Below are 55,863 nucleotides of genomic sequence, written 5' to 3'. Positions count from 1 at the left end.
GGGTGATGGCCGCCGCCATGCCTGCCAACAGTGCCGTCATACCGATTTGCACGAACACCAGGGAGAAGGCCGAGCCTACCGACTTGGCGACTACCCGGTCAGGCGCACCGTGAGCGCCGTAATGCACCGCAAGCGTTCCGGGCATCGTCGGGTAACTGAGTACTCCGATCACCACGGTGGTGGCGGTGATGAGCAGCGCCGGCGCCAGCCAAAGCCAGGGGAACCGCGGCGGATTGGTCCGCAGCTCGGTGTCGACCGTGATGCCTTGGTGTAGTCCCTGGTACCAGCCCCCGGCGGCCTTAGCGGCGCGGATCTCCTGATTGGCGAGAGAGAAACACCCGTACCAGACGCCGACTAGCACCAGCACCGACACGGGCAGCAGCAGCGGATCGCCGGTGACAGCGAACGTGGCGATTCCGGCCCCGGCGGTGATGACACCGCTGATCAGGACGCGCCAGCGATAGATGCGCTCCTGCCGGAGGACGGTCGGGTCCCCCGCGTGCTGGGCCGGTACCCGGACCCCGAACGGCACGATCGGACTGGTGACCGAGGGCAGCACCAGCGCAAGCAACAGCACCAGGCCCAGCAGCACAACGCTCAATACAATGGCAACGGTCATGGCGTATCCTCTCGCGGCGTGGCGAATTGTTCGAGAACGGAACGGCAGGTCCGAAGAACCTCCTCGGGCGGCAATCCCCTGGCCACAGCCTCCGCCAGGACCGTCCGCACTCTTGCAGTCCATTCGGGGGCGAACGAATGGTCAGCAGTCGCCGTGGTCACCACCGCGCCGGCGCGGCTCAGCCGGATCAGACCCTCCTGTCGCAGGAGGTCATAAGCCTTGTTAACGGTGTGGAAGTTGATCCCGAAATCCGCGGCGAGGGTCCGGGTCGCCGGCAACGGACTGCCGTCGGTCAGCACGCCGGAAGCGATCGCCTCGACAACCTGGTCGCGAAGCTGCTGGTAGAGCGGGACAGTGCCGCCCAGGTCAACGTTCAGGATCATTGCCACAGCCCTCCACTCTTTGTTCTATATATTATAGAACAAAGCTAGCAGGCCTGAGGCAACAACGGCGGACTATTTTGGCCTTCTTATTGCGTCGTCGAGCCTCAGGCGTCAGGCGTCCGGAGCCGTTGCCGCCGCCTGACCGTCGACGGCGTCCCGTCCTGACCAGGTCTTGATCATTGTCCAGCCCACGGCGGTCAGCGGGACGGCCAGGAGGGCGCCGACGATTCCGGCAAGTATGGTGCCGGCCGCCAGCGCGAGCAGGATGGCCAGCCCATGGATCTTGAGCACTTTGCCCATCAGGAGCGGTTGGAGCAAGTGGTGCTCGAGCTGGTTCGCCCCGATCACCACCGCGAGGACCACAATCGCTGTGACGGGCCCGTTGGAAATCAGCGCAACGCCGACGGCAAGTGTGCCGGCCGCCGTCGCGCCGACGATCGGAATGAAGCCGCCGATGAAGACGAAGGCACCCAACGGGAGTGCCAGGGGCACGCCCAGAATGGCCAGCGCGATACCGACAATGAGCCCGTCGGTGGCCGCAATCAAGGCGGTGCCGCGCACGTAGCCGCCCAGGACCACGGTACTGCGCTCGGCGGACAGAAGCGCCTTGGCCCGGTGCCGGGCGGGCAGGAATCCGATGACGAAGGCACGGATCTTGGCGCCGTCCTTGAGGAAGAAGAACAAGGTGACGGCCATGAGGACCATGCCGGCGAGGATTTCGCCGATGGTGCGGGCGCCGGTCAGGGCCTCGGTGCCGAAGGAGCTGGAGGTGAAGAACTTCTGGACGGTTTCGCGGATGCCCGTAATCTGGGTGTCGTTGACCGGGACCGGCCCGCTGTTCAGGAACTCATGAAGCCGGTCGATGCCTACCGTAAACTTCGCAATGAGGTCCTTGGACTGCGCCCGGACGAGGAACACGATGCCGGTAATGACGCCGCCGAAGACGGCCAGGATGGCCACGAAAGCCGCGACGACGGCCAGCGCACGCGGCCAGGAGTGGCCCGTGAGCCAGCGGACCAGGGGCGCGATCGCGGCGGCGAGGATCATGGCGATCAGTACCGGTATCAAGACGAGCGGCACCCTGGTGGCGGCCCAGACAATCGCCCAGCCGAGGGCGGCGACGGTGAGGGCCTGGACGGAGCGGATGCTGGCACGGCCGAGTCCGTCCGCCCAGATGGGCGGCAGTCCCTCGCGGAAGTCAGGCATAGGATTCTCTCTTTCAAGCGGCCGGGTGGTCCTGTAAGCAAACATGTCCGTTTAAGGAAGCGGGTCCCGCCGCCGGAGGCCCAAGAGTGCGGAGCCGGAGACCAGCAATCCGCCCAACGCCAGCAGGACCGCTCCGGCACCTGTTCCCTCCCTGGTGGCAACGGGGGCACCGGTAGGCTCCGCAGCGTCTGCTGCCTGCGGGGCGGGAAGTACCGAGGGGGCCGCTGGCGCCGCCGTCGTGCCAGCAGAGAAGGGAGGCGCGGGGGCGGCGGTTCCGGACAGCGGGCTGGCTGAAGCCGCGGGGACCACGACAGGGACCACTGCAGGGGCGGGAGACGGCCCCGCTGCGCTTGGAACCGGGGCCGGGGGAACTGCCGGCGCCGGTGCCGCGGGGGGCGCCGACGGCGCCGCCGACCCCGTCGGCGAGGGCTTGCGGGTGTTCGACTCCGTCGGGGTAGGCGTGGCTGCGGGCTGGCACCAGCCCAGGGAAACCACTACCACGGGACCGCAGGGCTCGGCGGCGGCCGGAGCCCCGACGGCGGCGGTGATGGCGAGGACAGCCACGGCCGTGGCAGCACCGCCGACACTCCTACGCTTTCTCATCCTCGCCATACTACGTTCCCGCAATCCGGGTGAGGGGATTCTCCGCTGATTTCCGGCCGACCAAGGCGGGCCGCTCCTAGCGTCGGCTGGCCGCGGCCAACTGGAAGTGGATGGGCAGTGCAAGTTGGATCGGCGCGGCGCCGACCGGCTCGTCCAGCAACTCGTTGATCGAGGACTGGCCGTCCAGCTCGGGTGGCGGTGCCGTTTCCATAGGAAAACCCTATGTGAGCACTCGGCCGGACGCCGGGCATGACACGCATGGGCCCGGGTACCGGGTCGCCTAGTTCAGGCTGGTCGCCTCGGCGGGAACGGCCGGGTCCGCCGCGGTGACGATGGCCTTACCCTCCGGCGAGGAAATCCGGTTGGCCAGTTCCCTGACCACGGCTTGCAGCTCGCGCCGGAGTGAGTCCGGGTCGATCGAGGCGGCAGCAAGGACCGACCGTTCCATATCCGCGGCTTCAAGCACGGCTTCGCGTCCGCGATCGGTCAGCTTCACGACGTGGCTGCGGCGGTCGGAAGCGCTTCGCTCCCGGGAGATGTGGCCGTGGGCTTCGAGCCGGCTGAGCGTCTTGCCCATGGTCTGGGCCTGGACCCGGACCAGATGCGCCAACTGCGCTTGGGTCATGGGTCCTTGAACGGAGAGCACTTCCATGGCGATGACCCCGGCATGGGTGAGACCGATGGCCCCAAGCTTCTCGTTCCAGGAGTGTTCTACAAGGCGTGCTGCCGTGGACAATAAGCGGCCCGTGGGCCAGCGATCCATATCAGGCATACCCAAGAGTATAACGACTGTCTGATTGGTGGGCCGCCGCCGCACTCCGTAGACTGGTTTGCGTCAATTTGTCAAGGAGATCAAGATGCCTGAACGACTCGTTCCCGGGGACACCGCACCCGACTTTCGACTGCTCGACTCGGCGGGGCGCGAGGTCAGCCTGAAGGACTTCCGCGGCCGCAACACGGTGGTCTACTTCTACCCCGCCGCCGCCACGCCCGGTTGCACCAAGCAGGCCTGCGACTTCCGCGACTCCCTGGGCGCCCTGCAGGCGGCCGGCTATGACGTGGTCGGCATCTCCCCCGACCCCGTCGAAAAGCTCGCCAAGTTCGCGGACGCCGAAGCACTGAGCTTCCCGCTGCTTTCCGACCCTGATCACACGGTGGCGGCGGACTACGCGGCGTGGGGCGAGAAGAAGAACTACGGCCGCAGCTACGACGGCCTCATCCGTTCCACGGTGGTGGTGGGTCCGGACGGCAAGGTCACCCTGGCTCAATACAACGTCCGCGCCACCGGCCACGTCGCCAAACTGCGCCGCGACCTCAAGGTCGACGCCTAGCCTCCCCTACGTCGACCCGCCCGGCCGCGCCCGGCTTTGCGCTGCGAGGTCGAACTGTAGACTGGTTGCTGGCATCCGCCGTGGGGTCTAAAAACCCACGTACGACGGCGCCGCGCGCGAGTGGTGGAATTGGCAGACACGCAGGATTTAGGTTCCTGTGCCTTCGGGCGTGGGGGTTCAAGTCCCCCCTTGCGCACCATGCGGAACCCCGGTCTTAGGACCGGGGTTCTCCTGTTTTGCGACCGACGCCCGTTTGCAGGGTCCCGCGGGCTCCCCCGCCCCCGGCCCCCTTCTGGGCATCGACTGATGTCGATATGCTAAGGGGCGTGAAGTTTCTCGAGAACAGCCCACGGTTCCTTTTCTTCACCGGCAAGGGCGGCGTCGGTAAGACGTCCGTGGCGTGTGCGACGGCGCTCGCGCTCGCCAAGCGCGGCAAGAACGTCTTGCTGGTCAGCACCGACCCCGCATCAAACGTCGGGCAGGTCTTCGGCGAGACCATCGGCAACACCATCACCCCTCTCCGGGACGTACCGGGCGTCTCCGCACTGGAAATCGACCCGGATCAGGCCGCCGAAGCATATCGGGAACGGATTATCGCGCCGGTGCGCGGGCTCCTGCCCGAGAGTGAACTGGCCGGCATCGCCGAGAGCCTCTCGGGTTCCTGCACCACGGAGATCGCCTCCTTCGACGAGTTCACCAACCTGCTCGCCGACGACGGCTCCTACGTCGAATACGACCACGTCGTCTTCGACACAGCCCCGACCGGCCACACGATCCGGTTGCTGCAGCTGCCCGGTTCGTGGACCGACTTCCTCGCGGCGGGTAAGGGGGAACCGTCCTGCCTTGGCCCGCTGTCCGGACTGGAAAAGCACAAGCAGGTCTACGCCAAGGCGCTCCAGGCGCTCAAAGATCCGACCAAGACCCGGCTCGTCCTGGTCAGCCGCGCACAGACGTCGTCACTGGGTGAGATTGAGCGGACCTACCTCGAACTCAACAACATCGGAATCGAGGGCGGCTTCGTCGTCGTCAATGGAGTCCTGCCGGATGCCGCCGGGGATGAGGCGCTGGCCCGGGCACTGCGGGCTCGGGAGGCGGCGGCCACTGCCGCCATTCCCGACGCCGTCGCCGGCCTGCCCCGGGATGTCCTGGAGCTGAAACCCGTCAACATGGTCGGCGTCGCGGCGCTCGAATCCTTGTTCGCCGCCTCACCCGGCCCCGGAGTTGCGGAGGAAACAGCGCCTGCGCCTTGGGTTAGGGCCGCCGGGCTTGACGACGCACCGTTGGCCGCCTTGGTGAACGAGGTGGAACTCGACGGCCACGGCCTCGTGATGTGCATGGGGAAGGGCGGCGTCGGTAAGACCACCGTCGCGGCTGCCCTCGCCGTCGCCCTGGCGCAACGCGGGCATGCGGTGCACCTCACCACGACCGATCCCGCGGCCCACCTCACGGAGACCCTCCACGGCACCGTCCCGGGCCTGACAGTCTCGCGCATCGATCCGGACGCAGCCATCGCGGAATACCGCGCCCACGTCATGGCAACCAAGGGCCGGGGCCTGGACGACGCCGGACGTGCCGCCCTCGCCGAGGACCTGCTGTCCCCCTGCACCGACGAGGTGGCCGTGTTCCGGCAGTTCTCCAAGGTGGTCCAGGGATCCCGGCGGCAATTCGTGGTGATTGACACAGCACCGACCGGCCACACGCTGCTGCTCCTGGACGCCACCGGTTCCTACCACCGGGAGATTTCCCGCCAGGTGGTCGCCACCAGGGGGTTCGTGACGCCCCTCATGCGGCTTCAGGATCCGGCTCAGACCAAAGTCGTCCTGGTCACCTTGGCCGAAACTACCCCCGTGCTGGAAGCCGAAGAATTGAAGGAGGACCTGGAGCGGGCCGGGATCCATCCGTGGGCCTGGGTGATCAACAATTCCATCGCCGCGGCGCATCCAGAGTCAGCCTTCCTGCGGGCCCGCGCGGTAGGAGAACTTGAGCAGATCGCAAAGGTTCGGGCTCTGGCTGACCGGGTCGCGCTCATTCCGCTGCTTCCCGAGGAACCCGTTGGCGTGGACAAATTATTGGCGCTGACCTCACTCAGGTCCCTGCCGGCCTGACAGTCTGGCTACGCCTCCACTCGGCGCGCCAACAAAGCTTCGATGTCCCGCGCGGTGGCATCCAGCCTGGCGATGGTGTCGCGCTGGATCGACATCAGGTACTCGGCATCCGACTCGCCGTCCTGCACCCATTGCTCGTCGCCGGGTGAGTCCATCATCTGGCGGGTGTTAGCGGTTGCCGTCCTGACGTTGTCCAACATCGTGCGCAGCCGGTCCTCGGTGGTGGGAGCCTCGGTTTCCATCGTGTCCTCCTTGGTTGCGGTTCTGCTTCCGGTTGTCGGGGCTATCTTCTCGCTCCGGCGGCCTTGCAGAAAAGAACTAGACGTCCCGAGCGCGCCGCTCGATCAGGACGGTGTCCCGCCACTGTCCTGCGGCGGGACCGTGGCCAACCCTGGCAATCCGCTCCCGCCGGCCCACGACCCTGAAGCCCTGGGCGAGATGCAGCTTCAGGCTCGCCTCGTTCTCCGGAAAGATGCTCGCCTGGATCGTCCAAATGCCGGCGTCCTCGGTCGAGGCGATCAGGGACGTCAGGAGGACTGACCCTATCCGCCTGCCGCGGGCTGCCTCGGAGACGTAAATGGAGTGTTCGACGACACCGGAGTACGCGGCGCGGGCGGATACGGCGGACACGGCCGCCCAGCCGAGAATCCCGCCGTCGGGCGTCTCGGCCACCAGGCGGTGGGAAGCGAGCCGCGAAGCCTCGAAGCGGTGCCAGTCCGGCGCCTCGACCTCGAACGTGGCCTGACCCGTCGCGATCCCCTCGCCATAGATTCGCCGGACCTCGGGCCAATCGGATTCATGCATCGGCCGGACCTTGACGGCAGCCGCAATATCCAGGCTCACAGGGTCGCCAGCAGGCCGGCCGTCTGCTCGATGGCGCCGGGGACGATCGAGTAATAAGCCCAAGTGCCGCGCTTCTCGCGGTGCAGCAGCCCGGCGTCGACCAGGATTTTCAGGTGATGGGAGACGGTGGGCTGGCCCAGGTCCAGCGGCTCGGTGAGGTCGCAGACGCAGGATTCGCCGGACGCCTCGGCCTTGACGATGGAGAGCAGGCGTAGCCGGTTTGGATCGGCCAGGGCCTTGAAGACCAGGGCCTTCTGCTTCGCCTCTTCAGCGCCCAGGGCAGGCGTTCCCGCCGGGGCGCAGCAGGCTTCAGCCGTGGCCGGTTCGAGGATAGAGAGCGGGTTCATATACCCATTATGCCCCGATATTGACAGTCATCAATATAAAGCCGTACCGGGCCATGTTCGGGCGCGGGCGCAGATGGTTGCTCCTCCAGCCGCTGGCTGATGCTACGAGTTGACCGGTTCGGAGCTGTGTGGGATCACGACGTCGTCAGCGGTGCGGGCCGCGGAGGGGAACAGGACGAGGAGGAGGCCCACGCCTACCGCCGCGCCGACCAGCTGCGCTGCTACGAAGCCGGGAACGGAGTCCGGGGCGATACCCGCGAACGTGTCGCTGAAGATGCGCCCCACCGTCACGGCCGGGTTCGCGAACGACGTCGAGGACGTGAACCAGTACGCGGCGCCGATGTAGGCGCCCACCGCCGGAGCCGCGAGGGCGCCCCGGTTGGTGGCGGCCAGGGCGAAAATCAGCAGCACTAGACCTGCTGTGGCGACGACCTCGCCGAGGAGATGCCCGCTGGTGGCACGTTCCTTGGCAGAGTTGGAGGTGCCCACCTCAAACATGGCGTTCGCCACGACGCTGCCGCTGATTGCACCAACTGTCTGCGCAACGATGTACGCCCCAAGGTCCGGCAGGGTCAGCCCGGCGCCGCTGCGCCGGCCCAGGATCCAGTCGACGAGCGAGACCACGGGGTTGAAGTGGGCGCCGCTGACCGGACCGAATACGAGGATCAGGACCGTCAGACCCAGCACCGTGGCGGTGCTGTTTTGGAGCAACTGCAGGCCTACGTCGTTGGGGGAAAGCTGCGCGGCAGCGATCCCGGAGCCGACGACGATCATCACGAGCAAGCTGGTGCCGAGCAGCTCGGCGACGGCACGGCGCCACAGCGGCGGTTGGTTGGAAGTCATGGCAACAGCTTGACCGAAAGAAATAACTCAGTCAAAATTGAATCAATGAAACTTGAGACAGCAGACGCTTTTCGGGTGCGGGTAGCCAAGCACGCAGCCCTGGCCGATCCTGCGCGGCTGCGCATCGTTGACCTGCTGACTCTGGGCGACTTTTCTCCCACGGAGCTGCAGGCCGAGCTGGGAATGGCCTCGAATCTGCTCTCCCATCATCTGCGCGCATTGGAAGAGGCCGGACTGACAGCCCGGCACCGCTCCGAGGCTGACCGGCGCCGCAGCTACCTCCGGCTTGCGGCCGGCGCCCTGGAAGGCCTCGTTCCAGGGGCCGGGCAAAGCGCGCGCCGCGTCCTGTTCGTCTGCACGCGAAACAGTGCAAGGTCACAACTGGCCGCCGCTCTCTGGAAGCAGGTCAGCGACATCCCCACGATTTCGGCGGGAACGCATCCCGCTGACCGGATTGCACGGAGGGCCATCGAGGTCGCCCGCCGTCACGGCCTGGACCTCGCCGACACTCCTCCCCGCCTGCTGGATCCCGCGGCGGAGGGGGATCTGATGGTGACTGTGTGCGATAACGCCCACGAGGAGCTGGCGAGCCTGGGCGGCGTGCACTGGTCCGTGCCGGATCCGCTGCGCCTGGGCACGGATGAAGCTTTCGAGCGGGCCTTCAAGGAGATCGCCGACCGCATCACCGGCCTTGCACCGCGCGTGCTCGCCGCCTGAACCCACCGGCGACGTAAATATTGACAATCATCAATCTATTGACCGACACTCACTGTATCGATCATCTTCAATGGTCAATTGAGCGTTGCAGCGCAGCCACGAAGACCCCAACCAGACCACGACACGCCCCCTAGCTGATTCCAGGAGAACCCCGTGAGCACCGAAACCGCCAAGAAGCCCTCCGTCCTGTTCGTCTGCGTCCACAACGCCGGCCGCTCCCAGATGGCCGCTGCCTTCCTCACCACCCTGGCCGAAGGACGGATCGAGGTGCGTTCCGCCGGCTCGGAGCCGGCCGACAAGGTCAACCCGGCCGCCGTCGAGGCCATGGCCGAGCTCGGCATCGACATGTCCGCCGAGATCCCGAAGGTCCTCACCACCGAGGCGGTGAAACAGTCCGACGTCGTCATCACCATGGGCTGCGGCGACACCTGCCCGATCTTCCCCGGCAAGCGTTACGAGGACTGGGAACTCGAGGACCCCGCCGGCCACGGCGTGGACGCCGTCCGGCCGATCCGGGACGATATCAAGACCCGCATCGAAGGCCTCATCGCTTCGCTGGCCCCCGTCAAGTAACCGCCAAGCCCCCCCGACACCAGGAGTCTTCATGAGCATGCACCAGCTGATCATCATCGGATCCGGCCCCGCCGGTTACACCGCAGCGATCTACGCCGCCCGGGCCGGCCTCGAGCCGCTCGTTCTCGCCGGGGCCGTCACCGCCGGCGGCGCGCTGATGAACACCACCGAGGTGGAGAACTTCCCCGGCTTCCCGGCCGGCGTCCAGGGCCCCGAGCTGATGGACGGGCTGCAGCAGCAGGCGGAGAAGTTCGGTGCGCAGGTTGTGTTCGACGACGTCACCGAAGTGACACTCACCGGCCACCTCAAGCGGGTGGTCACCGGCGCCGGCGAGACCCATGAGGCTCCCGCCGTCATCCTCGCCACCGGGTCCGCCTACAAGGAGCTCGGCCTGCCGGAGGAGAAGAAATTCAGCGGCCACGGCGTCTCCTGGTGCGCCACCTGCGACGGATTCTTCTTCCGCGAGCAGGACATCATCGTGGTCGGCGGCGGCGACTCCGCCATGGAGGAGGCGACATTCCTGACCCGCTTCGGCAAGTCGGTGACGGTGGTCGTGCGCAAGAACGAACTGCGCGCCTCACGGATCATGGCCCAGCGGGCGAAGGACAATCCCAAGATCCGCTTCGCGTGGAACTCGGCCGTCACCGCCATCCACGGCGATGGCAAGGTCTCCGGTGTCACCCTGACGGATACCGTGACCGGTGAGACCCGCGAGCACCCCGCTACCGGCATCTTCGTCGCGATCGGCCACGTGCCGCGCACCGAACTGCTGCACGGCCAGGTGGAGCTCGACGCCGAGGGGTACATCAAGGTCGACTCCCCCACCACCGTCACCAGCCTGACCGGCGTGTTTGCCTGCGGCGACGCCGTGGACCACCGCTACCGCCAGGCCATCACCGCCGCCGGCACCGGCTGCGCGGCCGCCCTCGACGCCGAGCGCTACCTGGCCGCCCTCGAGGATGCCGACAGCATCGCGACCGCCCTGGTCGAGGACCCTACCCACGCCTGAGCCGCGCGCCTAACCCGGCCCCCGGACAAAACAGAGGAAACCATGGATTCAACGCGGAACCTTCCCGTAGCTGTCATTGGGGCCGGGCCTGTGGGCTTGGCCGCGGCCGCCCACCTGCTCGAGCGCGGACTCGAAGCGCTGATCCTGGAGGCCGGTCCCACTGCGGGGGCCGCCATCGAGCAGTGGCGCCACATCCGGCTCTTCTCCCCCTGGCGGTACAACACCGACGCCGCCGCCGCCCGCCTGCTGGCCGGGACCGGCTGGGAATCGCCGGAGCCGACGGCGCTGCCGACCGGCGGGGAACTCGTCGACCAGTACCTCACGCCCCTGGCTTCTCTGCCGGCGATTGCGTCCCGCCTGCACACCGGCGCCCGCGTCGTGGCAGTGACCCGGCAGGGCATGGACAAGACCCACAGCCGGAACCGCGACACCACACCCTTTGTGGTCCGGGTCGAACACGCCGGCGGAGGGGTCCGCGAGTACCAGGCCGCAGGTGTCATCGACGCGTCCGGCACCTGGTCCACCCGCAACCCGCTCGGAACCTCCGGCCTGCCCGCCCTCGGCGAAGCCGCCGCAGCTGAGACGATTTCCTCTCCGCTGCCGGACGTCCTGGGCCGCGAGCGCGCAGCGTTTGGTGGCCGCACCGCCGTCGTGGTCGGCTCGGGGCACGCGGCCGCCAACACCCTGATCAACCTCTCCGAGCTCGCAGTGCAGGTGCCCGGGACCAGGATTGTGTGGGCAATCCGCGGCGCATCCGCAGCCAAGGTCTATGGCGGCGGTGACGCCGATGAGCTGGCGGCCCGCGGCCGGCTGGGCAGCCGGCTCCGCGCCCTGGTTGAGGACGGGACCATTGAACTGCACACCGGCTTCGGCATCGTGGCCCTCGCCGCCGCCGACGGAGCCGTCACCCTGACTTCCACGGACGGCCGCACCCTCGCAGCCGACGTGATCGTTCCGGCCACCGGGTTCCGCCCCGACCTGGACATCCTCCGTGAACTCCGGCTGGACCTGGACGCCGCCGTGGACGCCCCGCGTGAGCTCGGCCCGCTGATCGACCCCGAATTCCACTCCTGCGGCACGGTCGAACCCCACGGCGCCCGGATGCTGGCCCACCCCGAAGACGACTTCTACATCGTGGGCATGAAGTCCTACGGCAGGGCCCCGACCTTCCTGCTCGCCACCGGCTACGAACAGGTCCGTTCCGTCGCGGCCGCCTTGGCCGGGGACCGGGAAGCCGCGGACACCGTCCTGCTCGAATTCCCCGAAACCGGCGTCTGCTCGTCCGATGCCGGCAGCAGCGGCTGCTGTGGAGCGCCCGAACCGGTGCTCGTCGGATTCCCCACCGGCCTGACTCACGGCCGCAGCGGGGGGAACTGAGCATGCAGATTCAATTGCTGACGATTCCGGGGTGCCCGCACGGCGTCTCGGCCCGGGACTTGTTCGCGACCGCGTTGGAGGCGGAAGGCATCGATCCGGCGCTGCTCACGGTCGCCGAAATCAGCACTGACGCCGACGCCGCGGCGCGGTCCTTCCACGGATCACCCTCCTTCATCATTGACGGAGCTGACCTTTTCCCCTCCGACACGGCACCCGCCGTCGCCTGCCGGGTGTACCCCGGTCCGGGCGGCCTGGCTGGGCAACCGGAGCTCGGATCCCTCCGTCAAGAAATCCGGAGGCGGTGCTCCCGCAAGCCCTGAACCGGCCCAACCAAAAAGAATTTCGAATCCCACCCATCCCTGCCCGCCGAGCCCGCGAATATCCATTGAGACACCAACCAAGGGTCGGTGCCCGACAGTCGGATAGGAGCCGCAGCGGCAAAGAGGTCCGCTGCCGGCAATGAATCGGCACAACAAAGGAGATTCGAAATGCAGACCATCAAGCGCACAACTTTCGCCGTTGCAGGTATCGCTGCTGCAGCCATGCTCAGCCTCACTGCCTGCGGCGGTTCCAGCACCGGCGCCAGCAGCTCCTCGGCTCCGGCGTCCACGCCCTCCGCTTCGAGCATGGCGCCGTCGCCGTCCATGAGCTCCTCCGCCGCAGCCATGGACCCGGCAGCAAACCTCGTCGGCCCCGGCTGCGCCGCCTACGCCGCCCAGGTACCCAGCGGTAAGGGCTCCGTCTCCGGCATGGCCCTGGACCCGGTGGCCGTGGCCGCCTCCAACAACCCGATCCTGACCACCCTGACCGCCGCCGTCTCCGGCAAGCTCAACCCCAAGGTGAACCTGGTGGACACCCTGAACGGCAGCGAATTCACGATCTTCGCCCCGACGGATGACGCCTTCAAGAAGATCGACGCCGCCACCATTGACAAGCTCAAGACGGACGATGCCCTGCTGAGCAAGATCCTGACCTACCACGTGGTTCCCGGCAAGATCAGCCCCGACCAGATCGTCGGCACGCACAAGACGGTCGAGGGTGGCTCCGTCACCGTCAGCGGCACCAAGGACGCGCTCAAGGTCGACGGCGCCAACGTAGTCTGCGGCGGCGTCCAGACCGCCAACGCCACGGTCTACATGGTCGACTCCGTCCTGATGCCCAAGTAGGCATACCAAGCCCTCCTGCCCCGGATCCAGCCTGACTCCCTGGATCCACCTGGAGAAACGAAGGCCCGCACCGGATGGTGCGGGCCTTCGCCTGTTGCGGTCAGCTCGCCCCCAGCGGCGAAGGCCCCCCGCAGGGTAGCCGCCGTCCGGTCTACTAGACTGGGGCTGTTCCGCAGCCGGCGGGCTTACAGTTCCCCAGGGGTGATTCCTTCAGTGCCAAGCAGTTCCGCGCCGACCCGTAACCGCCCGAGCAGGACAGCGCGGCGGATCGCAGCCGGCTTCGGCGCGGTCCTGCTCCTGCTGCCCCTTGCAGCGTGTACCGGAACGCCCGGCCCGGCGCCGTCGTCGGCCAGCGCCAGCTCATCCGCTGCGGGCCCCACCGCAACGTTTAATTTCGGCACCGCATCCCGCCCGCTCGGCCTGGATCCGGCCCTCGTTTCCGACACCGATTCCTACCGCATCACCCGCCAGGTACTCGAAGGCCTGGTCGGCGTCGACCAGACCAGCGGCAAGCCCACCCCCCTGCTGGCGACAGAGTGGAACGGCAGTGACGACGGCCGCGCCTACACCTTCAAGCTCCGCGGGAACGTGAAGTTCCAAGACGGTACGGCCTTCGACGCGGCGGCCGTGTGCACCAATTTCAACCGCTGGTTCAACTTCCCCGAGGCACTCCGCAAGCAGGCGCCGGGCACCAGCTTCAAGTCCGCGTTCCGGGCCCACTCGGACCAGGCCTCGCTCTCCGTATACAAGAGCTGCACCGCACTGGCGGCGGACAGCGTCAAGATCGATCTCACCGAGCCGTTCACGGGCTTCATCCAGGCCCTCACCCTGCCGGCCTTCGCCATCTCCTCGCCGCAGGCACTCATCGCCCGGTCCGCCGATGTGCTCAACCAGACCCGCGAAGGCCAGCCCGTGTCCGCCTACGCCCTGCACCCGGTGGGCACCGGTCCTTACGTTTTCGGCTCCTGGGACAACGACACCGTCACGCTGAACAGCAACGCTGGCTACTGGGGCGACAAAGGCCAGATCGGAACCATCAACTTCATCAGCTACGACCACCCGCAGACCCGGTTGCAGGCCCTGCTGGACGGCAAAATCGACGCTTACGACTCCGTCACGGTCGGCAATTTCGACCAGTTGGTCAAGCGCGGCAAGCAGATCGTCCAGCGCGATCCCTTTTCCGTGATGTACCTGGGGATGAACCAGGCTGTGCCGGTGCTGCAGAACCTCAAGGTCCGCCAGGCGATCGAGATGGCCCTGGACAAGGACACCCTGATCCGCAAGTTTTTCATTGACAACACCTCGGCGGCCTCGCAGTTCGTCCCGCCGAAGCTGAGCGGCTTCAACAACAACGCGCCCTCGCTGGGGTACGACCCGGCCAAGGCCAAGGAGCTGCTCGCCGAGGGCGGCTACAAGGGCGAGGAACTGAAGTTCTACTACCCGCTCAACGTCACCCGGCCGTACCTGCCGACCCCGGAAAAGGTCTACGCCGAGATCAGCCGCCAGCTCACCGCCGTCGGACTCAACATCAAACCGGTGCCGGTGGACTGGGCGGACGGCTACCTTCAGAAGGTCACCTCCCCCGGGGACCACGCCCTGCACCTGCTTGGCTGGAACGGCTCCTATTCGGACCCGGACAACTTCGTGGGGCCGCTCTTCGGCCAGAACAACGGCGAATTCGATTACCAGGACCCACAGGTGTTCTCCAAGATCGCCCGCGCCCGGGGCTTGCCGGACGGCAAGGACCGCACCGACCAGTACCAGACCATCAATGCCCAGATCGCCGCGACGGTCCCCGCCGTCCCGATCGCGTACCCGATCTCGGCGCTGGCCCTCTCCGACCGGGTCCTGAAATACCCGGCGTCGCCGGTCCTGAATGAAGTTTTCACTAAGGTCGTGTTAAAGCCTTGACGGCAGTGCCCAATTTCAGTTAGTGGGCCGTGCGGGGATATTCTGTGACAGCCAGAGCCGCTGCTATCGGAGACTGATTGTGACTTTCATTTCCAAGACCCAACACGCCGACGTTGTCCTGATTGGCGGCGGCATCATGAGCGCCACGCTGGGCACCTTCCTCAAGCAGCTTGAGCCGAACTGGACCATTTCGCTGTTCGAACGGCTGGACCAGCCCGGCCTGGAAAGCTCCGGCCCCTGGAACAACGCGGGCACCGGACACGCCGCACTGTGTGAGCTTAACTACTCCCCCGCGGCCAAGGACGGTTCGGTGGACCCGGCCAAGGCCCTGCACATCAACGAGCAGTTCCAGCTGTCCCGCCAGTTCTGGTCCCACCTGGTCACCAACTCGCTGATCGGCTCACCCAAGGGCTTCATCAACACGGTGCCGCACATGAGCTTCGTGGTCGGCGACGCGAACACCAAATTCCTACGCACCCGTTACGAAGCGCTCAAGCCCAACCCGCTGTTCCGCTCGATGGAGTTCTCCGAGGACCACGCCCAGATCGCCAAGTGGGCGCCGCTGATCGTCAAGGGCCGCGACCCGAAACAGCATGTCGCCGCGACCCGCGCCGCGGAGGGCACCGACGTCGACTTTGGCGCGCTCACCCGCGAGCTGACCGGTTACCTCGGCAACAACGGCGTGGAAATCAACTACGGCCACGACGTCACCGGCATTTCCAAGGCCTCCGACGGCGGCTGGGACCTCACGCTCAAGCACCCGCGGTCCGGTGAGCGCGGCTCGATCCACGCCAAGTTCGTCTTCGTTGGCGCCGGCGGCGGGGCGCTGCACCTGCTGCAGGCCTCCGGCATCCCGGAAAGCAAGGGCTACGGCGGCTTCCCGGTCTCCGGCCAGTTCTTCCGTTGCACCGACGAGAGCCTCGCGGCCCAGCACAGCGCCAAGGTCTACGGCCAGGCCTCGGTGGGTGCCCCGCCCATGTCCGTGCCGCACCTGGACACCCGGTACGTCAACGGCAAGCGCTCCCTGCTGTTCGGCCCGTACGCCGGTTTCTCCACGAACTTCCTGAAGAACGGCTCCTATCTGGACCTCCCGCTGTCCATCCGGCCCTCGAACATCATCCCGATGCTGGCCGTGGCCAAGGACAACATGGACCTCACCGCCTACCTGGTCAAGGAGGTCGCGAAGCGGCACGGCGCCAAGGTCGAGGCCCTGCGGGAGTACTACCCGGAGGCCAAGGACGGCGACTGGGAACTGATCACGGCCGGCCAGCGTGTACAGATCATCAAGAAGGACCCGAAGAAGCACGGCGTGCTGCAGTTCGGCACCGAGGTCATCGCCGGCCGCGACGGCACGATCGGGGCCCTGCTCGGTGCGTCCCCGGGCGCGTCCACCGCAGTCCCGATCATGATCGAGCTGCTGCAGAAGTCCTTCCCGAAGGACTTCAAGGGCTGGCACGGCAAGCTCAAGGAGATGATGCCGGGCTACGGCGTCAAGCTCAATGAGAACCCGGAGCTCGCGGCCAAGCTTGAGGCCGAGACGGCAGCAGCCCTCCAGCTGGAGCCGGTCAGCGCCAGCCAGGGCTGACCGCAGCAGCCGCCGCTCGCGGCGGACTCCCGCAGCGGACTCCCGACCGGTGTGCGGCACGTTTTGATCGTTTGACTTTGACGTACGTCCGTCGACCCACCAGGAGACCATGAGATGTTCCGGCTCGCCCAGCTCTCGCTAGCAAACCGGGCGCTGATCGCGCTGATCACCGTCTTCGCGTCGGTCTTCGGCGTGATCACGATGTCCTCACTCAAACAGGAACTCATCCCGTCCATCGAGTTCCCGCAGATCACGGTCATCACCTCGATGCCCGGTGCCTCGCCGGAAGTGGTGGACAAGCAAATCAGCGCCCCGCTGGAAACGGCGCTCAACGGCGTCGAGGGGCTGGAGTCGACGTCGTCGACGTCGCGCAATGGCGTCTCGCAGATCACCCTCGCGTTTACCTACGGCTCCAACCTGGACCGCGCCCGGAACCAGATTGACCGCGCCATCTCCAACGCGAAGCAGGCGCTGCCCAAGGACGTCCAGCCGCAGGCGATCGCCGGCAGCATCAGCGACTTCCCGATCGTCTACCTCGCGGTGTCCTCGGACAAGCCCTTGAGCGAGCTCAACACGGACCTCGCGCGGCTGAGCGTCCCGCGGCTGCAGAAGCTCGACGGCGTGCGCGGCGCCGACGTCACCGGCGGCGCGACCGAGCACATCCAGATCCTGCCCCGGCCCGACGCGATGGCCGCCTCCGGGGTGAGCATCCAGTCCATTTCCGACGCGCTGAAGAACAACGGCTCGCTGGTGCCGGCCGGCAGCATCGAGGAGCAAGGCAAGACGCTCTCGTTGCAGGTCGGCAGCCCGGTGGATTCCCTCGACGCCGTGAAGTCCCTGCCGCTGGGGGGCGCCCGCAATGCCGCGACCATCGGCAGCGTCGCGGATGTCAGCATTGCCGAGGACGCCCGCACCTCGATCACCCGGACCAACGGCAAGGAAACCCTGGCCGTGTCCGTCACCAAGAAGCCCGAGGGCGACACGGTGGCCATCTCCCACGCGGTCAAGGATGCCATTCCGCAGCTCGAAGCCGAGCTGGGCTCCAACGCCAAATTCACCCCGGTGTTCGACCAGGCGCCGTTCATCGAGAAGTCCATCAAGGACCTCACCACTGAGGGCCTGCTGGGCCTTGGCTTCGCCGTCGCCGTCATCCTGGTGTTCCTGCTCTCGGTCCGCTCCACTTTGGTCACGGCGGTGTCCATCCCGCTGTCCCTGCTGATCACCTTCATCGGACTCTCCGCGACCGGCTACTCGCTGAACATCCTCACCCTCGGCGCGCTGACCATTGCGATCGGCCGCGTGGTGGACGACTCGATCGTGGTGATTGAGAACATCAAGCGGCACCTCAGTTACGGCGAGACCAAGATCACCGCCATCCTGACCGCCATCCGGGAGGTCGCCGGCGCGATTACTGCGTCCACGCTCACCACGGTGGCGGTTTTCCTGCCGATTGCATTCGTGGCCGGGCTGGCCGGCGAGCTGTTCCGGCCCTTCGCGCTCACCGTCACCATCGCTTTGGTGTCCTCGCTGCTGGTGTCCCTGACCATCGTCCCGGTGCTGGCGTACTGGTTCCTGCGGACACCGGCGGACAAGGCCGGCGCTTACGTCTCCGAAGCCTCCGCCCGGGAAACCGCGGCAAAAGCGCACGAGGCCGAGCAGCGCGGCCTCCTGCAGCGCGGCTACCTCCCGATCCTCACCAAGACCCAGCGGCACCCCCTAATCACCTTGATCGCTGCCGTCCTGGTCCTTGGCGGGACGGCCGCGATGACCCCGCTGCTCGCCACCGACCTCCTGGGCCGCTCCGGCGAGAACAGCATGACGGTCAAGCAGGCCCTCCCGGCCGGCACTAGCCTGTCCGAGGGCAGTGCCGCCGCCATCAAGGTCGAGAACGTGCTGCGCGGCATCGACGGAATCAAGGACGTCCAGGTCACCACCGGCAACGCCCAGTCCGGCTTCTCCGCGCTGCTGTCCGCCGGGGCAGCGAATTCCAGCTTTACCGTGGTCACCGACGATAAGACGGACCAGGGCAAGCTGCAGGACACCGTGCGCGGCGAACTTGCCAAGATCGGCGACGCCGGCAAGATCACCGTCGGCTCGCAGCAAGGCGGCTTCGGCACGACGTCGACCGTGGACATCACCCTCAAGGCGGCCACGTCCGCCGACCTCCAGACCGCCAGCGACGCCATGGTTAAGGCCATGGACGGCGTTCCCGGTTCCTCCGAGGTCAGCACCAACCTGGCGGCGAGCCAGCCCGTGGTCCAGGTCAAAGTGGACCGTGCCAAGGCCGTCGCGGCCGGCCTGAACGAGCAGCAGGTGGCGGGCGTGCTGGCCTCCACCATCAGTCCTGTCCCGGGCGGTACCGTCCGTATCGGCACCAGTGATTTCCCGGTCCGGATCGGCGAAGGCACCCGCTTCACCAGCATCGACGCCGTCCGCGCCCTCCCGCTGCCGACGGCGCGCGGGCCCGTTCCGCTGTCCTCGATCGCCTCGGTGGAACAGCTGGACGTTCCGGTCTCCATCACGGCCAGCAACGGCCAGCGGACCGCACGAGTCTCCGTCACGCCGTCGGGCGGCAACCTCGGCGCAGTCAGCACCGAGGTGCAGGCACGGCTCAAGTCGGTCCAGCTGCCGCCGGGCGTCACCGCGGAGATCGGCGGAGCCACCACGCAACAGTCCGAGTCCTTCGGCCAGCTGGGACTGGCCCTGCTGGCCGCCATCGCGATTGTGTACGTCATCATGGTCGCCGCGTTCAAGTCGCTCGTGCAGCCGCTGATCCTGCTGGTCTCAATCCCCTTCGCAGCCACCGGCGCCATCGCCCTCCTGCTGGTGACGGGTGTTCCGCTGGGATTGCCCTCCCTGATCGGGATGCTGATGCTGGTGGGCATCGTGGTGACCAACGCGATTGTGCTGATCGACCTGATCAACCAGTACCGCCAGCCACGCAACGGTGAGCCGGGCATGAACGTGGCAGAGGCGATCACGCACGGCGCACGACAGCGTCTGCGGCCGATCCTGATGACCGCGCTGGCCACGGTGTTCGCGCTGACCCCGATGGCGCTGGGCCTCACCGGCGGCGGCGGGTTCATCTCGCAGCCACTGGCCATTGTGGTGATCGGCGGGCTCATCTCCTCCACCGCCCTGACCCTGGTCCTGGTGCCGGTGCTGTACCGGCTGGTGGAGGGCCGCCGCGAACGCCGGGCGCTCCAGAAGGCCAGCGGCAACAAGCCCGCCCACGGCCGCCGGGCCCAGCCCGCTCCTGCTGGCACGGCCGCCGCCCCGAACGAAGCCCACGACCGCCCGCGCGAAAGCGACCCCGACGAGGCCGACGAACCGGACGAGGCCGCGGCGCTCCGCAGCTAACGCCGACCCCGCTCCCCCAACTAGCTCGCAGTAGTTGTCGTTTTGAGCGCTCAAAAGGACAACTACTGCGAGCTAGTTGGGATGGTGGACTCCTGGCCTGTGGATAACCCCATGGGCGCGTCAGAGTTTGCCACGATGGGGCCATGAAGACCCCGCAACCCCTGCCCGACCCGGTGGCCGGCGCCCCATTCACCGTCCTCGAGGCGCTCGACGCCGGGGCCAGCTACCGCCGGCTGCGGCACCGCGGCCTGGTGTCACCGAGCCGCGGCATCCGGATCCCGGTCGGTATCGTATCTGCCCCGGCGCTGGCTCCGATGGTCCGACCATTCACCCGGGTCACGGAGTTCTCCGCGGCGTCACACGCCACAGCGTTCCGGTTCTGGGAAATGCCCGGCTTCTTGCCCGGCTCGGACGGCCCGGAAATACACCTGTCCCGCCCTGACACCATGGCCATCCCCCGGCGGACGGGCGTGATCGGGCATGTCGGCCAGTTCTTCGCCGACGAGATCACGAGCATCGGCGGCCTCCTGGTCACCACGAGGACCAGGACCTGGCTCGATGTCGCCCGGCTCATGGGGGTGGATGAACTCACGGTGGTGGCCGACCACCTGGTCCGGGTCCCGCGCCCCGAACTGGAGGGACGCAGCGATCCCCACGCCAGCATCGCCGAGCTGGCCGAGATGCTGGACCGGCACAAGGGAACGCCCGGCATCCGGAAGGCCCGGCTGGCCTTGGAACAGGCCCGCATTGGCGCCGACTCCGCCCCGGAAACCCGGCTCAGGCTGGCGCTGGCGCGCGCGGGGCTGCCCGAGCCCGGGGTGAACCGGCGCACGGAACTGCGCGCCGGCGTCGTCCGTCAACCCGACCTGGCCTACCCGGACTTTCTCGTGGCAGTTGAGTATGAAGGCGACGGGCACTCCGAGGCCGGCCAGGTGGTCCGTGACATCGCCCGTGAGGAAGACTTCGACCGTGCGGGCTGGACGCTGGTCCGGATATCCAAACGCCACATGGCCAACGACGCCCGCTCCGCGGTGGCGAAGGTCCGCGCCGCCCTGCAGGCCCGCGGTTGGGCTCAGCGCTGAATTCTGTCAACTGGGTCGCAGCAATTGGCGTTTTGAGGACCCAAAGCGACACCTATTGCGAGCTAGTTGGGCCCGGGCGGGGCGGAGCCGGGGGTTGCGACGGGTACGCCTGGGACCGGGGCCGCGGCGGCTGCCGGGGGCGGGTCGGAGAAGGCCAGCCGGGGAACCAGGACCAGCGCTGCCGCAGCCGCCAGGCCGGTGACGCCGCAGATGGTCCACACCGTGAGGTAGCCGGCCAGCGGTGCGGCGGTCTGCCCGGCGTCGAAGGCGGCAGCCCCCGCGTCGCCCAGGACGTGGCTGAGCAACGCGATGCCGAACACCGCGGAAGCGAACGCGCCGCCGATGGTCTTGGTGGTGTTCGTCAGGCCCGTTGCCATCGCCGTCCGGTTCAGCGGGGCCGCCGCCGCCGCCGCGGAAGGCAGCGCCGCCACCAGCGCCCCGGAGCCGACGCCGGCCACCGCCATGTTCACCAGCGCCTCGACCAGGCTGGAATGCAGGGGCAGGAAGAGCAGGTAGCCCAGCCCCACGAGCGCGGCGGCGCCGACGAGCGTCCAGCGCGGCGTCAGGCGCCGCGTCACCACGGGGTACAGCAACGCCCCGACCAGCAGTGCCAGCACGTACACGCCGATGATGATCGAGACCTGGCCCGCGCGCAGCCCCAGGCCGTAGCCATGCAGCGCGGGATCGGTCCGGGCGAAGGTGGAGAGCGGGGCCTGGGCGCCCAGCACGGAGACCCCGAACAGGCCTGCGGTCAGCTGCACCGGCCACATGGACTTGGACCGCAGCATCCGGATGTCCACCAGCGGGTCCTCGCGGCCGAGCTCGACGCGGACGAAGGGAATGAAGACCAGCAGCCCGGCCGCGACCAGCGCCCAGACCCACCAGGCGCCGGGGCCGTTGAGCCGCAGGAAGGTCAGCCCCGAGGTGACCAGCAGGAGCCCGAGAGCAAGCAGTGCGAAGCCGCGGGTGTCCACCCGGGCGCCGCTGCGCCCGATGGACTCCGGCACGCCGAAGCGGATGGCGAACCAGCAGGCGGTCGCGGCCAGGGCCGGCAGCATCAGCACCAGCTGCAGCTGCCCGGCGAACACTTCCACCAGGGCTCCGGCCGCGAGGGCGCCCGCAATGACTCCGAATTCCAGGGCCCCGACCAAGATGCCGGCTGCGCGGCGGGTGCGGGCGGCGCCGTCGGGCAATCCGTGTACGCGGCTGAAGATGAGGGCGATTTCCAGCGGGAGCCAGACCACATAGAACCCCTGCAGCGACCACGCAGCGAGGAACGTCCAAAAATCCGGTGCCAGCGCCACGCCCCAGGACGCGGCGGCGGTAAGCACGGTGGAGACGAGCAGGATCCGGCGGTGGCCGTAAAGGTCGCCAAGCTTCGCGAGAACCGGCACGGCCAGGGCGCTGACCGTCAGCTGGGCGGCCTCGAACCAGTTGACGTCGCCGTCGTGGATCCCAAGGTGCCGGGCAATGTCGGTCAGGATGGGTGTGTAGTAGCCCTGCAGGATTCCGCTGGTCAGTTCGACCAGACAGAGAAACGCGACGACGCGGCGCATGGCGGCCTTCCGGGCGGGCTTGGCACCGGGCGGCCAGCCGATTGATTGCATCCTAGGGCCCGGCCCGCACGGCTCCCCGCAGGACGTGGAATATCCCGGCGTGGCGGACGTTATAGAAGACAATAGATGCAAATGCATATAAATCGTCTACACTGGAAGCAGCAACCGGAAGACTCCGGACCGGAAAGGAATACCATGCAGATCGGCGTATTCAGCGTCAGCGACATCACCACCGACCCCACCACGGGCCGCACCCCGACGGAAAACGAGCGCATCAAAGCCTCGGTGGCGATCGCCAAGAAGGTCGAAGAGATCGGCATGGATGTCTACGCCATCGGCGAGCACCACAACCGGCCGTTCTTCTCCTCCTCCCCGACCACCACGCTGGGCTACATCGCGGCCCAGACGGAGCGGATCATCCTCTCCACCGCCACCACGCTGATCACCACCAATGACCCGGTGAAGATCGCCGAGGACTTCGCGATGCTCCAGCACCTCGCCGACGGCCGGGTGGACCTGGTCCTGGGCCGCGGCAACACCGCCCCGGTCTACCCCTGGTTCGGCAAGAACATCCAGGACGGTGTGGAGCTCGCGATCGAGAACTACAGCCTGCTGCGCCGGCTCTGGGACGAGGACACGGTCAACTGGTCCGGCAAGTTCCGCACCCCGCTGCAGAACTTCACCTCCACGCCGCGCCCGCTCGACGGCGTCGCCCCCTTTGTCTGGCACGGCTCCATCCGCACGCCGCAGATCGCCGAAGTGGCCGCGTACTACGGCGACGGCTTCTTCGCCAACAACATTTTCTGGCCCAAGGAGCACTACCAGCAGCTGATCGGTCTCTACCGCGAACGCTACGAGCACTACGGCCACGGCAAGGCAGACCAGGCTATCGTGGGCCTCGGCGGACAGTTCTACATGAGCAAGAACTCGCAGGACGCCGTCAAGGAGTTCCGCCCGTACTTCGACAACGCCCCCGTCTACGGCCACGGCCCCTCGCTCGAGGACTTCACGTCGCAGACCCCGCTGACGGTCGGGAGCCCGCAGGAAGTCATCGAGAAGACCCTGACGTTCCGCGAGTACTTCGGCGACTACCAGCGCCAGCTCTTCCTGATCGACCACGCCGGCCTGCCGCTGAAGACCGTGCTGGAGCAGCTGGACCTGTTCGGCGAGGAAGTCCTGCCGGTGCTCCGCAAGGAATACGCCGAGAAGACCCCGGCCCACGTGCCGGAACCGCCGACGCACGCCGGACGCGTGGCAGCCTCGCTGGCCGCCCGTGAAGCGGCCCCGCAGGAAGCCTGATGTCTGCCAAAGCGGCCGCGGCTACGGCCGGGGCAGCCGCGCCGGTGCCGGCCGAAGCGCCGGCCGTACCGGCCTCCCCGGTGCGGCTGGCGGCCCAAACCTGGGAGTCGCTGTTCCGGGCGCAGGTCGCCGTGATGCGCCGGCTGCAGGCCGGCCCCGCGTTCAAGGCGCTCGCCCTCAACGAGTACGACGTGCTGTTCACGCTCTCCGGCTGCCCGTCCGGCTGGCTCCGGCAAAACGAACTGAACGACCATGTGCTGCTGAGCCAATCGAGCCTGAGCCGGCTGGTGGAGCGGCTCGAAAAGCGGGGCCTGGTGCAACGGATGCCAGCCCCCGACGACGGCCGCGGCGTCCTGGTCCGGCTCACCGAGGCCGGCCAGGACCTGCAGAAGCAGATCGGCCGCGAGCACGTCCGTGATATCGCGTCGTTGGTGGCTCCGGCGCTGACAGCCGAGGAACAGCGCGAGCTGCTCCGGCTGACGGAGAAGCTTCGGGCCTCGGTCCTGGGACGCTAGCCGATAGCGGCGAGCACGGACGGGTCCTCAACCGGCAGCTCGCCGGTGACGGTGGCGGTGACCTGGAGTTCCCGGAGCGAGAGGCTGCCGCCCACGGTGGACAGGAACGCCGTGTCGGAGGAGTCCCTACCGGCCGTGATCCGGAGCATGCTCTCCCGGGGCGCCAGTCCGGTCGGGTCGATCACGTGCCAGGTGCCGTTGACGTGCGCTTCGGCCACGGCGTGGAAGTCCATCGGGCTCAACCCGGGCGCGTAGACGGCTGCCAGCCGTGCCGGAACGTTTTTGGAACGCAGCAGTGCAATCGCCAGGTGGGCGAAGTCCCGGCAGACGCCGCGCCGGTGCAGCAGCGTCTCGACGGCGCCGTCGGTCCCGCGGGATGACCCGCTGATGTAGCGCAGTTCACTGAAGACCCAGTCGCGCACGGCGTGCAGCAGTTCGGCGCCCTGCAGCCCGCCGAACTCGGCGTACGCCGTCGGGAGCAGCCGGTCGGATTCCGCGTAACGGCTGGGCCGGACGTAACGGACGAGCTCCATCAGCCCGGGTTCCTCCGGAGCCGCGCGGCCGGTGACGGTGGCGCCATATACAACCAGGACCTCGGTGGGCTCGGCGAACTCCATGTAGTGGAACCGTCCGCCGTGGTGGTCCGAGAGTTCGGTCAGGGGCACGTCCTCGCCGGCCGCCGTGACGGAGAGCGATTCCTCGAATCCGCTGTAGCCGGGATTGCGGGCGACGGCCACGGCCATGGCGACCTTGGTGTCGGCCACGGTCTTGAAGGCCAGGCGTGCGGACACGATGCGTTCCATGAATCTCCGGAGGGACTAGTTTTTGATCTTCAGCGACATTAGCATCCGCTGGACGTTGGCAAATTCCGAGCCGTCGTTCACGTATTTGTCCGCCTGAGCCAACGTGTCAAAAGCCTTGGCGGGGGCAACTTTCTGGTCCGCGGCGAAGGCCTTGAGCTCGGCCAGGTCGCCGAAGGAATAGTCGCCCTTCCCCTCGGGGCCGCGCACGAGGTTCTGCAGGGCGCAGGACTTTCCGTCTGCGCCGCCGACCACATTGGTGATGCCGTAGGAGCCGAAATACTTGTAGCCCTGGATCACGCGGAACACTACGTGCGGGTCGATGGTTCCGTCCCCGCCGCGGTGCGGCAGTTCCACCGGAACGCTGCTGACCACCACGTAGGGCTTCGCGGCATCGGCGGCGCACGCACCGGCCGGCTGCGGCGTGAGGCCGGTCTGCAGGGCGGCCAGGTACCGGCCCTCGGCGTCCTTCACCTCGATCCGGAGCGCCCCCGGCAGCGTGCCCTGCGCCGGTGTGACCGACTGGGCAATCCAATCCTGCGGCAGGTCGAAGCTGACACTCTTTCCGGGGTCCGTAAACGTCTTCCAGGCCGCGGCTGTTGCTCCCGCCGTCGCACTCGCCGTGGCCCCGCCACTGGCGCCGTCGGAAGCGACGCCGGATGCACCCGGCGAGGCGGCACCCGGCGAGGCGGCACCCGGCGAGGCGGCGCCCGCCGACGGGTCCGCCGTCGTGCTGCCCTGCGGCGTTCCCGCAGTCCACGCCGGGGTGCCCTTGCCGTCGCTGCTGCAGCCGGCGAGCACCGTGGCTGCGAGCGCGAGCGCGGCGGCAAGCCGGATTCCACGGGAAATAGCCGTCCCAGTCATGGTGCCAGCGTAGCCGGGGGYCCGGTCCGTTCAGAGTTTCCGGAGCAGCGTTTCGTAGAAGCGGACGCCGCGGCCCAGGGTCTCCAGTGAGATCTTTTCGTCGACGGCGTGGATGGAGCCACGGTCCGCGGCGTCCATGGCGAACGGCGCGAACCGGTAGACCGAGTCGCAGATGCCGGTGAAGCGGCGCGAATCGGTGCCGCCCATCATGATGTAGGGCGTGATGATCGCCTCCGGGAACGTCGCGGCGATGCTGTCCTCCAGCAGCTGCCACTGCGGCCCGGCGAAGGCTGAGACCGGCGTGGGCTCGTTGCCCTCCACCACCCGCAGTTCCACCTTCGGGTCGCCGATGACCTTCCGCAGCCGCTCCACGGTGCCGGCCACGGTGTCCCCCACGGCGACCCGGATGTTGGCGTTCGCCTTGGCCGTTGCGGCCAGCACGTTGGCGCCGGCGCTACCCTCCAGGGTGGTGACGGCCACGGTGGTGCGGGTCATCGCGTTGGTTTCGTTCCCCAGCCGCCCGAAAAGCCAGGTCATCGGGACCCGGAGCAGGGCGAGGTTCGCGAAGGCAATCCGCAGCGGGGCCGGGGCGTACGGGGCGAAGCGCCGGAGCATCTCCGCGGTGACGTCCGGGAGGCGCTGCGGGAAGGGGCTGCGCTCGATCCGCGTGATCGCCCGGGCCAGCCGCGCGGTCGCCCCCATCCGGGGCGGCGTCGAGGCGTGTCCGCCGGAATCCCGGGTCAGCAGCTCCACGTCCAGGATTCCCTTTTCAGCCACGCCCACGACGGCGGCCGGCCGGCTCACACCGGGGAACGCCCCACCGGCGACGGCGCCGCCTTCGTCCAGCACGAACCATGGCCGCACTCCCCGCCCGGCAAGGAGCCCCGCGGCGGCCGCGGCGCTGTCGCCGGCGGTTTCCTCGTTGTTGCCGAACGAGAAGTAGATGTCTCGCGCGGGGGTGAACCCCGCGCCAAGCAGCGCCTCCGCGGCCTCCAGGATCGCGACCAGCTGGCCCTTGTCGTCCAGCGTGCCGCGGCCCCACAAGTGCGTCCCGTCACTGTGGCCGGCAAAAGGGGGATGGGTCCACGTCTGCTCGTCGCCGGCCGGCACGACGTCGTAGTGCGCCATGAGCACCACCGGGCGGCCCCCGGCGGCGGCAGCCCCGGTCCAGCCCGGGGTGCTGGCAGTACCGGGCCCGCCGGCTGCACCGGGCCACCGGAACAGCAGGGCCAGCCCATTGACGCGTTCCACTTCGAGTGCGCCGTGGACGGCCGGGTAGAGTCGGGACAGCGCCACCAGGAACTGCTCAAATTCCGCGGTGTCCACCTCGGCGGCAATCCGGGAAGATACGGTGCGGAACCGGACAAGTTCGGCCAGCGAGGCGGCGGCGCGGCCGGCTGACCCGGCGGGGGCGGTGGTGTGCATGCGCGAAAGTCTACGGTCGTCGACGGTGGTCCGCGGGGACGGCCCCGCCGGTCGGCAGGCCAAACAAGGCTAGGCTGGTGGAATGGCGGAACAGCATTTGGAGGCAGCGGACCCTGAGGGCCCGGACGGCGTGGCGGGGATGTCGGCCGTCGACATCGCGGACTGGCGGCTCCGGACCTTTGCGCTCTACGCCACGGTGCGGAAGATCGCCACGGACAGCCCGGCCGAAGCCCACTCCTACTGGCGGCACGAGCGGGACCGGATGTTCGGCACGCATCCCGCCTCGCCGCTGACCGAAGACGCGAAGACACACTTCGGCGGCCTCAAGACCGCCGACTACGACCCGATCTACCGTTTCCACGTCCCCATCACCAAGGAGGGCGCTGGCCGGGAGATGAACGTCGAGACCGGCACCGACGGCGTCGTCCGCTTTGTCCGCCTAGGCACCTTCGACCTGCCGGAAATGGGGCAGTTGGCGGTCTGGAAGCTGAACGGTTACGGCGGCGGCATCTTCGTACCGTTCCGCGACGCGACCGCCGGGCAGCCCGGCGGCAGCTACGGTGCGGGCCGCTATCTGCTGGACACCATCAAGGGCGCCTTCCACGGCGTTGCCGGTTCCGGGCCGGACGCCGAGTTCGTGCTGGACTTCAACTTCGCCTACAGCCCCTCCTGCGCCTACAACGAGGCGTGGGCCTGTCCCCTGGCCGGCCCGTCGAACCGACTCGCCGTGGACATCCCGGTCGGAGAGCTGTACTAGCCGGATGGAGCCACCGCTACAAGACGCGCCGCCGCGCCTGCTTCCGCGTGCGACGCCGGCCGCCCCGGCTGTTTCGACGCGCCGCCGGCCCCGCGGCATCCTCCGTTATCCGGTGGCGCGGCAGCTCCTCCGGTTCACCGGCGTCGGCGTCATCTGTACCGTGACTTCGCTGGCGCTCTTCGCGTTCCTCCGGCCATGGATCGGCCCCCAGCCGGCCAACGCGGCGGCGCTGATCCTGACCTCGCTGATGAACACCGCCCTGAACCGGCGACTGACGTTCAAGATCACCGAGCGGCACCGGATGAAACGCGACCACCTCAACGGCCTGATCGTGATCGCCGTCGCGCTGCTGATCACCGGCGGCAGCCTGGGCATCCTGCACTGGATCAATCCGGACGCGACGGTTGCCGCCGAGCTCTGGACCACCACGCTGTCCGGTTTCTTGGCCACTGCCGTGCGCTTCACCATGCTGCGGCACTGGATCTTCCGCCGCGCCCGGCACCGCTAACTCCCGGCGCCCGGGTACCGTCCCTGTCCCCCAGGTAACTCGCAGTTGTTGGCGTTTTCGGGGCCCAAAACGCCAGCTAGTGCGACCCAGTTGGGCCCAGGGCGCGGACGCTGCCGACGGCGGTGCGCACCGCGGCTGCCGCTTCGGTTAGCTCGGCGCCCGTGACGGCTGCATCGAAGCTGAACCGTACCGCGGTCTGGGCCACCTCGGCGCCGATCCCCATCGCCAGCAGCACCGGGGAGGGCTCGTCCGAGCCAGCGGCGCAGGCCGAGCCGCTGGAGCAAATGATGCCCTGCCGTTCGAGCCCCAACAGCACCGACTCGCCGCTGGTTCCCGGGAAGCAAAACGAAGCGACCGAGGGCAGCCGCTCGCCCGGATGGCCCGTGAGGAATGCCCCGGGCACCCCGGCCAGGACTGCGGCGATGAACTCGTCACGCAGGGCTGCGACCCGGACCGAGGCCTCCCGCTGCGCCGTCCCGGCGAGGGTCAGCGCCGTCGCCAGCGCCACCGCGCCGGCGACGTTTTCGGTGCCGGAGCGGCGGCCGCGTTCCTGTCCGCCGCCGTGGATCAGGGGTTCCAGCCGGGTCCGGCCGCGCACGAACAGCGCCCCGCAGCCCTTGGGGGCGCCGAGCTTGTGGCCGGAAATACTCAGCGCGTCCACGCCCAGCTCCCGCACGTCGAGGGACAGCCAGCCTGCGGCCTGCACGGCGTCGCTGTGCAGCGGGACACCGTGTCCGCGGGCCAGCGCCGCCAGCCGGGCCACCGGCTGGACGGTGCCCACCTCGTTGTTGGCGTACATGACGCTGGCCAGCGCGGTGTCCGGCCGGAGCGCGGCCGCGAGCGCCTCCTCGGTGACCTGCCCGTAGCGGTCCACCGGGATCACGTCGACGGCGAAGCCATGGACGCGTTCAAGGTACCGCGCCGACTCCTCCACCGCGGGATGTTCGACGGCGCTGATCGCCACGCGGTCCAGACGGGGGTCGGCGGCGCGCCGGGCCAGGGCGATGCCCTTTACCGCGAGGTTGTCCGCTTCCGTGCCGCCGGAGGTGAAGACGATCTCGCCGGGGCGGCAGCCGAGCGTCTTCGCCGTCGTCTCCCGGGCCGCTGCGAGCGCCGTGGCGGCCGCGTCGCCCAGCGAATGGTGGCTTGACGGGTTGCCGAACTCCCCGCTCAGGTACGGCCACATGGCTTCCAGTACCTCCCGCCGGACCGGAGTGGTCGCGGCGGCGTCCAGGAAGATCACGGCGTCCCCGCAGCCGGCCGGGTGCGGGGCGCCGGCCAGGGTCCGCCGACCGGGTCCAGCTCGACGTCGAGTCCCAGGTCCAGGGCGGTGACGCTGTGAGTCAGGGCGCCGACCGAGATGACGTCCACGCCGGTGGCGGCGATGCCGGCCACGGTGGCGAGGTTGACGTTGCCGCTGGCTTCGACGCGGGCCCGCCCGGCAACCAGTTCGACCCCGTCGGCGAGTTCGATCAATGAGAAGTTGTCCAGCATGATGGTGTCCACGCCGGCGGCGAGTACAGGTTCAATCTGCTCCATGCTGTCCACCTCCACCTCGAAGTGGGTGGTGTGCCCCAACCGCGCCTTGGCATCGCGCAGCACCCCGGTGAGCTGCGTCGGGTCTCCCCCGGTGAGCACCGCGAGGTGGTTGTCCTTGGCGAGGACTGCGTCGGAGAGGCTGAAGCGGTGGTTCGCTCCGCCGCCGCAGCGGACCGCGTAGCGTTCCAGCACCCGCAGCCCCGGGGTCGTCTTCCGAGTGTCGGTGATCCGTGCGCGGGTGCCGGCCACCAGCGCGACGAACTCCGCGGTCCGGGACGCGATCGCGCTCATCCGCTGGACCAGGTTCAGCGCCACCCGTTCCGCCAGCAGCACCCCGCGGGCGTTGCCGGTCACCCGGGCCAGCGCAGTGCCGGCGTCGAACGATTCGCCGTCGGCCACGAGGAGTTCGACGGCGGCGGCCGGGTCCGCCAGCTTCATCGCCGCGGCAAAGACGTCGCCGCCGCTGAATACGCCCGGCACCCGGGCCGCCAGCACCGCCGTGGCGCGGGCTCCGGCCGGGATGAGCGTCTGCGAGGTGATGTCGCCGTATGGCACGTCCTCGAGCAGGGCGGCCCGGAGCACGGCGTCGACGGCGGCCGCGGGAAGCGTTCCGGCGAGGGCCTCTACCGGCGGGGCGGCGGGGCGGGCTGAGGCAGTGGCTGTCATGACGGAATCCTTTGTTTCGGACGGGAGGAGCTGGCAAGCCGGTGGCTATACGCTCCAGGCTGCGGGGTGGAGCGGGCCGGGGCGGCGAGCACTCCCTGGACTGTGGCGCCGGAAGAGGCAGTGACGCCGGCGGCTGGGTCGGCCCGGTAGTGGGCGCCGAGCGAGCCGGTGCGGGCCCGGGCGGCCTCCACGAGCAGCCGAGCGGCCAGCAGCAAGTTCCGATCCTCGTGCACCCGAGGATCCCCCGCGTCCCTAACGGTCTCCGGCCGGACGACGGCGGCCCACTCCGCAAGCTGGGCGGCTGCAGCATGGAGTTCATGCTCGGAGCGCAGCACCCCAGCATGCGTAGTCATCAACCGCCCCAGCGCATCCCTGCTGAACGACCCGGGCCCAGGCACAGACTTCATAACAACCTCGGGCGAACCGGCGGGGGAATATTCCCGGGCACCGCCCAGGGCCGACTGCCCACCGTCATTCGACGGCGTTCCGGAAGCGTGCGTCAAGGTGAGGCCGCCCGCGGCCGAGGCAGCACGCGGAGGAACGGCGTCGAACGACGCCCAGCTCGATTGGCCAGCGATAAAGTTTTCCACCGCCCGCCGCCCGAAAACCAACCCTTCGAGCAGCGAATTGCTGGCCAGCCGGTTGGCCCCCTGGACGCCGGTGCACGCAACCTCCCCCGCTGCGTAGAGCCCCGGCACCGAGGTCCGTCCGCTCAAATCCGTGGCGACCCCGCCCATCCAGTAGTGCGCGGCCGGGGACACCGGCAGCGGTTCGGCGGTCCAGTCGTAGCCGGCGGCGCGCGTCCGTGCGGTGATGGTCGGGAACCGCCGGGCGAGGAAGCCTGTCCCCCGGCGCGTTTCGATGCCGCGGGCGTCAAGGTAGACGGGACTGTCCGCCGGTAGCCCGGCAGCCGCCAGATGCAGCGCGATGCTGCGGGAGACGACGTCGCGCGGGGCCAGCTCCGCGTCCGGGTGGTAGCCGGGCATGAACCGGTGGCCGGCGGCGTCCAGCAGCAAGGCGCCCTCGCCGCGGACCGCCTCGGAGATCAGCAGCGCGGGCGGCCCGCCGGGCACTTCGGCCGCGGCGAGCGTGGTGGGGTGGAACTGGAAGAACTCCAGGTCGCGGACGGCTGCCCCGGCGCGCCAGGCCAGGGCAAGGCCGTCGGCGGTCGCGACCGAGGGGTTGCTGGTGCGCGCAAACAGCCGTCCGGCCCCGCCGGTGGCGAGCAGCACGGCGTCGGCGTCCAGGTGGTTCAGTTCTCCGCCGGCGAGGTAGGCGACGCCCGTGACGGCGCCCGAAGTGGCGCGGGAGGAGGGGTTGCGGTTTCCGGTCAGGAGTTCGGTCACGAAGGCGCCCGTCTCGACCCGCAGCCTGCCCTGGCCGGCGCGGTCGAGCACCGCGGCGACCAGCCCGCGCGAAATGCAGGCACCGGTCGCGTCGCCGCCGGCGTGCAGGATGCGGGCCGCGGAATGCGCGGCTTCGAGTCCGAGCGCGGGTTCGCCGTCGGCCCCGACATCGAAGCGCACGCCGAAGCGGCGCAGCCCGGCAATGTCCCGGACGGCCTCGGTACACAGGGTGCGCACCGCTTCGGGGTTGTTGTGCCCGGCCCCGGCGGCGAGGGTGTCCGCGATGTGCGCCGCCACGGAGTCGCCCGGGGCGGCCTCCCCGGGCGACAGCACTGCGGACACCCCGCCCTGGGCGTAGAACGTGTTGCTCTCCTCGAGTGTTCCCTTGGTCAACAGGACCACCTCGGCGGCGGGAGCAGCCTCGGCGGCGAGCAGCGCCGCGTACAGCCCGGCGATCCCGCTGCCGACGACGACGAGGCGCCTGGTCACGGCCGGGCCGCCAGCATGCGTTCCAGTGCGACGCGGGCGGGTGCCGCGACGTCGTTCGCCACCGTGATGCGGTTGACCACCTCGCCGCGCACCAGTGCCTCCAGCACCCAGGCCAGGTAGCCGGGGTGGATGCGGTACATCGTGGAGCAGGGGCAGATCACGGGGTCCAGGCAGAAGATGGTGTGCTGTGGGTATTCCGCCGCCAGACGGTTGACCAGGTTGATCTCCGTACCGACAGCGAAGGTGGTGGGCTCGGCGGCGGCGGCAATGGCTTTCCGGATGAAGTCGGTGGATCCGGCGGAATCGGCGGCGTCCACCACCTCCATGGGGCACTCGGGGTGCACGATCACCTGGACGCCGGGGAACTCGGCGCGGGCCTTTTCGATCTGGGCCACGTTGAAGCGCTTGTGCACCGAGCAGAAGCCGTGCCAGAGGATCACGCGGGAGTCCTGCAGGGTCTGCTCCTTGTTGCCGCCGAAGTCCTTGCGCGGGTTCCACATGGACATCTGTTCCAGCGGCACCCCCATGGCCTTGGCGGTGTTGCGGCCCAGGTGCTGGTCCGGGAAGAACAGCACGCGCTGACCCCGCTCGAAGGCCCACTCCAGCACGGTGGCGGCGTTCGAGGAGGTGCAGACAATGCCGCCTTGCTCGCCGCAGAAACCTTTGAGCGCGGCCGAGGAGTTCATGTAGGTGACCGGAATGACCGGAACCCGGCCGTCGGCGTCGGGCTCCGTGCCGAACAGCTCCGCCAACTGTTCCCAGCATTCGGTGACCGAGTCGATGTCCGCCATGTCCGCCATAGAGCAGCCCGCGGCGAGGTTGGGCAAGATCACGGCCTGTTCCGGACGGGAGAGGATGTCCGCGGTTTCGGCCATGAAGTGCACGCCGCAGAAGATGATGGCCTCGGCGTCCGGCCGGGTCAGTGCGGCGTTGGCGAGCTGGAAGGAGTCGCCCACGAAGTCGGCATATTCGACCACCTCATCACGCTGGTAGAAGTGGCCCAGGATGACGGCCCGGTCGCCCAGCGCCGCTTTGGCGGCCCGGATCCGGGCGTCCAGTTCGGCGTCGCCAGCCACGCGGTATTCCTCCGGGAGCTGGCCCTGCCTGGGGGTCGACGTCGGCGCGATGTCCGCCATGGACGCGCCGGGACCGTACCCGGGGACGCCGGCCCGGGCCTCGTCGGCATCGAAGTCCCAGGGGCCGCGGACCAGGGCCGGGCTACAGGTGGAAGCTGTTGCCCTGCCGTTGGCGCCGCTGTCGGCCTGCTCGCGCGTAATCAGCTGGATCGCCGTGTTGACGCTGCTCATGGTGTGCTCCTGTTATCTGGATCGAGGCCGGGCCGGCCGGTAAAGCGGTAGAGGCGGGGAGGGCGGTGCTTGCCGCCCTGAAGGTAGTCGTCGGTTTCTTCGATTTCCGGGGCGGCCTTGATCTGGCGCCGGAAGTTGGCCGGGTCAAGCTCACGGTCCAGGACCGCCTCGTAGACTTCCCGGACCTGCGCGAGCGTGAAGTACTCGCCTAGCAGGTGGTAGGCGATCGAGCCGTAGGCCATCTTGTTCCGCAGCCGCCAGAGCGCGTAGTCGATGATCGCTTTGTGGTCGAAGGCCAGTTCGCCGAGCCGGTCGGCCCGGAACCAGCGGACGTTTTCGGATTCGTCGGCGAGCGCGGCCTCGGTGGGCTGGACGAGCGCCCAGTAGACGATCGACACCACGCGCTGGGTGGGTGAGCGGTGCAGGCCGCCGAAGGCGTAGAGCTGCTCAAGGTAGCTCGGGGCCAGTCCGGTGGTCTCGCGCAGGTTTCTGGAAGCGGCGTCCTGCAGCGACTCCGAGTGTGTCAGCGGGCCGCCGGGGAGGGCCCACAGACTTTTGAAGGGCTCCCGGATCCGGCGCACCAGCGGGATCCACAGCGTAGGGCGGCCGGAACTTTCGCTCGGGCGCAACGCGAAGATCACGGTGGAAATAGCCAACGACGGCGGCGCGAGCTGGCGCTCCGAGACGTTGCCTGGTGAGGTGTAGACGGTGATCGACCCCCGCGTTCCGGGGTCCGGACCGGCCTTTGCGGACCGCCCGGACGGTTCCGGCCGTACCGCCGGACTAGTTATAGTCAAATTGACTAGAACTAATTCTACGACCCGATCGGCCGGAAGGGAAATATTTCACCCGCCGCGCGCAATTTCCGCCGGAAGGCCCACGGTTGAAAGCCGCGGGCCGCTGCTGTATTAATCGGCGGCATGGACGGAGCAAAGGACAGCGAAACAATCAGGACCTGCTATCTCGAGGCCGCACGTGCCTTCCTGGAACTGGTGGAACAGGTGCCGGACGCCGCCTGGTCGAAGCCGGGGCTGGGCGACTGGGACGTGCGCGGGCTCACCGGGCACGCCAGCCGGGCGCTGAGCACGGTGGGGACCTACCTCTCCGCACCCGCCACCGGGGTCTACGTTGACGGCCCGGTGGCCTACTTCCTGGCCGTCCGCAGCTCGATGGACCCGGACGTGATCGCCCGGCGGGGCCGGGAGACGGGCGAGGCGCTGGGAGCTGAGCCGGCCGCCGCCGTGAAGGACCTGGTAGAGCAGGTCACCACGCTGGTCCGCGATACCCCGGATGACGCGGCCGTGGCCTCGCCCGCGGGAACGATGCGCCTGGTCGACTACCTGCCGACGCGGACCTTCGAACTGGCCGTGCACACCCTGGATCTGGCCCGCGCGCTGGAACGCCCGGCACCGGCGGCACTGGGCCCCGCGGTGGCGGCGTCGCTGGAACTCGCGGCGGCAATCGGCGCGTACCTGCCCGCGGCCGGGGACCTGCTGCTCCTGCTCACCGGCCGCTCCGGCCTTCCCGGGAACCTCAGCGTGCTCTAGTTCGCGGGCCACGGCCGGCCCACTGCCCGGCCTCTCACTTGCTGGCGGCGGCGGCTTCCAGCAGCGGCAGCGTCCGGCCCTGGAAGTGGGTGTTCAGCACGATCACCGACGAGGAACGCAACACCGTCTTCGTTGCGATCATGGCGTCCAGCACGCGCTGCAGATCAGAGTTGGAGCGCGCCGCAATGCGTGCCATCAGGTCCGAACTCCCGGAGACCGTGTGGATCTCGATCAGTTCCGGGATCCGCGCGAGCGCCTCGACGACGGCGTCGTGCCCGAGGTCCTGGTTGATGGTCAGCGAGCAGAACGCCACCACCGGATAGCCGAAGTGGGCCGGGTCCGGCTGCGGGACCCAGGAACCGATGACGCCGCTGTCCTGCATCCGGTCCAGCCGTGACTGCACGGTGGCGCGGGCCACCTTCAGCACCCGGGACGCCTCCAGGACGGAGGCCCGCGGGGAATCCGTGAAGAATCGGACAATCTTCGCGTCCAGCGGATCGACATCCACGTTATTTCCTTGTCATCGGGGTTTCACGGCACAAATCGCCGCGATTTGCGCCAACGGTTCTACAAACTGCCACCATGCTCTCACGCCGCCGGTGCCGAGCTGCCCTCCGGGGGCGGTAAATTCGTAAGGTCCCAAAAGGACGCCGCCACCAGCTAAGAAGGTTCGCCAGCATGACAACGAAGTCCGCCGCGGAGCGCCCGGCCCTGAAACTCGGCCACAGCATGAAGCCCCGCCAGCTCACCATGATGGGACTCGGCAGCGCCATCGGTGCCGGCCTGTTCCTCGGATCGGGGGCTGGCATCCAGGCGGCTGGCCCGGCCGTCCTGATCTCCTACCTGGTCGCCGGAACCCTGATCATCCTGGTCATGTGGGCCCTCGGCGAGATGGCCGCCGCCAACCCGAACAGCGGCGCGTTCTCCGTGTACGCACAAAAGGCCATGGGAAAGACGGCGGGCGCCACCGTGGGCTGGCTCTGGTGGTTGCAGCTGGTGGTGGTCATCGCGGCCGAAGCCCTCGGCGCCTCTGCGCTGCTGTTCACCGTCTGGCCAGTGATCCCGGTCTGGGGGCTGTCGCTGATCTTCATGGCCGCCTTCACGGCCATCAACCTGGCCGGGGTGAAAAACTTCGGTGAGTTCGAATTCTGGTTCGCCATTCTCAAGGTCGCCGCCATCCTGCTGTTCCTGGCCGTCGGCGTCGCGCTGCTGCTCGGCTGGCTCCCCGACGTCGCCTCCCCCGGGCTGGCCAATTTTACGTCGAACTTCGCCCCGGCTGGCCTGGGCGGCATCGCCACCGCGCTCTTCGTGGTGATCTTCGCCTTCGGCGGCACCGAAATCGTCAGCGTGGCCGCCGCCGAGACCGAAAACCCGGAACACAGCGTGGGCCTGGCCATCCGCACTGTCGTCTGGCGGATCCTGGTGTTCTACATCGGCTCCGTGTTCGTCATTGCCGCGATCCTGCCGTCGACGTCGGCGGCGCTCAAGTCTCCGTTCGCCGGCGTCCTGGACGCGGCCCGGATTCCGGGGGCGGGCACCGCCATCACCCTGGTCGCCGTCGTCGCCCTGCTTTCGGCGCTGAACGCGAACCTCTACGGCGCTTCGCGGATGGTCTATTCCCTGTCCGTGCGCGGCGAGGCCCCCCGGATCCTCTCGAAGCTGAACGTGGCGCGGGTTCCCGTGGTCGCCGTCGGCGTCTCGGTGGCCTTCGGCTTCCTGGCCGCCGTGCTGGAAGTGCTTTTCCCGGACCGCGTGCTGCCGGCGCTCTTCCAGCTGGTCGGTTCAACCTGCCTGGTGGTGTGGGGCTCGGCATTGGTGTCCCAGCTGATCCTCCGCCGCCGTGCCGACCGCGACGGCACTCCCCTGCCGTTGCGGATGCGGGGCTTCCCCGGGCTGACCATATTCGGCCTGGTGCTTCTGGCGCTGATCTTCGCCGTCGGCTTCAGCAGCCCGGAGAGCAGCAAGCAGCTCTTCGGCACCCTGGCGCTGATCGCCGGCATCGCCGCCGCCTGCTGGACCGGCGCGCGCCTCACGCGCTCCCGCCGCCCTGCCGACGCCGCCGGGCCCAAGTAGCTCGCAGTTGTTGCCGTTTTCAGGGCTCAAAACGACCACAACTGCGAGTCAGTTGGGCGGCGCCACCAACGCCAGGTGATGTACAGATTGTCACCCTGCAGGGCGATGGAGTGTAGGCAATTGCGCAGCCTGATTACTGATCCTTGAGCTGATTGCCTACCGCCGCTTGGGTGTCTAAGGTCACAGTCATGGACACACTCCCCCTTACCGTCCCCGACGACGACGCCGGGGCACTCACCCCCGCCCAGCTCCGCGAACTGTACTCGCTGATGGTCGCGGTCCGGCACCTCGACCGCTCCGCGATCGCCTGGCAACGGCAGGGCATCATCCCCGGCTATGCCCCGGAACTCGGGCAGGAGGCGGCACAGGTGGGCAGCGGCTACGCCGTGGACACCACCCGGGACTTTGTCTTCCCCACCTACCGGGAAATGGGCGTCGCCCGGACCATGGGCGTGGACATGGTGGGCTACATGGCAACGCACAAGGCCACCTGGCACGGCGGCCTCTACGATCCGCTCAAGTCCAGGCTCGCCCCGATCCAGGCCGTCGTCGCCGGATCCGTGCTGCACGCGGTGGGCTGGGCGCACGGCCAGACCCTGGAACAAAAGGACGGCGTCGCCCTGACGTACTTCGGCGATGGCGCCTCCTCGCAGGGCGATGTCCACGAGGCGATGAACTTCGCCGCCGTGATGAACGCCCCGGTGGTCTTCTTCGTGCAGAACAACGGCTGGGCCATCTCGGTGCCCACCGAACGCCAGGTGGCCGGCGGCTCGGTTGCCGCCCGTGCCGCCGGCTACGGCATGCCGGCGCTGCAGATCGACGGGAACGACGTCGTCGCCGTCGTGGACGCCACCCGCCGCGCCTTCGCGCACGCCCGGGCAGGTAACGGCCCGGTGCTGATCGAGGCCATGACCTACCGCCGCGGCCCGCACTCGACCTCCGATGACCCCGGCCGCTACCGCACGCTCGATGGGGAGCGCGAGGATGCCGGCGAAGATCCGCTGGAGCGCCTCCGGCGGCGGCTGCTGGCGGACGGGACCGCGGACGAGGCCTTCTTCGCCGAGGCCCTCGCCGCCGCCCAGGCCGAAGAGGAACACATCCGGGCCGGCATCCAGGCCCTCGGCTCCCGACCGGGAGCGGAAATGTTTGACCTTGTCTTCCAGGAAACCACCCCTGCCCTGCAGGCCCAGGCCGCCAACTGGCGCGAGGAGTCCGAACATGTCTAACTCTATTCTTGAGGGCGCCAGCGTGGACGCCCCCGCCTCCGTCACCGTGATGTCCATGCAGCAGGCGCTCAACCGGGCCCTCGACGAAGTGCTCGCCGACAACCCCAAGGCTGTCATCTTCGGCGAGGACTGCGGCCGGCTCGGCGGTGTCTTCCGGATCACCGACGGGCTGCAGGCCAAGCACGGCGCGCAGCGGGTCTTCGACACCCCGCTGGCGGAATCCGGCATCCTTGGCATGTCCGTGGGACTGGCCATGGCAGGGTTCCACCCCATCCCCGAAGTCCAGTTCGACGGCTTCGCCTACCCGGCCATCAACCAGATCATCTGCCAGATCGCCCGGATGAACTACCGCAGCCGCGGCGCTCTGCCAATGCCCATTACCCTGCGCGTGCCCAGTTTCGGCGGCATCCGCGCCCCCGAACACCACGGTGAGAGCCTCGAGGCGCTTTTCGCCCACGTGCCGGGCCTTAAAGTGGTGTCGCCGTCGAACCCGCACGAGGCGTACCACCTGCTCAAGTTCGCCGCCACCCGCCCGGACCCGGTCATCTTCATGGAGCCGAAGTCCCGCTACTGGCAGAAAGGCGACGTCGATCCGGGCTCCGCCGATCCGGCCGGCGGCGCCCCCGAAGGCAGCAAGGTCATGCGCGAAGGCAGGCACCTCACCCTCGTCGCCTGGGGCGCCATGGTGGCCCGCTGCCTGCAGGTGGCAGAGCTCGCCGCCGAGGACGGCATCGACATCGAGGTGCTTGACCTGCGTTGGCTCAAGCCGATCGACGCCGCCGGCCTGGCGGCCTCCGTGCGGAAGACGCGCCGCGCCGTCGTCGTCCACGAGGCGCCGCTGACGTCCGGACTGGGCGCCGAGGTGGCGCAGCTGATCACGCAGAGCTGCTTCGACACGCTCAAGGCGCCGGTGGAGCGCGTCACCGGCTTCGACGTCCCCTATCCCTCGGGCGACCTGGAAGACGAATACATCCCGAACATTGACCGGATCCTCTTCGGCATCCAGCGAGTATTGGAGTACAAACGTGGCTGAAATTTCCTTCCCGCTGCCGGACCTCGGCGAGGGCCTGATCGAGGCGACCGTGCTGGAATGGCTCGTCTCGCCCGGCGACCAGGTGGAACGCAACCAGCCCCTCGTGGAAGTCGAAACCACGAAGTCGGCCGTCGAATTGCCCAGCCCGCAGGCGGGTAAGGTAGTGCGTATCCACGGCGGCCCCGGCGACAAAATCAATGTCGGCGAGCCGTTGATCGTGTTCGAAGTGCCGGACAACACCGCCGGCATCGTGGGCACGGTCCCGAAGGAAGAGGCACCGAAGCGCCGGGTCCGCCTGAGCGCCGTACTTGATGAGGACTGACACCATGAGCGGCAGGCATACCGGCGAACAGCATTCCCACACCGTCGAGGGCACCGATCCCCGGCTGTATGTCGGGGTGCACGATCCCGCGGACGACGCCGGCCTGCGCCCGGTGCTGCTGTTGCATGGTTTCTCGTCCTCCGCCAAGCTCAACTGGGAGGACACCGGCTGGATCGCCGCCCTCACCCAGGCCGGCCGCCGCGTCATCACCGTGGACCTGCCCGGCCATGGCCGCAGCGGCGCGCCGGAGGACCGGGACTCCTACTCCCCCAGCCGGATCCGCGCGGACCTGCTGCAAATCGCGTCCGATTCCGGCGCGCGCCCGCTGCGCGCCGGCGACCCGGCGAGCGGGCTGGACGTGATCGGTTACTCGCTGGGGGCCCGGCTGGCCTGGGAATTCGGTGCCACCCAGCACGAACTGGTCCACCGGCTGGTCCTGGGCGGCCCCAACGTGGCGGACCCGCTGGCGGACTTCGACCTGGTCGCCGCGCAACGCTATCTGGCCGACGGCACCCCGATCACGGACGAGTCGACCGCCGGTCTGCTGAAGATGGCGCAACTGCTGCCGAGCAACAACATCTTTGCGCTGCTCTCGCTGGTCGAGGCGATCAAGGACGAGCCGTTCGACCCGGCCGAGGCGGTCCCGCCGATGCCGATGCTGCTGGTGGCCGGGGAGCAGGACGAGCGCGCCGCGTCCATGCCCGAGCTCGCCACGCTGGGTGCCAAGGCCGGCTCGATGGTGGAACAACTCGTCCTGCCCGGCCGGAACCACACCAACGCGGTCACCAGCCGGGCCTTCAAACAGGGCGCCATCAGCTTCCTGGCCGTCTAGGCCCTCCCTGAGGGCACAACGTAGTTAACAAGCAAACGCGGGGTCACTTTCGCGCCGGTCCGGAGTTTCCGGACAAGCGCTAGGTGACCCCGCGTTGCTGTGGTGCCGCGTTGCCGTGTTGCCGTGTTGCCGTGTTGCTTAGTGCTTGCTGAGGCCCAACGGGAGGCCTCGGGTCTCCTTGGCGAGGACGACGCCGACGGCAGAGATGACGCAGAGGATCATGATGTAGATGCCGATGGACCCGGTCCAGTGCGTGCCCTGCAGCAGGGCCTCAGCGATGGTGGCCGCGAAGGCGCCGCCGAGGATGGCACCGAAGGCGTACCCGATCGAGATGCCCGAGTAGCGGACGTTCGCCGGGAACATCTCGGCGTACATGGCGGACATCGGGCCGTAGGACAGGCCCAGGCCGACGGTCAGGACGAACAGCGCCACGCCGTAGAGGACGATGTCTTTGGTGTCGATCAGGGCGAACATCGGGATCATCCAGGCGAAGACGATTGCGTAGCCGATCAGGAAAGTCTTGACCCGGCCGATCTTGTCCGACAGCCAGCCCCCGACCAGGGTGAAGATGAGCCAGCCGAAGGAGGCCAGGGTGGTGGCCAGCAGGATCTGCGGGGTGGGCATCTTCAGCGTCTTCGTGGCGTAGGAGATGAAGAAGGCGATCAGCAGGTAGCCGGCCGCGTTGTTGCCGATGAAGATCATCGTCGAGTAGAGGACGGCCTTCTTGTGCTTGCGGATCAGCTCGCCCAGCGGGGCCTTGCTTTCCTCTTTGCGGTCCTGCATCTCCTTGAAGACCGGGCTTTCGGCCACAGCGCGGCGGATCAGGTAGCCCACCACGATCAGCACAATCGAGAGCAGGAACGGCATCCGCCAGCCCCAGGCAGCGAAGTCCTCCTTGGACATGCCGGTGTTGAGGAAGTAGAGCAGTCCGGTGGCGAGGATCATGCCCACCGGCACGCCGATCTGCGGGTAGGCGCCAAACAGGCCCCGCTTGCTCATCGGAGCGTGCTCGACGGCCATCAGGGCGGCGCCGCCCCATTCACCACCGGCGGAGAAGCCCTGGATGATGCGCAGGGTGATGAGCAGGATCGGGGCCCAGACGCCGATCTGGGCGTAGGTCGGCAGCACGCCGATCAGGGCCGTGGCGGCCCCCATCATCACGAGGGTGAAGACCAGCATGGCCTTGCGGCCGAGCCGGTCGCCCAGGTGCCCGGCGATGATGGCGCCCAGCGGACGGAACAGGAAGCTGATGCCGATCAGCGCGAAGGACAGGATCTGCGCCAGGCCGGGGTTGGAGTCGTTCAGCGGCGCGAGGAACAGCGGGGACAGCAGCGTTGCTGTCAGCTGGGCGAAGATGAAGAAGTCGTACCACTCGATGGTGGTGCCGACCAGGGTCCCGGCGAGGACCTTGCGTTCCTCATGCTTGCTGCTCGGGCCGGCCTCTGAATCGACGGTTGAAGTTGCGGTCATTGAAACTCCATTGCTTGGGGCAGAGGTACTGCCCGGGTGGGTGCGAAGTGAAACTGGATGCCTCGTGATTACTGATCGAACGGTCAGTTGGTATTCGAGATCATACTATGAAACATGTGATAAACCACACATGTGTCGTCAAAGCGTCGACCGGCGGGTCGGAAGGTGCCGGACAGGCCCAACTGGGTCGCAGTTGTTGTCGGTTTGAGGGCTGGGAACGACAACTAGTGCGACTCAGTTGGTCAGGCTGCGGCAGCGGTGCCGGCCCGGCGCCGGAGTACGACGGCGGCTGCCGCACCGAGCAGGAACAGCGCCGACGCGGCGCAGACCGGAACCAGGAACGCCGCCGAATAGCCGCTAGCTTGCGCGAGCTGACCGGCGATGGACGAGCCGATGGCGGTGCCGGCGACGAGGCCGCTGGCCAGCGCCGTCATCACGGTGCCGAGTTTCCCGGCCGGGGCCACGATGCCGCCGATGGCGAACACGGTGACCATCAGCGGACCCACCGGGAGGCCCAGGACCAGCAGCACGAGGATCATCGGCAGCGCGGTCGAGGGCAGCAGCAGGAGGGCTGCGAGTCCGGCCATCAGGGCCGCGCACGCCAACCAGCGGGCCGGGATGCCGAAGCGCCGGGGCCAGTACGCCACCGACAGCGCCGCGGCGGCGGAGCTCAGTCCCATCACCGCGTACAGCAGTCCCGCCACCTCCGGGCTGGCGAAGCCGGCCGAGAAGGCACTCAGCGAGGTCTGGGTCGAGCCGAAGAAGGTTCCCATGCAGACCATGGCCAGGACCGGCAGCCCGACGGCGGCGAAGCCGGCCGCGCGCTGCGGCATCGTCAGGGCTTTCCGGCGCTGCCGCTCGGCGGCCGCGCTCACGCCGGTCCGCGCCGGGGTGCGCGGCACCGCGCGGTGCGTCGGGTGCACGGCGAAGGCCGGGACCAGGGTGAGGGTGAGCGCGGCGGCCACGGCCAGCGGCAGCCACGGCGTGATGAGGCTGGCCAGGATTCCCACCAGCGCGGGACCCAGTACGAAGGTCAGTTCGTCGGCGGTGCTCTCATAGGACAGGGCGGTGTCCAGATCGCCGGGTTGACCGCCGTCGGCGCCGGTGCGGGAGCTCAGCGCCATCCAGCGGACCCGGGCCAGCGGGCCGACCTGGGGGCAACTCGTTCCGGCCACCAACGCGGCAGCGAGCACCGGCACGGCGGCGGTCACTTCCTGGGCACCCGGCACCAGGTACGCGGCGAAGATCAGGGCGGTCACTGCCGCGGTATTGAAGACGGCGGCAAAGAGCAGGACGGGGCGCTGGCCCAGCCGGTCCGCAAGGGCTCCCAGTACGGGGGCGCCGAGGGCCGAGCCGATCCCAACGGAACCGGCTGCGGCGCCGCCCACCGCGTAGGATCCGGTTACGGCGGTCACGAGGGTCAGCGCGCCGACGGTCAGCATGGCCAACGGAAGACGGGCGAAGAGCCCCAGCGGGATAAAGCTCGGGCCGGCCAGCAGTGGCAACYGGGCGAAGCGGCCGCGGCTGCTGGGCGCCTCGGGGGCGTGCGCGGGCTCCGGGGCTGCTGCGGCATCAGTGGCAAGGGACGTCGGGGACGACGGAGAAGGATTCATGGTTCCGGGTTCGTTCGATAGTGCGCATCGTCCCCCCTCCCGATGCGCGCGACCCGGTAACCTCCAATTGTAGCCGAACGTGCAGCCGAACGGCCCGTCTCAGGCCTGCCCGTCATCGGAGATGTGCAGGGTGGATCCGTTGCGGCCCTTGACCACCTGCAATTGAGTGGTGATCCGTTGCTTCATTTCGGCCACGTGGCTGACCAGACCCACCACCCGGCCGCCGTCACGGAGTCCTTCGAGGGCGTCCATGACTTGTTCCAGGGACTGCTCGTCGAGGCTGCCGAAGCCCTCATCCACGAACAGGGTCTCGATGTCCACACCGCCGGATTCCATCTGCACTACGTCGGCGAGGCCCAGGGCCAGGGCAAGCGAGGCCATGAACGACTCCCCGCCGGACAGGGTGGCGGTATCCCGGCGCTGGCCGGTCCACTGGTCCACGACCTCCAGTCCCAGCCCGGACTTCTGGCCGCGGGCTGCCTTGGCGTCGGTGTGTTGCAGGGTGTACCGGCCGTCGCTCATGCCGATCAGCCGCTCCGAGGCCGCTGCCGCGACCTGCTCCAGCCGGGCGGCGAGCACGTAGCTGTTCAGGCTCATGCGGTAAGTGTTGTCGCCGCCGCCGCGTGCCGCGTCGGCCACGGCAGTCCACAGCGCCGCCTGTTCCCGGGGACCTCGGCCGGCGTCGGCTTGTTCGGCGTACTTGGCGGAAATTCCGCCCAGCGTCCGCACCGATTTCCCGGCAAGTCCGGAGGCGAGCACCGCCTCGCGGGCGTTGCGTTCGGCCGCGGCGGAGTCGGTCCGGAGCTGATCGAGTACGCCCGGGTCTGCAGGGCCGTCAGCGGCCAGCTCACGGGCGGCCTGGCCGAGTTCTTCGCCGGCGAAGAGTTCCTCAAGCCGGGCCGCTTCGTCCTGCCCGGCGCGGAGCGCCGCTTCCAAACCGGCCGCGTCGGCGGCCGGAAGCAGCACCGCGCGGGCCGCAGCGGCAGAGTCGAATCCGGAGGCAGGCAGGGCCTGATCCAGCTGCGCGCTGGCTTCCGCGGCCCGTGCCCGGGCCTGTTCGAGGGCGCTGGCGGCCGCATCGGCGCGCTCGAGCAGTGCCGTCGTGCCGTGGACTGCGTCAAGGCGCGCCCCCAGGCTCGCGTGCCCGGAGCGCAGGCCCGCCAAGGCGCCCTCGAGGCCGGTAGCCTGCAGCTGCACCTCACCGAGGGCGGACACCGCGTGGGCGATCCCCGCAGCGGCGACGGTTTGGGCTTGTTCAGCAGCAGATATCTCCTGGTCCAGCTCGGCCCGCCGAGCCCGGTTGGCCGCCAGGTCGGTGGCGGCGCGGGCGGCTTCGGCGGCCCGCGTCTTCGCCAGCGCTGCGTCGGCGCTGGCAACGCCGGGGTCGGTGTCGCCGCCCTGCGCGGCCAGCACGGCGAGGTCTTGCTGGGCTTCGCCGAGCTCGCGTTCCAACGCCGAGAGCACGGTCTCTGCGGCTTCGGCAGCATCCTGGGCGGTCTTTTCGGCCTCGGCGATGGCCAGGGCGGACGCCGCAGCCGGAGCGGGGGCAGGATGCTCGGGGCTGCCGCAGACCGGGCACGGCTGGTCTTGAAGCAGTTGGGCCGCGAGTTCCGCGGCGGCATTGGCCAGCCGCTCCTCCCTCAGGTCAAGCCAGCGCTGCCGGCGGTCCTGGTGCTGGTCGCGGGCGTGGCGGTGCCGCTCGGCGATGCGCGCACAGCCTTCCGCGGCCGAGGTGTGCCTGCGAACGATGCCGACCAGCTCGTCCGCGGCGGCGGCCTCCTTGGTCCGCAGCTGGAGCTCCGCGGCAAGCTCCTCGAGCGGGGCCAAGGCGGTAAGGAGCGCCGCCGATTCTGCGCGCAGGGTCGCCAGGACGGCGGCTCCGGAGCGGCTTGCCGTGTGCAGCCCGTCCAGGCTGCGCTGCAATTCGGTGCCGCGGGTGAGCAGCGCAGCAAGCCGTTCCTCGTCCGGCAGCCGTTCTTCCAGTACGGCCTGGAGCGAGCGCAGCCGGGCGAGCCCGTTCCGGAGCACGGATCCGTCAAGCGGCGCACCGCGGCCCGGAAGCGCGGCCCCTGCGCCCGGCGGGGCGCCCGGCAACAGGTCCGGGAGCGCGGCGAGCTCGGGGTCGCTCAGCGCCGCTGCCCGCAGCTCAGCGGCCGCCGCCTCGGCGGCCAAGTCAGCCCGTTCCTCCGCGGCCCGGGCGCTGTCCACGGCCTGCAGCTGGCCACCGAGCACCTCGGCTTTGCGGTGTTGTTCCAGCCGCATGGCTTTGTTCCGCAGCTCCGGGGCGCCCGCCTCGGCGTCGGCCTTGCGGTGTTCGGCGGCCCCCAGTTTCGCCTGCCGGGCGGCGCGCGCCGCCGCCGCCTCCAGCCGGGCGGCCAGGTCCGCGGCCACGCGCTCGGCCTCGGCCGCCGCGGCCTGCCGGTCGCCGGCTGTCGAGGCAGCAGCGGCCTCAAGCCAGGCCAGCAGCCGGTCGGCGTCCTCGCGGCCCGGCGCCGCGTCGAGTTCCAGGCCGAGGCCCGCGGTTTCCGCCTCGGCCTGGGCCAGCAGCAGCTCCAGCTGGCCGTTGAGGGTTTCCACCTCGGTGCGGGCGGCAGCGGCCCGCCGGCCCAGTTCCAGTTCCACAGCTTCGAAGCGTTGGGTGCCGAACAGGCTTTGGAGCAGCACCAGCCGGTCGGAGGCCTTGGAGCACAGGAAGGCCGCAAAGTCGCCCTGCGGCAACATCACCACGCGGGTGAACTGCTCCCGGTCCATGCCCAGCAGGGCCGTGATCTCCGCGCCTGCCTCGTCGTTGCGGCCGGACTTCTCCACCCAGTCGCCGTCCACCCGCTCACGCAGCAGCGTGTTGGCCTTCTGCTCGGTGAAGCCGTTTTTGCCCCGCGCGCTGGGCTTGTTCCAGGCCGGCGTCCGGGTCACTTCGAAGTGCCTGCCCTTGGCGGAGAACTCGCAACTCACACGCGGCTCGGCTGCGGCGTCGGCGTGGTCACTGCGCAGCCGCTTCCCCTCCTGGCGGGCGCCGGGCACCGAGCCATAGAGGGCGAAGCAGATGGCATCGAGGACGCTGGTCTTTCCCGCCCCGGTGGCACCGTTGAGCAGGAAGAGTCCGTGCGCGCTGAGCCGGTCGAAGTCGATGCACTCCGTGCCGGCAAAGGGGCCGAACGCGGAGATTTCCAGGCGGTGGATCCTCACCGGGACACCCCTTCCAGCCGCACGGTCTCGAGCGCTTCGGCCAGGACGGCGGATTCGGCCGCGTCGGCGCCGCGGCCCCTGACATGCTCGAGAAAGCCGCAGCAGATCGAGAGGTCGTCCACGGCCTGGGCCAGCCGGCTGCTGTAGCTGGTCCTGGCCGAGGCCGAGGCCCCTTCGGGGTCGAAGCCCAGGACGAGGGTGTCAGGAAAGCGTGCGCGCAGCCGTTCCATGGCCTGGGACGGGCGCTGCGGGTCGGTCAGCGTGATCTGGCAATAGGCGCCCTCCGCCCAGCCGAACTCCTCGCCGGTGAGCAGCTCGTCCAGTTTGCCGCGGAGCACGGCAAGTGCGCGCGGGGCTTCCCACAGCACTTCGCTGACGGCAGTGACGCCGCTGGCATCCACGTCGATCAGCCAGCCGCCCTTTCGGTGCTTCGCCTCGGAGAACGAGTAGGCCAGCGGCGAACCGGAATAACGCACGGCAGGCGAGAGGGATTGCCGGCCGTGCAGGTGGCCCAGGGCGGTGTAGCTGAAGCCGTCGAAGAGATCCAGCGGCACGGCGCCGACCCCGCCGATGCTCAGGTCCCGTTCGCTGTCGGAACTGATCCCGCCGCTGGCGAAGGTGTGGGCCAGCACGACGGAGTGGACGGTTCGGGACGTGGACCGGACCGCGATGTCGGCACGGATCAGCTCCGTGGCGGCGCGGGTCACCTCAAAATGGCTGGCGGTTTCGACGCCCAGTTGCCCGGCGACCAGCCGGGGTTCCAGCCAAGGGATGCCGTAGATCGCGAGCACCGGCCCGCTGTCCTGGTCGGTGTCTTCGGTGTCATCGGAGAGCGGCAGCAGCAGGGGCGTGTCCAGCTCGGCGAGCCGGGTGCGCAGGTGCACTCCCCCGCGTTCCAGCAGCCGGGACGCGAAGCCGAGCCGGATGGCCGAATCGTGGTTGCCGCTGGTCAGYACCACCTTCGCCCCGGCGCCGGTCAACCGCACCAGGGCGTCGTCGAGCAGGCCGACGACGTCGACGCCGGGCAGTGCGCGGTCGTAGACGTCGCCGGCGATCAGCACCACATCGACTGCCTGCCCGCGGACGACGCCGACCAACTGGTCGACGAAGGCGCGCTGGGCGTCGAGCATCCCGACGCCGTGGAACGACCGGCCCAAATGCCAGTCCGAGGTGTGCAATAACCGCATACGTCTACGCTAGCGGCTGCCACCGACAGGAATGCGCAGCGGCCCGGCGAGGACGGCCAGGAACCTTACGGGGTGCGCTTGTCGAAGAAGTCGCGGGCCTCATCGGAGCGGGCCGGAGCCGTCTCCCTGACTGCTGCGACGGCCGGTGCGGCCGGCGCGCTGTCGACGTCGTCGACGTGATCAAGGTCATCGAGGCCGCCAAGGTCGTCGTCGTCAGCGTCGGCGGACCCCGCATCCTCCAACTGCTGGTCGGCGGAACCCGCGCGGGCCCGCACCGGGGTCTGGGCAAAGCCACGGAATACCAGCCCGGCAACGGCCGCGCCGACCAGCGGCGCCACCCAGAAGAGCCACAGCTGGCCCAGCGCGTCCGGGTTACTGAACAGCGCGGAGGCCGTGGCGCGGGCCGGGTTGAACGGGGCGTTCCCGATGCTCTGGCCCAACTGCAGCAGCACGGCCATGGTCAGGCCCACGGCGAACGGCGCCGCCGCCCTGGCCGGATTGCGTCCCGCGGTGGTGCCAAGGTACACAGCGACCAGCAGGGCCGTCCCAAGCACCTCGACCAGCAGGACGCCGGCCAGCGGGGCCTGGATGACCGAGCGCGCGTCGAAGCCGGCCGCCACCGTGTCGAAGGCCGCCTGCGTGCCGTTGAGCTTGGGCACGGTGCGCAGCACGCCAAACAGCGCCAGGGCCCCGAGCAGGGCGCCCACCAGTTGCGCGCCGAGGTAGGCGGCGGCCTCGACCGGCCTGATCCGGCCGGCGATCGCGTTGCCCACCGTCACCGCCGGGTTGAAGTGGCCGCCGGACAAATAGCCGAAGGCGAGCATGGCCGCGGTGAGGGCCAGGCCGGCCGCCAGCGAGGAGGGAATAGGGTTGTATTGCGGAATGGCGAACAGCGCCACGCCCAGGCCGACGACCACGACGAACAGGGTCCCGAGGGCCTCGGCGGAGAGCCGGGCGATGAAGCCGGGCTGCCTGTCGTCGAGGACGGTGGACGGCTGGGCACCGCGCGGCTCGGAGGCCGGCACTGGCATCGTCATGTTCTTGGAGTTCCTTCGCTTGGGGGTCTGCTGCCGGGAAAAGTCTCCCAGCGGAGTCTGGACGTCGGCTGGGTCTGAGCTTAGCGGCCGAGCGCCAGCGCGGCGACCGTGCTCCCGGCGAGGGCCATCACGGCGGCCGCGGCGCACCGCATCAGGACCGCCGGGGGCGCCCCGAATCCACGGCGCAGCTCGCGGCCCCGCACGAGTCCGCAGCCGGCCAGCACGACGGTGGCCGCCATTGCAGTCAGGGCGCTCAAGCCCCGGAGGTCGACGCCGGACGCCGGTCCGCCGTCGTGCGCCCAGCTCCGCCAGATCAGCAGGTCGACGACGACGAGGGCCAGCAGGGTGCGCCGCCAGGCGAGGGAGGTCCGCTCTGGCTGGAGGCCGGGGTCCCGGGGCGCCGGGGTGCTCAACCGGCCAGCAGGATCAGTCCGGCCACGACGAACGCCGCGGCGGCCACACCCACCGTCATCACCAGGAGCACGCCGGAGAACGGCAGTTCGCGGTGGTTCCGCATTGCCGCCTCCATCCGCCCCCAGCGCCGGTAGGAAAGCGCCGCGAGCCCGGCGCCGATCATGGCCAGTACGACGCACAGCACCACCCGGACCGGGCCGGGCGCGATTCCCGGCGCCAGTTGGTCAACGGCGAGCGCGCCCGCGATCAGGGCCAGCGAGGTCCTGATCCAGGCCAGAAACGTCCGCTCATTGGCCAATGAAAACCTGTAGTCGGGCGTGCTGCCGGTCTTCCGCCACGCTGGTTCGCGCATCCGTCTCCTGCCGTATCCCTTGTCCGCGATCAGGGCGCCCTGCCGAAGACGGCGCCAACAGCACCCTACCGGCAGCGGCCGGCGCCTGCCGGACCGCTTTCCGCTTCGGGCGCAGCACCGGGGTAAATTTGACCGCATGAGCATTGACCCCGGCAGCACCACGGCAGCGTCCGCCGCACCGTCCCCTCGGTCCCGTATCCACGGCTGCCTGCTGGGCGGTGCGCTGGGCGACTCGCTGGGCTACGCGGTGGAGTTCGATGGCATCGACCAGATCCGGGCTGCCTTCGGGCCGGACGGGCTGCGGGACTTCGAGGAGCTCGGCGGCGGCAGCCACTTCTCCGACGACACGCAGATGACGCTGTACACGGTGGACGGCCTACTGGAGGCGCTCGAGTGGGCCAACTCCGGGGTAGCGGCTGACACGAACGCCTGCCTCTGGCTCGCGTACCTGCGCTGGCTCGGCAGCCAAGGCGAGGCCCTCCCGGACTCCRCACCGTTCCAGCCGCCGCGCTGGATTGACGGCCATGAGGTACTCCGGCACCGCCGCGCGCCGGGCAACGCCTGCCTCAGCGGTCTCGCCACCGGGGAGATGGGCACGGTCTACCGGCCGGTCAACCCGGACTCCAAGGGCTGCGGCACCGTGATGCGCTCGGCCCCGTTCGGACTGATTCCGAACATCCCGGCCGAGGCGGTCTACAAGATGAGCGCGGACGCGGCCTCGCTGACCCACGGACACCCCTCGGCCCGACAGAGCGCCGGAGTGTTCAGCCTGCTGATCCATTCCCTGGCCAACGGCGGCGGCCTGCACGAGGCGGCCGCCGTCGCACTTGCGCAGCTGCAGGAGGGCCGGCTGCCGAGAGCCGAGGAACCCGATCCGGCGCTGGTCGGACGGCTGACGGCGTCCGTTCGGCTCGCCGCTGCCAGCGCAACGGACGACGGCGGCCTGCTGGGCGCCGAGGACCTGGTGCGGCAGCTGGGTGAGGGGTGGGTAGCCGAGGAGGCACTCGCCGTCGGACTCTACGCCGTGCTGGCCACCGCCCCGGAGACGACGGCGGCTGCCGGCCCGGATGACCACTTTCGGGCCGCGATTGCGGTGGCGGTGAACCACAGCGGTGACAGCGACTCCACCGCGTCGATCGCGGGCAACATCCTGGGGGCCCACTACGGCGAGCAGTGCCTGCCCGCGGACTGGCTGGCCGCGCTCGAGGCCCCCGAGCTGATCCGGGGCATGGCGGCACGGCTGGCGGCGGTTACGGGCGCCTGAGCGAGATGTTGTTGCAGGCTTCGCAGACATCTTCCGGGATGAGGCCGCGGCGCTGCAGCAGTCCGAAGACCGCGCAGCCGAGGCAGAAACCGGCGAAGGCCTCCAGGGACGCGGCCACAATCAGGACCGCCAGCATAATCCAGGCAGCCGGTGCCAGGCCGGCGGCGAAGAGGGCAGCGGCGGCCGTGGACATGGCCGCGCCGATACCCTGCGCGAAGCGCTTCGGCGGCCCGGGAACGAGCCGCTTCTTGCCCAGCAGCGGCGTCAGGACTTTGACCGAGAGCACGCCGAACGGCGAGATCCGCGGGCCGAACAGCACCCGCAGCCAGAAGCCGCCCGCGATGACCGCCAGTCCCCAGCCCACGCCGGTCAGCAGGGTCACGAGTGCCAACAGCACCACCAGGGCCGCGGTGATCCGCGCGGAGTACTCGTTCACCGGGTTGGGGAAGGCGAAGACCTTGCGCCAGTCGATGCCGACCTGCGGCCCGGCAGCCGGAACCTGAGCCGCGCGGGCCGGTGAAGAGATCAGTTTGCTCACCGTCCAAGGCTAGGAGCGGCGGGACTGGGACGAAACGATTGTTGCGCCGTGTGACCGAAATGTCCTAGCCGGCCAGCGCGGACGGTGCTGCGGCCACGTGGCCGCCCACCATCTGCAGGAATTCCCCCTCGGAGAGGACCTCGATCTGCTGGCCGCGTTCATGCAGTTCCAGGACCCGCCGCGCCTTGCCGGTCAGGCGGCCCGAGCGCAGGTCCGCGGCGACAAAGCCGTCCCCCACCACCAGGACCGTGGTACGGGCGGTGACCCGGCTTTCCGGCCGGGCGCCGAGTTCGGCGGAGCGCAGCTTCGCGTCAGGCCGCGGAATCGCCAGTTCGCCGGTGAACACCACGGTCTGGCCGAACAGGGGGTGGTCTGGTTCGGCCCCGGCGTTGGGCTCCGGGTTGGCTCCCTCCTCCGGCCAGCCCGGCCGGAACGCCCGGTTCGCGGAAGCCGGGCCCTGGCCGGCGGCGAGCGCCTCGACGGCCGACCTGGTGGCCTTGGAGAGCGGGTCGCGGCGCGGGTCGAAGGCCGGCTGCCGGGATACGGCCAGTCCCAGCGAAAGGTACAGCTCCCCGATGCTGGCGGCGCCGTTGCGGGCCGCGATGTCAATCAGGATCCCGGCGCAGGCCCGGGCGTCCTCGGCGGCGTCGTGGTGGTTGAGCAGCGGGACGCCAGCCTCCTCGGCGGCATACGGCAGCGAGTTGGACACCAACGAATAGCAGCGCCGGGACAGCATCACCGTGCACACATAGTCGTAGGCGGGGCCGGGCAGTCCGGAAACCTCCAGGCCGGACCGGATCACGCCGAGGTCGAAGGCGGCGTTGTGGGCGGCCAGCACGTCGTCGCCGATGAAGGCGCCGATCTCGGGGAACAGCTCGCCAAACCGGGGCAGGCCGGCCACCTGCTCGGGCCGGATGCCGTGGATGCGGACGTTGTGGTGGTCGAACACGTCGTGGTTCGCCGGCGGCCGCATCAGCCAGGAGGCCTCCTCGACGACGACGCCGTCGCGCACCTTGCTCAGGCCGACGGCGCACGGCGAGCCGCGGAAGCCGTTAGCGGTCTCGAAGTCAATCGCCGTAAAGTCCAAACCCACGCAGCCACCTTACCGCCGGAACCGGCCCAGGCCCGTCAAGTACCCTTGATGGGTGAACCCTTTTAGCCTGCACGAATTCGCCGTGACCACCTTCGGAGGCGCCGGTCCGGTCCAGCCGCACCTGGCCTCCTTCCTCCCCGACTGGCTCAACCCCCAGATCTTCCTGGCCGACCCGGCCCTGGCGCCGTGGGTCGTCGTGCTGGTCTGCGGCATCATCTTCGCGGAGACCGGGCTGCTGATCGGGTTCTTCCTGCCCGGCGACTCGATGCTGTTCACGGCGGGCCTGCTCGTTGCGACGGGCACGATCAAGTTCAACATCTGGGCGTTCGCGGCGCTGATTGTCGTTTCCGCGATCATCGGCAACCAGGCCGGCTACCTGATTGGGTCCAAAGCCGGTCCGGCCATCTTCAATAAGCCGAATTCCCGGCTCTTCAAGCGAGAGAACGTTGAAAGCGCCCACGCCTTCTTCGAAAAGCACGGCGGCAAGGCGCTCATCCTGGCCCGCTTCGTCCCGATCATCCGGACGTTTGTCCCGGTGATCGTCGGCGTGGCGCAGATGAGCAAGCGGAAGTTCTTCGTCTACAACGTGATCGGTGCGACGCTCTGGGGCGGCGGCGTTACACTGCTGGGCTACCTGCTGGGCGACAAGGTGCCGTGGGTCCGCGACAACCTGGACATCATCTTCATCGTGATCGTGCTGCTCTCCGTGATTCCGATCGGCATCGAACTGCTCCGCGGCCTGATCGCCAAGCGCCAGGCAGCAAAGTACGGCACCGACGTCGTCGAGGAATTCATCGAGGAGCACGAGCCGGAGGAAGAGCGCAAGACGCCGTAGCGCAGGCTCCCCCCGGCCGGCATGCCGGCCCGTCGGGGGCGGTTACTCCCCCGCCAGCGCCGCGACGATCGCGGGCAGCAATGCGCGGAAGGCGTGGCCGCGGTGGCTGATGGCGTTCTTCTCCTCCGGGCTGAGCTCGGCGCAGCTGCGGTCCAGGCCGCTCGGCTGGAGCACCGGGTCGTAGCCGAAGCCGCCGGTCCCACGCGGCTCGCGCAACAGCGTTCCCTCCAGCTGGCCGTACTCCACCACTTCCCGGGCTTCCTCGCCGGCCACGGCCGGGACGGCCAGCGCCGCGGCGCAGACAAACGCCGCGCCGCGGAAGTCGTCCGGCACGTCCGAGAGCTGGTCCAGCAGCAGCCGCAGGTTCGCGGCGTCGTCCCCGTGCCGCCCGGCCCAGCGCGCCGAGAAGATCCCCGGCGCCCCGCCCAGGACGTCCACGGCCAGGCCGGAATCGTCAGCGATCGCGACCAGGCCGGTGGCAGCCGCCACGGCCCGCGCCTTGAGCAGCGAGTTCTCGGCAAAGGTCACACCGGTCTCGGCGACGTCGGGAGCTCCGACAGCGCCGGCGTCCACCACTTGGGTGTCGACGTCGACGCCGGGCAGCTGCCCGCGCAGCAGCTCGCGCAGTTCCCTGAGCTTGCCCTGGTTGTGGGTGGCCAGGACCAACACGGGAGCCGGCGCGGGCCTCTTTTCCGTTTGGCCTGCCGTCACGGGGCTTCGGCCAGGGTTTCGCGCTGGATGGCGGCGAGCTGCTCCGTGCCGAGCAGGGCCAGGTCCAGCAGCTTGTTGAGCTCGTCGCGGTCGAACGGGGCGCCCTCGGCGGTGCCCTGGACCTCGACGAACTTGCCCGATCCGGTCACCACCACGTTCATGTCCGTCTCGGCGCGGACGTCCTCCACGTACGGCAGGTCCAGCATCGGGACGCCGTCGATGATGCCCACCGAGACGGCGGCGATCGTGTCGACCAGCGGCTGGGCGTTGCGCGCGATCAGCTTGTTCTCCCGGGCGAAGCGGATGGCCTCGGCCAGGGCCACGTAGGCGCCGGTGATCGCCGCGGTGCGGGTGCCGCCGTCGGCCTGCAGCACATCACAGTCCAGCACGATGGTGTTTTCGCCCAGCGCCTTGGTATCGATGATGGAGCGCAGCGAGCGGCCGATCAGGCGGGAAATCTCGTGCGTGCGGCCGCCGATCTTGCCTTTCACGGACTCGCGGGCGGAGCGGGTGTTGGTGGCGCGCGGCAGCATGGCGTACTCGGCGGTCACCCAGCCGCGGCCTTCGCCCTTGAGCCAGCGCGGCACGCCTTCGGTCAGCGACGCCGTGCAGAGCACCCGGGTGTTGCCGAACTCGATCAGGGCCGAGCCTTCGGCCTGCTTGGACCAGCCGCGGGTGATGCTGATCGGGCGGAGCTGGTCCGGGGTGCGGCCATCGGCGCGGATGACGGGGGCAGTGAGGGCTTCGGAAGTCATGCCTTCTAGCTTATCGACTCGGCGCGGGAGTGTTTCCGCAACCCTCCCGCAGATCCTGCCGCCCCCAACCCGACCCTCCCGCAGATCCTGCCTCCCCGCAGATTGTCAAGCTGTGTGGAGTCATTGGGTTTGCTGTGTGGGTGTTTTTGTTGCGGGAAGGTTGATCCCTGCGTGGCGGGCGGGGGCTGGTGTGATGGGTCGTTGGCGGAATCGTTCGGGGTTTTCGTCGTAGTAGCGCTGTAGT

55 protein-coding genes and 1 tRNA gene (1 of these 56 only partly in view) are annotated in these 55,863 nt (G+C 69.0%); 25 read left to right on the top strand and 31 right to left on the bottom strand.

What is annotated here, in order from left to right; all coding sequences use genetic code 11:
* From AC1DGI_RS01955 to AC1DGI_RS01930, 6 genes are all read right to left on the bottom strand, one after another.
* Nucleotides 1-619, bottom strand: partial view of a DUF1648 domain-containing protein gene (locus AC1DGI_RS01955; RefSeq protein WP_476897562.1) — the 5' portion only. It extends 464 nt beyond the left edge of the window; 619 of the gene's 1,083 nt are visible here — the first part of the coding sequence; its start codon is at nucleotides 617-619; its stop codon lies off the left edge, out of view.
* The gene (locus tag AC1DGI_RS01950) at nucleotides 616-1,002 is read right to left on the bottom strand and encodes a GntR family transcriptional regulator (protein WP_441401600.1); all 387 of its coding nucleotides are present in this window, start codon (nucleotides 1,000-1,002) and stop codon (nucleotides 616-618) included. The genes AC1DGI_RS01955 and AC1DGI_RS01950 overlap by 4 nt, the downstream gene beginning before the upstream one ends.
* Before the next feature lie 111 nt (nucleotides 1,003-1,113).
* A complete protein-coding gene (locus AC1DGI_RS01945; protein ID WP_476897561.1) occupies nucleotides 1,114-2,208 on the bottom strand; it encodes an AI-2E family transporter in 1,095 nt (364 codons plus the stop codon).
* A gap of 51 nt (nucleotides 2,209-2,259) precedes the next feature.
* Nucleotides 2,260-2,811, bottom strand: coding sequence for a hypothetical protein (locus AC1DGI_RS01940; RefSeq protein ID WP_476897560.1), 552 nt, complete (start codon nucleotides 2,809-2,811; stop codon nucleotides 2,260-2,262).
* A 76-nt stretch (nucleotides 2,812-2,887) separates the two neighbouring features.
* On the bottom strand, nucleotides 2,888-3,022 hold the full coding sequence (locus AC1DGI_RS01935) for a hypothetical protein (protein ID WP_441401606.1): 135 nt from the start codon (nucleotides 3,020-3,022) through the stop codon (nucleotides 2,888-2,890).
* Between the two features lie 69 nt (nucleotides 3,023-3,091).
* Nucleotides 3,092-3,583 carry a MarR family winged helix-turn-helix transcriptional regulator gene (locus AC1DGI_RS01930; RefSeq protein WP_441403723.1) on the bottom strand — a complete coding sequence of 164 codons (492 nt, stop codon included), beginning with the start codon at nucleotides 3,581-3,583 and terminating at the stop codon, nucleotides 3,092-3,094.
* An 85-nt stretch (nucleotides 3,584-3,668) separates the two neighbouring features.
* Here AC1DGI_RS01930 and bcp point away from each other — a divergent pair, with 85 nt between their 5' ends.
* The 3 genes from bcp to arsA all read left to right on the top strand — a co-directional run bounded on the left by bcp (nucleotide 3,669) and on the right by arsA (nucleotide 6,247).
* Nucleotides 3,669-4,142: a thioredoxin-dependent thiol peroxidase gene (gene bcp / locus AC1DGI_RS01925; protein ID WP_441403722.1), complete on the top strand. Its 474-nt coding sequence runs from the start codon at nucleotides 3,669-3,671 to the stop codon at nucleotides 4,140-4,142.
* A gap of 114 nt (nucleotides 4,143-4,256) precedes the next feature.
* A tRNA-Leu gene (locus tag AC1DGI_RS01920) sits at nucleotides 4,257-4,341 on the top strand.
* A 127-nt stretch (nucleotides 4,342-4,468) separates the two neighbouring features.
* Nucleotides 4,469-6,247 (top strand): arsenical pump-driving ATPase, encoded by a 1,779-nt coding sequence (gene arsA / locus AC1DGI_RS01915; RefSeq protein WP_476897559.1) that lies wholly within the window; start codon nucleotides 4,469-4,471, stop codon nucleotides 6,245-6,247.
* 8 nt (nucleotides 6,248-6,255) lie between these two features.
* On the opposite strand, the gene AC1DGI_RS01910 is transcribed toward arsA, so the two are convergent.
* From AC1DGI_RS01910 to AC1DGI_RS01895, 4 genes are all read right to left on the bottom strand, one after another.
* Nucleotides 6,256-6,489 (bottom strand): hypothetical protein, encoded by a 234-nt coding sequence (locus AC1DGI_RS01910; protein WP_476897558.1) that lies wholly within the window; start codon nucleotides 6,487-6,489, stop codon nucleotides 6,256-6,258.
* A gap of 76 nt (nucleotides 6,490-6,565) precedes the next feature.
* Entirely contained in the window at nucleotides 6,566-7,051 is a 486-nt protein-coding gene (locus AC1DGI_RS01905) for a GNAT family N-acetyltransferase (RefSeq protein WP_441402155.1), read from the bottom strand.
* 35 nt (nucleotides 7,052-7,086) lie between these two features.
* Nucleotides 7,087-7,437 (bottom strand): ArsR/SmtB family transcription factor, encoded by a 351-nt coding sequence (locus tag AC1DGI_RS01900; protein ID WP_441402156.1) that lies wholly within the window; start codon nucleotides 7,435-7,437, stop codon nucleotides 7,087-7,089.
* Nucleotides 7,438-7,539: 102 nt separating this feature from the next.
* Nucleotides 7,540-8,280, bottom strand: a complete 741-nt coding sequence (locus AC1DGI_RS01895; protein ID WP_476897557.1) for an aquaporin — start codon at nucleotides 8,278-8,280, stop codon at nucleotides 7,540-7,542.
* 45 nt (nucleotides 8,281-8,325) lie between these two features.
* On the opposite strand from AC1DGI_RS01895, the gene AC1DGI_RS01890 reads away from it, so the two are divergent.
* From AC1DGI_RS01890 to AC1DGI_RS01845, 10 genes are all read left to right on the top strand, one after another.
* Nucleotides 8,326-8,997, top strand: a complete 672-nt coding sequence (locus tag AC1DGI_RS01890; RefSeq protein WP_476897556.1) for an arsenate reductase/protein-tyrosine-phosphatase family protein — start codon at nucleotides 8,326-8,328, stop codon at nucleotides 8,995-8,997.
* A gap of 153 nt (nucleotides 8,998-9,150) precedes the next feature.
* On the top strand, nucleotides 9,151-9,570 hold the full coding sequence (locus AC1DGI_RS01885) for an arsenate reductase ArsC (RefSeq protein WP_476897555.1): 420 nt from the start codon (nucleotides 9,151-9,153) through the stop codon (nucleotides 9,568-9,570).
* Between the two features lie 31 nt (nucleotides 9,571-9,601).
* On the top strand, nucleotides 9,602-10,579 hold the full coding sequence (gene trxB, locus AC1DGI_RS01880; RefSeq protein ID WP_476897554.1) for a thioredoxin-disulfide reductase: 978 nt from the start codon (nucleotides 9,602-9,604) through the stop codon (nucleotides 10,577-10,579).
* A gap of 42 nt (nucleotides 10,580-10,621) precedes the next feature.
* Nucleotides 10,622-11,956 carry an FAD-dependent oxidoreductase gene (locus AC1DGI_RS01875; RefSeq protein WP_476897553.1) on the top strand — a complete coding sequence of 445 codons (1,335 nt, stop codon included), beginning with the start codon at nucleotides 10,622-10,624 and terminating at the stop codon, nucleotides 11,954-11,956.
* 2 nt (nucleotides 11,957-11,958) lie between these two features.
* Nucleotides 11,959-12,276, top strand: coding sequence for a hypothetical protein (locus tag AC1DGI_RS01870; RefSeq protein ID WP_476897552.1), 318 nt, complete (start codon nucleotides 11,959-11,961; stop codon nucleotides 12,274-12,276).
* A gap of 168 nt (nucleotides 12,277-12,444) precedes the next feature.
* Nucleotides 12,445-13,122 carry a fasciclin domain-containing protein gene (locus AC1DGI_RS01865; protein WP_441402119.1) on the top strand — a complete coding sequence of 226 codons (678 nt, stop codon included), beginning with the start codon at nucleotides 12,445-12,447 and terminating at the stop codon, nucleotides 13,120-13,122.
* A 213-nt stretch (nucleotides 13,123-13,335) separates the two neighbouring features.
* The gene (locus tag AC1DGI_RS01860) at nucleotides 13,336-15,033 is read left to right on the top strand and encodes an ABC transporter substrate-binding protein (protein ID WP_441402118.1); all 1,698 of its coding nucleotides are present in this window, start codon (nucleotides 13,336-13,338) and stop codon (nucleotides 15,031-15,033) included.
* Between the two features lie 79 nt (nucleotides 15,034-15,112).
* Nucleotides 15,113-16,618 (top strand): malate:quinone oxidoreductase, encoded by a 1,506-nt coding sequence (locus AC1DGI_RS01855; protein WP_476897551.1) that lies wholly within the window; start codon nucleotides 15,113-15,115, stop codon nucleotides 16,616-16,618.
* Between the two features lie 114 nt (nucleotides 16,619-16,732).
* Nucleotides 16,733-19,978, top strand: coding sequence for an efflux RND transporter permease subunit (locus AC1DGI_RS01850; protein WP_476897550.1), 3,246 nt, complete (start codon nucleotides 16,733-16,735; stop codon nucleotides 19,976-19,978).
* Nucleotides 19,979-20,121: 143 nt separating this feature from the next.
* A complete protein-coding gene (locus tag AC1DGI_RS01845) occupies nucleotides 20,122-21,060 on the top strand; it encodes an endonuclease domain-containing protein (protein WP_476897549.1) in 939 nt (312 codons plus the stop codon).
* 62 nt (nucleotides 21,061-21,122) lie between these two features.
* Here the strand turns inward: AC1DGI_RS01845 and AC1DGI_RS01840 are convergent, their stop codons facing one another.
* Nucleotides 21,123-22,667 carry an MFS transporter gene (locus AC1DGI_RS01840; protein WP_476897548.1) on the bottom strand — a complete coding sequence of 515 codons (1,545 nt, stop codon included), beginning with the start codon at nucleotides 22,665-22,667 and terminating at the stop codon, nucleotides 21,123-21,125.
* Between the two features lie 144 nt (nucleotides 22,668-22,811).
* Between AC1DGI_RS01840 and AC1DGI_RS01835 the strand changes: the two genes are divergently transcribed.
* Nucleotides 22,812-23,915, top strand: a complete 1,104-nt coding sequence (locus tag AC1DGI_RS01835; protein WP_441402917.1) for an LLM class flavin-dependent oxidoreductase — start codon at nucleotides 22,812-22,814, stop codon at nucleotides 23,913-23,915.
* On the top strand, nucleotides 23,915-24,430 hold the full coding sequence (locus AC1DGI_RS01830) for a MarR family winged helix-turn-helix transcriptional regulator (RefSeq protein ID WP_441402916.1): 516 nt from the start codon (nucleotides 23,915-23,917) through the stop codon (nucleotides 24,428-24,430). Before AC1DGI_RS01835 ends, AC1DGI_RS01830 begins: the two co-directional genes overlap by 1 nt.
* Here the strand turns inward: AC1DGI_RS01830 and AC1DGI_RS01825 are convergent.
* Genes AC1DGI_RS01825 through AC1DGI_RS01815 form a run of 3 tightly spaced genes read right to left on the bottom strand, consistent with a single transcriptional unit; the run spans nucleotide 24,427 to nucleotide 27,519 of the window.
* A complete protein-coding gene (locus AC1DGI_RS01825; protein ID WP_476897547.1) occupies nucleotides 24,427-25,233 on the bottom strand; it encodes a transglutaminase-like domain-containing protein in 807 nt (268 codons plus the stop codon). The genes AC1DGI_RS01830 and AC1DGI_RS01825 overlap by 4 nt on opposite strands.
* A gap of 15 nt (nucleotides 25,234-25,248) precedes the next feature.
* Nucleotides 25,249-26,094, bottom strand: coding sequence for a hypothetical protein (locus AC1DGI_RS01820; protein WP_476897546.1), 846 nt, complete (start codon nucleotides 26,092-26,094; stop codon nucleotides 25,249-25,251).
* Nucleotides 26,095-26,124: 30 nt separating this feature from the next.
* On the bottom strand, nucleotides 26,125-27,519 hold the full coding sequence (locus tag AC1DGI_RS01815; protein ID WP_476897545.1) for a M20/M25/M40 family metallo-hydrolase: 1,395 nt from the start codon (nucleotides 27,517-27,519) through the stop codon (nucleotides 26,125-26,127).
* Nucleotides 27,520-27,601: 82 nt separating this feature from the next.
* Between AC1DGI_RS01815 and AC1DGI_RS01810 the strand changes: the two genes are divergently transcribed.
* Nucleotides 27,602-28,276, top strand: a complete 675-nt coding sequence (locus tag AC1DGI_RS01810; RefSeq protein WP_476897544.1) for a DUF1684 domain-containing protein — start codon at nucleotides 27,602-27,604, stop codon at nucleotides 28,274-28,276.
* A gap of 4 nt (nucleotides 28,277-28,280) precedes the next feature.
* On the top strand, nucleotides 28,281-28,784 hold the full coding sequence (locus tag AC1DGI_RS01805) for a GtrA family protein (protein ID WP_441402363.1): 504 nt from the start codon (nucleotides 28,281-28,283) through the stop codon (nucleotides 28,782-28,784).
* Between the two features lie 76 nt (nucleotides 28,785-28,860).
* Here AC1DGI_RS01805 and AC1DGI_RS01800 read toward each other — a convergent pair whose 3' ends face one another.
* The 5 genes from AC1DGI_RS01800 to AC1DGI_RS01780 are packed head-to-tail and all read right to left on the bottom strand — an operon-like array spanning nucleotide 28,861 to nucleotide 34,844.
* On the bottom strand, nucleotides 28,861-30,027 hold the full coding sequence (locus AC1DGI_RS01800; protein WP_476897543.1) for a cysteine desulfurase family protein: 1,167 nt from the start codon (nucleotides 30,025-30,027) through the stop codon (nucleotides 28,861-28,863).
* Nucleotides 30,024-30,989 carry a carboxylating nicotinate-nucleotide diphosphorylase gene (gene nadC / locus AC1DGI_RS01795; RefSeq protein ID WP_476897542.1) on the bottom strand — a complete coding sequence of 322 codons (966 nt, stop codon included), beginning with the start codon at nucleotides 30,987-30,989 and terminating at the stop codon, nucleotides 30,024-30,026. The genes AC1DGI_RS01800 and nadC overlap by 4 nt, the downstream gene beginning before the upstream one ends.
* Nucleotides 30,986-32,824: an L-aspartate oxidase gene (locus AC1DGI_RS01790; RefSeq protein WP_476897541.1), complete on the bottom strand. Its 1,839-nt coding sequence runs from the start codon at nucleotides 32,822-32,824 to the stop codon at nucleotides 30,986-30,988. Before AC1DGI_RS01790 ends, nadC begins: the two co-directional genes overlap by 4 nt.
* On the bottom strand, nucleotides 32,821-34,131 hold the full coding sequence (gene nadA, locus AC1DGI_RS01785; RefSeq protein ID WP_476897540.1) for a quinolinate synthase NadA: 1,311 nt from the start codon (nucleotides 34,129-34,131) through the stop codon (nucleotides 32,821-32,823). The genes AC1DGI_RS01790 and nadA overlap by 4 nt, the downstream gene beginning before the upstream one ends.
* Complete coding sequence (locus tag AC1DGI_RS01780) at nucleotides 34,128-34,844, bottom strand: NUDIX hydrolase (RefSeq protein ID WP_476897759.1); 717 nt, start codon at nucleotides 34,842-34,844, stop codon at nucleotides 34,128-34,130. Before AC1DGI_RS01780 ends, nadA begins: the two co-directional genes overlap by 4 nt.
* 207 nt (nucleotides 34,845-35,051) lie before the next feature.
* On the opposite strand from AC1DGI_RS01780, the gene AC1DGI_RS01775 reads away from it, so the two are divergent.
* Nucleotides 35,052-35,678, top strand: coding sequence for a maleylpyruvate isomerase family mycothiol-dependent enzyme (locus AC1DGI_RS01775; protein WP_476897539.1), 627 nt, complete (start codon nucleotides 35,052-35,054; stop codon nucleotides 35,676-35,678).
* Nucleotides 35,679-35,712: 34 nt separating this feature from the next.
* On the opposite strand, the gene AC1DGI_RS01770 is transcribed toward AC1DGI_RS01775, so the two are convergent.
* Entirely contained in the window at nucleotides 35,713-36,186 is a 474-nt protein-coding gene (locus AC1DGI_RS01770; protein ID WP_476897538.1) for an Lrp/AsnC family transcriptional regulator, read from the bottom strand.
* Nucleotides 36,187-36,356: 170 nt separating this feature from the next.
* Between AC1DGI_RS01770 and AC1DGI_RS01765 the strand changes: the two genes are divergently transcribed.
* The 5 genes from AC1DGI_RS01765 (at nucleotide 36,357) to AC1DGI_RS01745 (ending at nucleotide 41,164) form a co-directional block, all read left to right on the top strand.
* Complete coding sequence (locus AC1DGI_RS01765; RefSeq protein ID WP_476897537.1) at nucleotides 36,357-37,751, top strand: amino acid permease; 1,395 nt, start codon at nucleotides 36,357-36,359, stop codon at nucleotides 37,749-37,751.
* Nucleotides 37,752-37,939: 188 nt separating this feature from the next.
* Complete coding sequence (locus AC1DGI_RS01760; protein ID WP_476897536.1) at nucleotides 37,940-38,977, top strand: thiamine pyrophosphate-dependent enzyme; 1,038 nt, start codon at nucleotides 37,940-37,942, stop codon at nucleotides 38,975-38,977.
* Nucleotides 38,970-40,010 carry an alpha-ketoacid dehydrogenase subunit beta gene (locus tag AC1DGI_RS01755; protein WP_441401379.1) on the top strand — a complete coding sequence of 347 codons (1,041 nt, stop codon included), beginning with the start codon at nucleotides 38,970-38,972 and terminating at the stop codon, nucleotides 40,008-40,010. The genes AC1DGI_RS01760 and AC1DGI_RS01755 overlap by 8 nt, the downstream gene beginning before the upstream one ends.
* Nucleotides 40,003-40,332, top strand: a complete 330-nt coding sequence (locus tag AC1DGI_RS01750) for a biotin/lipoyl-containing protein (protein WP_043482513.1) — start codon at nucleotides 40,003-40,005, stop codon at nucleotides 40,330-40,332. The genes AC1DGI_RS01755 and AC1DGI_RS01750 overlap by 8 nt, the downstream gene beginning before the upstream one ends.
* Nucleotides 40,333-40,336: 4 nt before the next feature.
* Nucleotides 40,337-41,164, top strand: a complete 828-nt coding sequence (locus tag AC1DGI_RS01745; RefSeq protein ID WP_441401377.1) for an alpha/beta fold hydrolase — start codon at nucleotides 40,337-40,339, stop codon at nucleotides 41,162-41,164.
* Nucleotides 41,165-41,302: 138 nt separating this feature from the next.
* On the opposite strand, the gene AC1DGI_RS01740 is transcribed toward AC1DGI_RS01745, so the two are convergent.
* From AC1DGI_RS01740 to AC1DGI_RS01710, 7 genes are all read right to left on the bottom strand, one after another.
* Complete coding sequence (locus tag AC1DGI_RS01740) at nucleotides 41,303-42,634, bottom strand: MFS transporter (RefSeq protein WP_441401375.1); 1,332 nt, start codon at nucleotides 42,632-42,634, stop codon at nucleotides 41,303-41,305.
* Nucleotides 42,635-42,876: 242 nt separating this feature from the next.
* Nucleotides 42,877-44,247 carry an MFS transporter gene (locus tag AC1DGI_RS01735; protein ID WP_476897535.1) on the bottom strand — a complete coding sequence of 457 codons (1,371 nt, stop codon included), beginning with the start codon at nucleotides 44,245-44,247 and terminating at the stop codon, nucleotides 42,877-42,879.
* Between the two features lie 99 nt (nucleotides 44,248-44,346).
* Nucleotides 44,347-47,433 (bottom strand): AAA family ATPase, encoded by a 3,087-nt coding sequence (locus AC1DGI_RS01730; protein WP_476897534.1) that lies wholly within the window; start codon nucleotides 47,431-47,433, stop codon nucleotides 44,347-44,349.
* Complete coding sequence (locus AC1DGI_RS01725; protein WP_441400938.1) at nucleotides 47,430-48,620, bottom strand: exonuclease SbcCD subunit D; 1,191 nt, start codon at nucleotides 48,618-48,620, stop codon at nucleotides 47,430-47,432. Before AC1DGI_RS01725 ends, AC1DGI_RS01730 begins: the two co-directional genes overlap by 4 nt.
* 65 nt (nucleotides 48,621-48,685) lie before the next feature.
* A complete protein-coding gene (locus AC1DGI_RS01720; protein ID WP_476897533.1) occupies nucleotides 48,686-49,657 on the bottom strand; it encodes an MIP/aquaporin family protein in 972 nt (323 codons plus the stop codon).
* Between the two features lie 80 nt (nucleotides 49,658-49,737).
* The gene (locus tag AC1DGI_RS01715; protein WP_441400942.1) at nucleotides 49,738-50,070 is read right to left on the bottom strand and encodes a DUF202 domain-containing protein; all 333 of its coding nucleotides are present in this window, start codon (nucleotides 50,068-50,070) and stop codon (nucleotides 49,738-49,740) included.
* Complete coding sequence (locus AC1DGI_RS01710; protein WP_476897532.1) at nucleotides 50,067-50,423, bottom strand: YidH family protein; 357 nt, start codon at nucleotides 50,421-50,423, stop codon at nucleotides 50,067-50,069. The genes AC1DGI_RS01715 and AC1DGI_RS01710 overlap by 4 nt, the downstream gene beginning before the upstream one ends.
* A 136-nt stretch (nucleotides 50,424-50,559) precedes the next feature.
* Here AC1DGI_RS01710 and AC1DGI_RS01705 point away from each other — a divergent pair, with 136 nt between their 5' ends.
* Entirely contained in the window at nucleotides 50,560-51,687 is a 1,128-nt protein-coding gene (locus AC1DGI_RS01705; RefSeq protein WP_476897531.1) for an ADP-ribosylglycohydrolase family protein, read from the top strand.
* On the opposite strand, the gene AC1DGI_RS01700 is transcribed toward AC1DGI_RS01705, so the two are convergent.
* Together AC1DGI_RS01700 and AC1DGI_RS01695 are read right to left on the bottom strand one after the other, a co-directional pair.
* A complete protein-coding gene (locus tag AC1DGI_RS01700) occupies nucleotides 51,674-52,159 on the bottom strand; it encodes a DUF4395 domain-containing protein (RefSeq protein ID WP_476897758.1) in 486 nt (161 codons plus the stop codon). The two genes, AC1DGI_RS01705 and AC1DGI_RS01700, sit on opposite strands and share 14 nt — an antisense overlap.
* A 130-nt stretch (nucleotides 52,160-52,289) precedes the next feature.
* On the bottom strand, nucleotides 52,290-53,318 hold the full coding sequence (locus AC1DGI_RS01695) for a 3'-5' exonuclease (protein WP_476897530.1): 1,029 nt from the start codon (nucleotides 53,316-53,318) through the stop codon (nucleotides 52,290-52,292).
* A 52-nt stretch (nucleotides 53,319-53,370) separates the two neighbouring features.
* On the opposite strand from AC1DGI_RS01695, the gene AC1DGI_RS01690 reads away from it, so the two are divergent.
* Entirely contained in the window at nucleotides 53,371-54,153 is a 783-nt protein-coding gene (locus AC1DGI_RS01690) for a VTT domain-containing protein (protein WP_476897529.1), read from the top strand.
* Nucleotides 54,154-54,195: 42 nt separating this feature from the next.
* On the opposite strand, the gene rdgB is transcribed toward AC1DGI_RS01690, so the two are convergent.
* Entirely contained in the window at nucleotides 54,196-54,864 is a 669-nt protein-coding gene (gene rdgB / locus AC1DGI_RS01685) for an RdgB/HAM1 family non-canonical purine NTP pyrophosphatase (protein ID WP_476897528.1), read from the bottom strand.
* Nucleotides 54,861-55,619 (bottom strand): ribonuclease PH, encoded by a 759-nt coding sequence (gene rph, locus AC1DGI_RS01680; RefSeq protein WP_146337203.1) that lies wholly within the window; start codon nucleotides 55,617-55,619, stop codon nucleotides 54,861-54,863. The genes rdgB and rph overlap by 4 nt, the downstream gene beginning before the upstream one ends.
* Nucleotides 55,620-55,863 lie beyond the last annotated feature (244 nt).

The organism is Arthrobacter sp. 05N428_2, from assembly GCF_056397065.1.
This window is presented reverse-complemented; position numbering and strand designations above follow the sequence as displayed.

Coding starts and splice junctions, on each gene's coding strand:
- trxB (WP_476897554.1), top strand. CDS start 9,602: ATGAGCATGCACCAGCTGATCATCATCGGATCCGGCCCCGCCGGTTAC.
- AC1DGI_RS01760 (WP_476897536.1), top strand. CDS start 37,940: ATGGACACACTCCCCCTTACCGTCCCCGACGACGACGCCGGGGCACTC.
- AC1DGI_RS01840 (WP_476897548.1), bottom strand. CDS start 22,667: ATGCAATCAATCGGCTGGCCGCCCGGTGCCAAGCCCGCCCGGAAGGCC.
- AC1DGI_RS01890 (WP_476897556.1), top strand. CDS start 8,326: ATGAAACTTGAGACAGCAGACGCTTTTCGGGTGCGGGTAGCCAAGCAC.
- rph (WP_146337203.1), bottom strand. CDS start 55,619: ATGACTTCCGAAGCCCTCACTGCCCCCGTCATCCGCGCCGATGGCCGC.
- AC1DGI_RS01720 (WP_476897533.1), bottom strand. CDS start 49,657: ATGACGATGCCAGTGCCGGCCTCCGAGCCGCGCGGTGCCCAGCCGTCC.
- AC1DGI_RS01805 (WP_441402363.1), top strand. CDS start 28,281: ATGGAGCCACCGCTACAAGACGCGCCGCCGCGCCTGCTTCCGCGTGCG.
- AC1DGI_RS01810 (WP_476897544.1), top strand. CDS start 27,602: ATGGCGGAACAGCATTTGGAGGCAGCGGACCCTGAGGGCCCGGACGGC.
- AC1DGI_RS01940 (WP_476897560.1), bottom strand. CDS start 2,811: ATGAGAAAGCGTAGGAGTGTCGGCGGTGCTGCCACGGCCGTGGCTGTC.
- AC1DGI_RS01820 (WP_476897546.1), bottom strand. CDS start 26,094: ATGACTGGGACGGCTATTTCCCGTGGAATCCGGCTTGCCGCCGCGCTC.
- AC1DGI_RS01950 (WP_441401600.1), bottom strand. CDS start 1,002: ATGATCCTGAACGTTGACCTGGGCGGCACTGTCCCGCTCTACCAGCAG.
- AC1DGI_RS01930 (WP_441403723.1), bottom strand. CDS start 3,583: ATGCCTGATATGGATCGCTGGCCCACGGGCCGCTTATTGTCCACGGCA.
- AC1DGI_RS01815 (WP_476897545.1), bottom strand. CDS start 27,519: ATGCACACCACCGCCCCCGCCGGGTCAGCCGGCCGCGCCGCCGCCTCG.
- AC1DGI_RS01745 (WP_441401377.1), top strand. CDS start 40,337: ATGAGCGGCAGGCATACCGGCGAACAGCATTCCCACACCGTCGAGGGC.
- AC1DGI_RS01910 (WP_476897558.1), bottom strand. CDS start 6,489: ATGGAAACCGAGGCTCCCACCACCGAGGACCGGCTGCGCACGATGTTG.
- AC1DGI_RS01740 (WP_441401375.1), bottom strand. CDS start 42,634: ATGACCGCAACTTCAACCGTCGATTCAGAGGCCGGCCCGAGCAGCAAG.
- AC1DGI_RS01945 (WP_476897561.1), bottom strand. CDS start 2,208: ATGCCTGACTTCCGCGAGGGACTGCCGCCCATCTGGGCGGACGGACTC.
- AC1DGI_RS01755 (WP_441401379.1), top strand. CDS start 38,970: ATGTCTAACTCTATTCTTGAGGGCGCCAGCGTGGACGCCCCCGCCTCC.
- AC1DGI_RS01830 (WP_441402916.1), top strand. CDS start 23,915: ATGTCTGCCAAAGCGGCCGCGGCTACGGCCGGGGCAGCCGCGCCGGTG.
- AC1DGI_RS01775 (WP_476897539.1), top strand. CDS start 35,052: ATGGACGGAGCAAAGGACAGCGAAACAATCAGGACCTGCTATCTCGAG.
- AC1DGI_RS01875 (WP_476897553.1), top strand. CDS start 10,622: ATGGATTCAACGCGGAACCTTCCCGTAGCTGTCATTGGGGCCGGGCCT.
- AC1DGI_RS01835 (WP_441402917.1), top strand. CDS start 22,812: ATGCAGATCGGCGTATTCAGCGTCAGCGACATCACCACCGACCCCACC.
- AC1DGI_RS01905 (WP_441402155.1), bottom strand. CDS start 7,051: ATGCATGAATCCGATTGGCCCGAGGTCCGGCGAATCTATGGCGAGGGG.
- AC1DGI_RS01895 (WP_476897557.1), bottom strand. CDS start 8,280: ATGACTTCCAACCAACCGCCGCTGTGGCGCCGTGCCGTCGCCGAGCTG.
- AC1DGI_RS01850 (WP_476897550.1), top strand. CDS start 16,733: ATGTTCCGGCTCGCCCAGCTCTCGCTAGCAAACCGGGCGCTGATCGCG.
- AC1DGI_RS01935 (WP_441401606.1), bottom strand. CDS start 3,022: ATGGAAACGGCACCGCCACCCGAGCTGGACGGCCAGTCCTCGATCAAC.
- bcp (WP_441403722.1), top strand. CDS start 3,669: ATGCCTGAACGACTCGTTCCCGGGGACACCGCACCCGACTTTCGACTG.
- AC1DGI_RS01825 (WP_476897547.1), bottom strand. CDS start 25,233: ATGGAACGCATCGTGTCCGCACGCCTGGCCTTCAAGACCGTGGCCGAC.
- nadA (WP_476897540.1), bottom strand. CDS start 34,131: ATGAGCAGCGTCAACACGGCGATCCAGCTGATTACGCGCGAGCAGGCC.
- AC1DGI_RS01845 (WP_476897549.1), top strand. CDS start 20,122: ATGAAGACCCCGCAACCCCTGCCCGACCCGGTGGCCGGCGCCCCATTC.
- AC1DGI_RS01710 (WP_476897532.1), bottom strand. CDS start 50,423: ATGCGCGAACCAGCGTGGCGGAAGACCGGCAGCACGCCCGACTACAGG.
- AC1DGI_RS01900 (WP_441402156.1), bottom strand. CDS start 7,437: ATGAACCCGCTCTCTATCCTCGAACCGGCCACGGCTGAAGCCTGCTGC.
- AC1DGI_RS01865 (WP_441402119.1), top strand. CDS start 12,445: ATGCAGACCATCAAGCGCACAACTTTCGCCGTTGCAGGTATCGCTGCT.
- AC1DGI_RS01765 (WP_476897537.1), top strand. CDS start 36,357: ATGACAACGAAGTCCGCCGCGGAGCGCCCGGCCCTGAAACTCGGCCAC.
- AC1DGI_RS01870 (WP_476897552.1), top strand. CDS start 11,959: ATGCAGATTCAATTGCTGACGATTCCGGGGTGCCCGCACGGCGTCTCG.
- nadC (WP_476897542.1), bottom strand. CDS start 30,989: ATGACAGCCACTGCCTCAGCCCGCCCCGCCGCCCCGCCGGTAGAGGCC.